The 57,671-nt window shown below is 35.4% G+C and carries 66 protein-coding genes and 1 tRNA gene (2 of these 67 cut by a window edge); 12 read left to right on the plus strand and 55 right to left on the minus strand.

The features are described 5' to 3' along the window. The 12 genes from RV04_RS09065 to RV04_RS09125 all read right to left on the minus strand — a co-directional run. Positions 1-281 carry the start of a DUF3841 domain-containing protein gene (locus RV04_RS09065; protein ID WP_071858142.1) on the minus strand. The gene continues 322 nt to the left of window position 1, outside the view, so only the first 281 of its 603 coding nucleotides appear in the window; it begins with the start codon at positions 279-281; its stop codon lies beyond the left edge, outside the window. After that, complete coding sequence (locus RV04_RS09070) at positions 239-796, minus strand: DUF3841 domain-containing protein (protein WP_071858143.1); 558 nt, start codon at positions 794-796, stop codon at positions 239-241. Before RV04_RS09070 ends, RV04_RS09065 begins: the two co-directional genes overlap by 43 nt. A 221-nt stretch (positions 797-1,017) precedes the next feature. After that, positions 1,018-2,511: a BCCT family transporter gene (locus RV04_RS09075; protein WP_071858144.1), complete on the minus strand. Its 1,494-nt coding sequence runs from the start codon at positions 2,509-2,511 to the stop codon at positions 1,018-1,020. A gap of 185 nt (positions 2,512-2,696) precedes the next feature. Next, positions 2,697-3,269 carry a glycine/sarcosine/betaine reductase component B subunit gene (locus RV04_RS09080; RefSeq protein WP_245791076.1) on the minus strand — a complete coding sequence of 191 codons (573 nt, stop codon included), beginning with the start codon at positions 3,267-3,269 and terminating at the stop codon, positions 2,697-2,699. 125 nt (positions 3,270-3,394) lie between these two features. Next, positions 3,395-3,859 (minus strand): glycine/sarcosine/betaine reductase complex selenoprotein A, encoded by a 465-nt coding sequence (grdA, locus tag RV04_RS09085; protein WP_084405592.1) that lies wholly within the window; start codon positions 3,857-3,859, stop codon positions 3,395-3,397. 777 nt (positions 3,860-4,636) lie between these two features. Continuing rightward, positions 4,637-4,960, minus strand: coding sequence for a PTS lactose/cellobiose transporter subunit IIA (locus tag RV04_RS09095; protein WP_071858147.1), 324 nt, complete (start codon positions 4,958-4,960; stop codon positions 4,637-4,639). A gap of 13 nt (positions 4,961-4,973) precedes the next feature. After that, entirely contained in the window at positions 4,974-5,492 is a 519-nt protein-coding gene (locus tag RV04_RS09100; protein ID WP_071858214.1) for a GrdB-related putative oxidoreductase, read from the minus strand. Between the two features lie 12 nt (positions 5,493-5,504). Next, positions 5,505-6,860 (minus strand): PTS cellobiose transporter subunit IIC, encoded by a 1,356-nt coding sequence (gene celB, locus RV04_RS09105; protein ID WP_071858148.1) that lies wholly within the window; start codon positions 6,858-6,860, stop codon positions 5,505-5,507. Positions 6,861-6,886: 26 nt separating this feature from the next. After that, positions 6,887-7,216, minus strand: a complete 330-nt coding sequence (locus RV04_RS09110) for a PTS sugar transporter subunit IIB (RefSeq protein ID WP_071858149.1) — start codon at positions 7,214-7,216, stop codon at positions 6,887-6,889. A gap of 20 nt (positions 7,217-7,236) precedes the next feature. Next, a complete protein-coding gene (locus tag RV04_RS09115) occupies positions 7,237-8,190 on the minus strand; it encodes a glycosylasparaginase (RefSeq protein ID WP_071858150.1) in 954 nt (317 codons plus the stop codon). A gap of 172 nt (positions 8,191-8,362) precedes the next feature. Further along, entirely contained in the window at positions 8,363-9,667 is a 1,305-nt protein-coding gene (locus RV04_RS09120; protein ID WP_071858151.1) for a Sapep family Mn(2+)-dependent dipeptidase, read from the minus strand. A gap of 56 nt (positions 9,668-9,723) precedes the next feature. Next, positions 9,724-10,455, minus strand: coding sequence for a GntR family transcriptional regulator, LSA1692 subfamily (locus tag RV04_RS09125; protein WP_071858152.1), 732 nt, complete (start codon positions 10,453-10,455; stop codon positions 9,724-9,726). Between the two features lie 254 nt (positions 10,456-10,709). On the opposite strand from RV04_RS09125, the gene RV04_RS09130 reads away from it, so the two are divergent. Both RV04_RS09130 and RV04_RS09135 read left to right on the plus strand, forming a co-directional pair. Beyond that, positions 10,710-11,450, plus strand: coding sequence for an epoxyqueuosine reductase QueH (locus RV04_RS09130; RefSeq protein WP_071858153.1), 741 nt, complete (start codon positions 10,710-10,712; stop codon positions 11,448-11,450). A 531-nt stretch (positions 11,451-11,981) separates the two neighbouring features. Next, on the plus strand, positions 11,982-13,379 hold the full coding sequence (locus RV04_RS09135) for a hypothetical protein (protein WP_071858154.1): 1,398 nt from the start codon (positions 11,982-11,984) through the stop codon (positions 13,377-13,379). Positions 13,380-13,473: 94 nt separating this feature from the next. Here RV04_RS09135 and RV04_RS09140 read toward each other — a convergent pair whose 3' ends face one another. Both RV04_RS09140 and RV04_RS09145 read right to left on the minus strand, forming a co-directional pair. Further along, entirely contained in the window at positions 13,474-14,073 is a 600-nt protein-coding gene (locus tag RV04_RS09140; protein WP_071858155.1) for a short chain dehydrogenase, read from the minus strand. A 128-nt stretch (positions 14,074-14,201) separates the two neighbouring features. Next, on the minus strand, positions 14,202-14,390 hold the full coding sequence (locus RV04_RS09145; protein ID WP_071858156.1) for a CsbD family protein: 189 nt from the start codon (positions 14,388-14,390) through the stop codon (positions 14,202-14,204). A gap of 169 nt (positions 14,391-14,559) precedes the next feature. On the opposite strand from RV04_RS09145, the gene RV04_RS09150 reads away from it, so the two are divergent. Beyond that, complete coding sequence (locus RV04_RS09150) at positions 14,560-14,739, plus strand: hypothetical protein (RefSeq protein ID WP_071858157.1); 180 nt, start codon at positions 14,560-14,562, stop codon at positions 14,737-14,739. A gap of 28 nt (positions 14,740-14,767) precedes the next feature. On the opposite strand, the gene RV04_RS09155 is transcribed toward RV04_RS09150, so the two are convergent. From RV04_RS09155 to gad, 8 genes are all read right to left on the minus strand, one after another. Beyond that, positions 14,768-15,952, minus strand: coding sequence for a MalY/PatB family protein (locus RV04_RS09155; protein WP_071858158.1), 1,185 nt, complete (start codon positions 15,950-15,952; stop codon positions 14,768-14,770). Beyond that, positions 15,939-16,985 carry a M42 family metallopeptidase gene (locus tag RV04_RS09160; protein ID WP_071858159.1) on the minus strand — a complete coding sequence of 349 codons (1,047 nt, stop codon included), beginning with the start codon at positions 16,983-16,985 and terminating at the stop codon, positions 15,939-15,941. Before RV04_RS09160 ends, RV04_RS09155 begins: the two co-directional genes overlap by 14 nt. Then, positions 16,969-18,051 carry a M24 family metallopeptidase gene (locus RV04_RS09165; RefSeq protein WP_071858160.1) on the minus strand — a complete coding sequence of 361 codons (1,083 nt, stop codon included), beginning with the start codon at positions 18,049-18,051 and terminating at the stop codon, positions 16,969-16,971. The genes RV04_RS09160 and RV04_RS09165 overlap by 17 nt, the downstream gene beginning before the upstream one ends. A gap of 96 nt (positions 18,052-18,147) precedes the next feature. Then, positions 18,148-19,497 (minus strand): PTS sugar transporter subunit IIC, encoded by a 1,350-nt coding sequence (locus RV04_RS09170; RefSeq protein WP_071858161.1) that lies wholly within the window; start codon positions 19,495-19,497, stop codon positions 18,148-18,150. Positions 19,498-19,516: 19 nt separating this feature from the next. After that, positions 19,517-19,852 (minus strand): PTS sugar transporter subunit IIB, encoded by a 336-nt coding sequence (locus tag RV04_RS09175; RefSeq protein ID WP_071858162.1) that lies wholly within the window; start codon positions 19,850-19,852, stop codon positions 19,517-19,519. 28 nt (positions 19,853-19,880) lie between these two features. After that, positions 19,881-20,207 carry a PTS lactose/cellobiose transporter subunit IIA gene (locus RV04_RS09180; RefSeq protein WP_071858163.1) on the minus strand — a complete coding sequence of 109 codons (327 nt, stop codon included), beginning with the start codon at positions 20,205-20,207 and terminating at the stop codon, positions 19,881-19,883. Between the two features lie 5 nt (positions 20,208-20,212). Beyond that, positions 20,213-22,132, minus strand: a complete 1,920-nt coding sequence (locus RV04_RS09185; RefSeq protein ID WP_071858164.1) for a BglG family transcription antiterminator — start codon at positions 22,130-22,132, stop codon at positions 20,213-20,215. Positions 22,133-22,397: 265 nt separating this feature from the next. After that, entirely contained in the window at positions 22,398-23,798 is a 1,401-nt protein-coding gene (gene gad / locus RV04_RS09190) for a glutamate decarboxylase (RefSeq protein WP_071858165.1), read from the minus strand. A gap of 222 nt (positions 23,799-24,020) precedes the next feature. Between gad and RV04_RS09195 the strand changes: the two genes are divergently transcribed. Next, positions 24,021-25,739 (plus strand): Na/Pi cotransporter family protein, encoded by a 1,719-nt coding sequence (locus tag RV04_RS09195; RefSeq protein ID WP_071858166.1) that lies wholly within the window; start codon positions 24,021-24,023, stop codon positions 25,737-25,739. Between the two features lie 370 nt (positions 25,740-26,109). Here RV04_RS09195 and ade read toward each other — a convergent pair whose 3' ends face one another. From ade to RV04_RS09210, 3 genes are all read right to left on the minus strand, one after another. Next, on the minus strand, positions 26,110-27,849 hold the full coding sequence (gene ade, locus RV04_RS09200; RefSeq protein WP_071858167.1) for an adenine deaminase: 1,740 nt from the start codon (positions 27,847-27,849) through the stop codon (positions 26,110-26,112). A gap of 141 nt (positions 27,850-27,990) precedes the next feature. Continuing rightward, entirely contained in the window at positions 27,991-28,398 is a 408-nt protein-coding gene (locus RV04_RS09205; protein WP_071858168.1) for a pyridoxamine 5'-phosphate oxidase family protein, read from the minus strand. Positions 28,399-28,415: 17 nt separating this feature from the next. Next, positions 28,416-29,306 carry a diacylglycerol/lipid kinase family protein gene (locus RV04_RS09210; protein ID WP_071858169.1) on the minus strand — a complete coding sequence of 297 codons (891 nt, stop codon included), beginning with the start codon at positions 29,304-29,306 and terminating at the stop codon, positions 28,416-28,418. Between the two features lie 157 nt (positions 29,307-29,463). On the opposite strand from RV04_RS09210, the gene RV04_RS09215 reads away from it, so the two are divergent. After that, positions 29,464-29,772, plus strand: a complete 309-nt coding sequence (locus tag RV04_RS09215) for a DUF960 family protein (protein WP_071858170.1) — start codon at positions 29,464-29,466, stop codon at positions 29,770-29,772. A 42-nt stretch (positions 29,773-29,814) separates the two neighbouring features. Here RV04_RS09215 and RV04_RS09220 read toward each other — a convergent pair whose 3' ends face one another. From RV04_RS09220 to RV04_RS09230, 3 genes are all read right to left on the minus strand, one after another. Next, positions 29,815-30,501 (minus strand): CPBP family intramembrane glutamic endopeptidase, encoded by a 687-nt coding sequence (locus RV04_RS09220; RefSeq protein WP_071858171.1) that lies wholly within the window; start codon positions 30,499-30,501, stop codon positions 29,815-29,817. A 33-nt stretch (positions 30,502-30,534) separates the two neighbouring features. Further along, positions 30,535-31,266, minus strand: coding sequence for a CPBP family intramembrane glutamic endopeptidase (locus tag RV04_RS09225; RefSeq protein WP_071858172.1), 732 nt, complete (start codon positions 31,264-31,266; stop codon positions 30,535-30,537). 91 nt (positions 31,267-31,357) lie between these two features. Further along, positions 31,358-31,795 carry a universal stress protein gene (locus tag RV04_RS09230; protein WP_071858173.1) on the minus strand — a complete coding sequence of 146 codons (438 nt, stop codon included), beginning with the start codon at positions 31,793-31,795 and terminating at the stop codon, positions 31,358-31,360. 184 nt (positions 31,796-31,979) lie between these two features. Between RV04_RS09230 and RV04_RS09235 the strand changes: the two genes are divergently transcribed. Then, positions 31,980-32,351, plus strand: coding sequence for a hypothetical protein (locus RV04_RS09235; protein ID WP_071858174.1), 372 nt, complete (start codon positions 31,980-31,982; stop codon positions 32,349-32,351). Positions 32,352-32,806: 455 nt separating this feature from the next. Further along, positions 32,807-32,983: a hypothetical protein gene (locus tag RV04_RS13245; protein WP_169818203.1), complete on the plus strand. Its 177-nt coding sequence runs from the start codon at positions 32,807-32,809 to the stop codon at positions 32,981-32,983. A gap of 221 nt (positions 32,984-33,204) precedes the next feature. Here the strand turns inward: RV04_RS13245 and RV04_RS09240 are convergent, their stop codons facing one another. Then, positions 33,205-33,450 carry a hypothetical protein gene (locus tag RV04_RS09240; RefSeq protein ID WP_071858175.1) on the minus strand — a complete coding sequence of 82 codons (246 nt, stop codon included), beginning with the start codon at positions 33,448-33,450 and terminating at the stop codon, positions 33,205-33,207. Between the two features lie 584 nt (positions 33,451-34,034). Between RV04_RS09240 and RV04_RS09245 the strand changes: the two genes are divergently transcribed. Then, on the plus strand, positions 34,035-34,289 hold the full coding sequence (locus RV04_RS09245) for a DUF5960 family protein (RefSeq protein ID WP_071858176.1): 255 nt from the start codon (positions 34,035-34,037) through the stop codon (positions 34,287-34,289). A 266-nt stretch (positions 34,290-34,555) separates the two neighbouring features. Here the strand turns inward: RV04_RS09245 and RV04_RS09250 are convergent, their stop codons facing one another. From RV04_RS09250 to RV04_RS13415, 4 genes are all read right to left on the minus strand, one after another. Next, complete coding sequence (locus RV04_RS09250) at positions 34,556-34,834, minus strand: hypothetical protein (RefSeq protein ID WP_245791077.1); 279 nt, start codon at positions 34,832-34,834, stop codon at positions 34,556-34,558. A gap of 133 nt (positions 34,835-34,967) precedes the next feature. After that, a complete protein-coding gene (locus tag RV04_RS09255; protein ID WP_071858177.1) occupies positions 34,968-35,717 on the minus strand; it encodes a MerR family transcriptional regulator in 750 nt (249 codons plus the stop codon). A 131-nt stretch (positions 35,718-35,848) separates the two neighbouring features. After that, complete coding sequence (locus RV04_RS09260) at positions 35,849-36,439, minus strand: C39 family peptidase (protein ID WP_245791078.1); 591 nt, start codon at positions 36,437-36,439, stop codon at positions 35,849-35,851. A 2-nt stretch (positions 36,440-36,441) separates the two neighbouring features. Beyond that, positions 36,442-36,603, minus strand: coding sequence for a hypothetical protein (locus RV04_RS13415; RefSeq protein ID WP_211271189.1), 162 nt, complete (start codon positions 36,601-36,603; stop codon positions 36,442-36,444). A 251-nt stretch (positions 36,604-36,854) separates the two neighbouring features. On the opposite strand from RV04_RS13415, the gene RV04_RS13250 reads away from it, so the two are divergent. Both RV04_RS13250 and RV04_RS09265 read left to right on the plus strand, forming a co-directional pair. Continuing rightward, a complete protein-coding gene (locus RV04_RS13250; protein WP_169818204.1) occupies positions 36,855-37,004 on the plus strand; it encodes a hypothetical protein in 150 nt (49 codons plus the stop codon). A 129-nt stretch (positions 37,005-37,133) separates the two neighbouring features. Then, positions 37,134-37,670: a GNAT family N-acetyltransferase gene (locus RV04_RS09265; protein ID WP_071858178.1), complete on the plus strand. Its 537-nt coding sequence runs from the start codon at positions 37,134-37,136 to the stop codon at positions 37,668-37,670. Between the two features lie 50 nt (positions 37,671-37,720). Here the strand turns inward: RV04_RS09265 and RV04_RS09270 are convergent, their stop codons facing one another. Both RV04_RS09270 and RV04_RS09275 read right to left on the minus strand, forming a co-directional pair. Further along, entirely contained in the window at positions 37,721-38,149 is a 429-nt protein-coding gene (locus RV04_RS09270; RefSeq protein WP_071858179.1) for a universal stress protein, read from the minus strand. A 67-nt stretch (positions 38,150-38,216) separates the two neighbouring features. Further along, positions 38,217-38,648, minus strand: a complete 432-nt coding sequence (locus RV04_RS09275) for a universal stress protein (protein WP_071858180.1) — start codon at positions 38,646-38,648, stop codon at positions 38,217-38,219. 502 nt (positions 38,649-39,150) lie between these two features. Between RV04_RS09275 and RV04_RS09280 the strand changes: the two genes are divergently transcribed. After that, positions 39,151-39,357, plus strand: coding sequence for a DUF378 domain-containing protein (locus tag RV04_RS09280; RefSeq protein ID WP_071858181.1), 207 nt, complete (start codon positions 39,151-39,153; stop codon positions 39,355-39,357). A gap of 178 nt (positions 39,358-39,535) precedes the next feature. Here RV04_RS09280 and RV04_RS09285 read toward each other — a convergent pair whose 3' ends face one another. The 6 genes from RV04_RS09285 to RV04_RS09305 form a co-directional block, all read right to left on the minus strand. Continuing rightward, on the minus strand, positions 39,536-39,730 hold the full coding sequence (locus tag RV04_RS09285; protein WP_071858182.1) for a hypothetical protein: 195 nt from the start codon (positions 39,728-39,730) through the stop codon (positions 39,536-39,538). A 100-nt stretch (positions 39,731-39,830) separates the two neighbouring features. Beyond that, complete coding sequence (locus RV04_RS09290) at positions 39,831-40,265, minus strand: GNAT family N-acetyltransferase (protein WP_071858183.1); 435 nt, start codon at positions 40,263-40,265, stop codon at positions 39,831-39,833. 313 nt (positions 40,266-40,578) lie between these two features. After that, positions 40,579-40,923 carry a ribonuclease G gene (locus RV04_RS09295; protein ID WP_071858184.1) on the minus strand — a complete coding sequence of 115 codons (345 nt, stop codon included), beginning with the start codon at positions 40,921-40,923 and terminating at the stop codon, positions 40,579-40,581. A 563-nt stretch (positions 40,924-41,486) separates the two neighbouring features. Further along, positions 41,487-41,583: transfer RNA gene (locus RV04_RS13255), tRNA-Sec, on the minus strand. A gap of 141 nt (positions 41,584-41,724) precedes the next feature. Beyond that, positions 41,725-42,078, minus strand: a complete 354-nt coding sequence (locus RV04_RS09300; RefSeq protein WP_071858185.1) for a DUF1622 domain-containing protein — start codon at positions 42,076-42,078, stop codon at positions 41,725-41,727. A gap of 114 nt (positions 42,079-42,192) precedes the next feature. Next, positions 42,193-44,259, minus strand: coding sequence for an LTA synthase family protein (locus tag RV04_RS09305; RefSeq protein ID WP_071858186.1), 2,067 nt, complete (start codon positions 44,257-44,259; stop codon positions 42,193-42,195). Between the two features lie 391 nt (positions 44,260-44,650). On the opposite strand from RV04_RS09305, the gene RV04_RS09310 reads away from it, so the two are divergent. Continuing rightward, positions 44,651-45,175, plus strand: coding sequence for a type 1 glutamine amidotransferase domain-containing protein (locus RV04_RS09310; RefSeq protein WP_071858187.1), 525 nt, complete (start codon positions 44,651-44,653; stop codon positions 45,173-45,175). 44 nt (positions 45,176-45,219) lie between these two features. On the opposite strand, the gene RV04_RS09315 is transcribed toward RV04_RS09310, so the two are convergent. The 14 genes from RV04_RS09315 to RV04_RS09380 all read right to left on the minus strand — a co-directional run. Continuing rightward, positions 45,220-45,681, minus strand: a complete 462-nt coding sequence (locus RV04_RS09315) for a MarR family winged helix-turn-helix transcriptional regulator (protein WP_071858188.1) — start codon at positions 45,679-45,681, stop codon at positions 45,220-45,222. 8 nt (positions 45,682-45,689) lie between these two features. After that, positions 45,690-46,100 carry an organic hydroperoxide resistance protein gene (locus RV04_RS09320; RefSeq protein ID WP_071858189.1) on the minus strand — a complete coding sequence of 137 codons (411 nt, stop codon included), beginning with the start codon at positions 46,098-46,100 and terminating at the stop codon, positions 45,690-45,692. A 122-nt stretch (positions 46,101-46,222) separates the two neighbouring features. Continuing rightward, the gene (locus tag RV04_RS09325; RefSeq protein WP_071858190.1) at positions 46,223-48,025 is read right to left on the minus strand and encodes an FtsX-like permease family protein; all 1,803 of its coding nucleotides are present in this window, start codon (positions 48,023-48,025) and stop codon (positions 46,223-46,225) included. Positions 48,026-48,036: 11 nt separating this feature from the next. Further along, positions 48,037-48,789, minus strand: coding sequence for an ABC transporter ATP-binding protein (locus RV04_RS09330; protein WP_071858191.1), 753 nt, complete (start codon positions 48,787-48,789; stop codon positions 48,037-48,039). A gap of 59 nt (positions 48,790-48,848) precedes the next feature. Then, the gene (locus RV04_RS09335; protein WP_071858192.1) at positions 48,849-49,220 is read right to left on the minus strand and encodes a YxeA family protein; all 372 of its coding nucleotides are present in this window, start codon (positions 49,218-49,220) and stop codon (positions 48,849-48,851) included. Between the two features lie 219 nt (positions 49,221-49,439). Then, on the minus strand, positions 49,440-49,988 hold the full coding sequence (locus tag RV04_RS09340; RefSeq protein WP_071858193.1) for a CD3073 family putative ECF transporter S component: 549 nt from the start codon (positions 49,986-49,988) through the stop codon (positions 49,440-49,442). After that, positions 49,981-50,460 carry a CD3072 family TudS-related putative desulfidase gene (locus tag RV04_RS09345; RefSeq protein ID WP_342741677.1) on the minus strand — a complete coding sequence of 160 codons (480 nt, stop codon included), beginning with the start codon at positions 50,458-50,460 and terminating at the stop codon, positions 49,981-49,983. Before RV04_RS09345 ends, RV04_RS09340 begins: the two co-directional genes overlap by 8 nt. A gap of 46 nt (positions 50,461-50,506) precedes the next feature. Then, complete coding sequence (gene selA / locus RV04_RS09350; protein ID WP_071858195.1) at positions 50,507-51,883, minus strand: L-seryl-tRNA(Sec) selenium transferase; 1,377 nt, start codon at positions 51,881-51,883, stop codon at positions 50,507-50,509. 15 nt (positions 51,884-51,898) lie between these two features. Continuing rightward, positions 51,899-53,023: an aminotransferase class V-fold PLP-dependent enzyme gene (locus RV04_RS09355; RefSeq protein WP_071858196.1), complete on the minus strand. Its 1,125-nt coding sequence runs from the start codon at positions 53,021-53,023 to the stop codon at positions 51,899-51,901. 24 nt (positions 53,024-53,047) lie between these two features. Continuing rightward, positions 53,048-54,940 (minus strand): selenocysteine-specific translation elongation factor, encoded by a 1,893-nt coding sequence (selB, locus tag RV04_RS09360; protein ID WP_071858197.1) that lies wholly within the window; start codon positions 54,938-54,940, stop codon positions 53,048-53,050. A 72-nt stretch (positions 54,941-55,012) separates the two neighbouring features. After that, positions 55,013-55,279 (minus strand): putative Se/S carrier protein, encoded by a 267-nt coding sequence (locus RV04_RS09365; RefSeq protein ID WP_071858198.1) that lies wholly within the window; start codon positions 55,277-55,279, stop codon positions 55,013-55,015. A 13-nt stretch (positions 55,280-55,292) separates the two neighbouring features. Next, positions 55,293-55,895, minus strand: coding sequence for a sulfurtransferase-like selenium metabolism protein YedF (gene yedF / locus RV04_RS09370; RefSeq protein WP_071858216.1), 603 nt, complete (start codon positions 55,893-55,895; stop codon positions 55,293-55,295). A 31-nt stretch (positions 55,896-55,926) separates the two neighbouring features. Then, a complete protein-coding gene (gene selD, locus RV04_RS09375; protein WP_071858199.1) occupies positions 55,927-56,949 on the minus strand; it encodes a selenide, water dikinase SelD in 1,023 nt (340 codons plus the stop codon). A gap of 282 nt (positions 56,950-57,231) precedes the next feature. Beyond that, positions 57,232-57,671 carry the end of a sulfite exporter TauE/SafE family protein gene (locus RV04_RS09380; RefSeq protein WP_071858200.1) on the minus strand. The gene runs 445 nt beyond the window's last position, so the window shows 440 of its 885 coding nt (coding positions 446-885); its start codon lies beyond the right edge, outside the window; the stop codon is at positions 57,232-57,234.

Raw genomic sequence — 57,671 nt, forward strand, 5'->3', positions numbered from 1 at the left:
ATCATCGAGTCTTCATGATTATTCAAATACCTACTATCTGTAAAAGTCCAGATTGCTGATTCAGCATCTTTAGGCAACGAAACGATGTTTGCTGCTTTATGACGATACCATGCGTAAGCTTGAAGAAACACTGGTGCAACTTCCCCATATTTTTCCTGTATAAATTCACTTTTGGCTACATATCTTTTAGTAGTTTTTAATTTGTCGATCACTGTTGTATTTTGTGAAGTATACAGTATTACCGCATTATTTTGGTGATCCACTCTTTTCGAATTTCCCATATCGTTCCTACCTTTTCTTCACCCGACACACTCGAATCGTCAAACAAACGCTCGCGACTCTTTTGAATTTTTTGCTTGATGTTAGGATAAAATGGGGTCATATACGCTGTACAATCATCAATTCCATAAATTTTTAATAATTGATCATGTTCTTTTTGATCAGTTAAATCTTTAGGAATATACAAATAGTTAACGATATTTCCCCATTTCAACAAATCAACAATGAGCAGAAGGTTCTTTTCAATTTCAATTTCTAAAATTATATTTCCCTCACTATTGTTGATTGCTTCTTCTTGAGACAATGAGACCCAAATAGGGTAGCGTACGTCTTTGGGAGGAGTAATAATTTTTGAAGCCGCTTGGAAGTACCATCCATAGGCTTCTAAATAAAGGTCGCTATATTCTTCCATCTTCTGCTGAATATATTCCTTTTTTACTATATAACGGTTAGCTTCTTCTATGTCTTGTAAAACAGCTACCTGTTGTTTTGTCCATACTGTCACCTTATCACTCATATTTCCTCCTCTAACCTACAAATTAAAGAAACAAGTGACCTCCAATCGCAGTAAAACGTTTTTTAGATTGGGGAAAACAGCGATCACATAATTATTGATCTGAGTATAATTTTTCCTAATTGCTATTGGCAATTCATTCGGGAGTAAAGTGGCTACAATATCAAGCTTCTTATAATAAAAATACAAAATAATAATGTTATCAAATTTATTTTTTTAGGCAATTATTCATTTTTCAAAATAGGTATTTCTTCTATTTTATTGTTATCTCTAGACTCACTCATTAGTGCTTTAAGTAAACACCCAGCACTCAACAACATGATGACTGTCAATGGAAGCGCCGCTACGATTGAACACGTTTGTAATGCATCCAATCCACCTGTCATTAATAAAACCAATGCTAATAAAGCTTGAATGATTCCCCATAAAATCTTTTTATCATTACTTGGATTCAAATCACCTTCTGAAGAAAACATGGATAGAACAAAAATACCAGAATTGGCCGAGGTAATAAAAAATGTACATAAAAGACAGATAGCAATAATAGAAAATAGCAATCCTAACGGATATTCTGCGAATACCACGAATAATGCTGTTTCGGTCACTTCCTTAGCTTGATTAATTATTTCACTATCCAAATTTAACCCTAAACTTCCGAAGATCGAAAACCAGATGAATGAGACCATCGAAGGAGCAATGATCACACCTAAAACAAATTCTTTGATTGTTCTACCTTTAGAAATCCTTGCAATAAATGTCCCGACAAAAGGCCCCCATGCAATCCACCATGACCAATAAAAAATGGTCCACGATCCTAACCAAGAATTATCACCAAATGGATTGATTGAAAAACTTTCTGCTATAAAATTGTTAATATAGCCACCAAAAGAATTCGTAAAAATATTTAGCGACATAATTTTAGGTCCTACGATAAAAGCTCCTACTAAAATAGTAATAGCTAAATATAGATTGATATCCGATAAAATTTTGATTCCTTTATCGATACCACTCACGGCGGTCCCCGTATAAACAATCGTCAAACCTAAAATGATCACTATTTGAACAAGTCTGGTAGTTGGAATATTAAATAAATAGTTTAAACCCGAATTTATTTGTAAGGTTCCTTGTCCTAGTGAAGTAGCAATTCCTGCGACAGTAGCAAATATCGCAAAAATATCAATCAGTTTCCCAATGGGCCCTTTAACTCCTTCTTCACCTAATAGTGGCAAAAAGATACTACTGATAAGGCCTGGTGCATTTTTTCTAAATTGAAAATACCCTAATGCTAATCCGATAATGGAATACGCCGCCCAAGGATGGAAGCCCCAGTGTAAAAATGATTTTTGCATTGCTAAATCAGCGGCTTGCTCTGTTCCGCCAAATGTAGAAAAGTGATTTAGCGGTTCGGCAACTCCCCAAAAAACTAAACCAATCCCCATTCCAGCCCCAAATAACATCGCAAACCAAGATTTATTACTAAATTCGGGCACAGAATCATCTGGGCCTAATTTGATTGTTCCAAAACGGCTAAAGGCGATCATTAGCGAGAAAATGACAAAAATAAACATCGCAATTAAATAGAACCACCCGAATGTTTCTACCAAAAAAGCTTTTGTGACATTCATGGCTGAAGCAAAAGACTCCGGAATGATTAATCCAATTACTACGATGGCAACTGTAATCAAAAGAGAAACGTAAAAGACTAGATTTTTTTTCATATAGAATCCCCTTTTTTTAAGTTCTCTAATTAAACGAGCCGTATGAAACGGCTCGTCATATATTGATTAAATTTTCACTTCAAAAAGACTTGGTTCGTCAATTTCTGTTGTTAGTGCATCTAAAGCCACTCCAACTCGATGGTAGCGCAATCGGTGTTGTTCTTCTTTTGGTGTTGACGGGTCCCCTAATGGATAAGGAATCGAGATGGTTGGAACGATTCTACTTCATCTGATCGCAACCCTTTTGTACAAGCTCCGAGATATTCTGCTAAACGCATTCCTGCCCATCGTAAAGCTTTATTTTTCTTTTGCTGTTCATGATATTCGAATTTTTCATCTGTATGGGCTACTAAAACCACGTTTTTTAGTTTTGAATAATAGGTATATTTCGCACCTTCACCACTCATATCGATCAAACCATCCTGAAATCCACCATAGTGTTTCCCAACAACTAAAACACTCATATCCTTTAAGGCATGGGTCACGCCATTGCCCGCTTGCATCAACTTTCCAGTGACCCCGGGGAAAACTGGGCCGCCACCTACACGATGACGTGGCTCGATTGCCTCCTTGACTGGAACTAAACGTACTTCATCCCCAGGATTAACAATATGGAGCTCAGCCTCCGTTATGTGTTCATCTTCAAACACTATATCTAAAGCTTCTTTTTTATTGATCGTTAAAATACCATCGCTGTATTTAGTTTCTTCGCCAAAATTAATTTCTTTGACATAAAAATTTGCGATATCTAATTTCATTTTGTACTCCTTCCATCGTTTAAGATCTCTGATTAAAATATTATGTCTAGCACTCTTCCTACTGCTGTAAAAATAGTTGAATCCTAATCAGATTTATTCAAAGTCATAAAAAGTTATACGAAAAACTATTGACTTGTTTGACTTCTGACTTCAGTCATTTCATTAGCGATATCCTCAACGTCCAATACCATCTCCATCATGCCAACATGTTCTTCATACAACTCAGGATCAATTTCATTCTTCATTTCTAGTTCACAGATATGATATACCTTTAGTCCCAACTGGACTCCCGCTAATGGACCGGCAAAAGTAGGGTCACCTACTGTTACAGTTTCTGCTGCTAATCCAGCAGCTTCACCTTCAGATGCACCAAGAATAACAACGATATTCTCTGCACCGAATTCTTCTGTAAGTTCTTTGACCCTTTTCTGATTTTCCAGATCCATCGCACCCGCGGCCGTTCAGACGAAGCATTCTGTAGATGAGAATACGACATCTGTCCCAAGTGGCTTTACACACTCTTCAACAGCTTGACCAGGCACACCGTCTCTGTCGCCGAGAATAATTATTTTTTTGTCTTTCAGCAACATTTTGTTTCCTCCTTATTTTTTATTATTTAATCGGGTTATCCGATAAATACAGGAATAACTAAGTATTTATTTTTTTAGAGTCTATATAACCGCTAATAAGTTCCACTAATTAGTTCAGACTGAATGCTTTAAAATACTTTTCTTATTATGTTTTATCATAAATAGTAGTCATTGTGATCTGTTGAACATGGTAACAATCACTAATATCTTATTCTCTTGAATGTCAGCAAAAGGCTATATATAAAACTAATTCTAGCAATCACGGTTTTTATGACAATTATTTTCAAGGGTATTTTTTTAATAATTTCATTCATTCTTTTAGGCTTTTCAACACAAACAGTTAATAACGGTCATTTTATTTGTTTTGAACGTTATACAACTAAAAGATCATTTATTTTTTTCTGTTGTTTTTAGGTTAATGTTTGAGAATTGATGTCTAGTTGTTTGAGCTATTTTTAAAATTTTCAGCTTTTTTATGTTTCTATACTAAAAAGTAATTGCAAAGTAAGAAGTAATAAATATCATTATTGGGAGAAACTGTTTTCTTTTGTTCATTTGTTTGTTCCTAAATTAAATAGTCGACTTTCTTTTTTGTATTTGGTAGATTAAAAGACTTCTTTTCGAAATATGTGAATAAACATAATTTTATTTAAATTTACTAAAAAAACCTATAAGCGATCTCACTTATAGGTTTTTAACGTTTATTTATCTGCATATTGATCACTTCATAAAAATAAAAAAACTGACAAGGAATTGCTTCCTCGTCAGCTAAAAAAATTATTGTTCTAATGCTGCTAAACGTTTATATACATCAATTAATTCTTGTGTCAGTCCCAAATAAGAAATAGCATTCATCAGATGATCTTGACTGTGAACCATTAATAATGTTACTTCTGAATTATTCCCACTTGCTTCAGCTGTTAAAAGACTTGTTTGCGTATTATGAGCTGCTACTAAAGCTTCATTTGCAGCATCCATTCGCTCTTCAGCTTCTGCGAAGTTATTTTCTTTCGCTGCTGATAACGCTGCAACAGCTTCCCCTTTTGCATTTCCCGCATTCATGATTAATCCCATGACTACTTGCAATTGTTCATCGTTCATTGAAAAGCTCCTCTTAAAAACAAATTTGTGTCTCTAATTTTTCTGTATCTTGCCCTTTGGCTTTTTCCACTACAAGCAAGGCCATATTCTTGAAAGATTCATTTAATCCAATGCCACCTTTTTTCGGCATTTTGACAATTGGAACAATGTCTTTATAAACATCCGTTGCTGGATTTTCTTGTGACATAGCTGCAATAGCAGGTATTCCTTGTTGATTTAAGATTTCTGCTAAAGAGCCCGCCATTTCTCCAAAATTTGGATAGTGCATTGCTGGACCACATAGGATCGCATCTGCTTGAAATTTTTTAGCAAATCCAACAAATTTTTTGGCTACTTCTGCTTGATGTTGTAAATAATATTGATCTCCACAAAATAAGGTAGCAATTATTTCAGCATCATGTTCTTTCAAATAAGGCTGTAAGGTTTGCCCTGGTCCTAATGCTGCTTTTTTCCCACTAGGAGCTAAGTTGGCATGTTCATCACTTCCCATACCTGCTTGAACGTGATTCAAAATTAAAATTATTTTTTTCATTTTTTTCACCACTTAAATCTCATCAAAATCAAAAGTATCAAAATCGATTTCTTCTGTTTCTAAAGCTTCTGCCTCATTTTCTTCTCTTAAATATTGATCATCCATCACTTTAATAAATGGATAATAAATAGCCATTCCTAAAACAATCAGTAGTGCTTGAAGAATCGATGCTTGCCAACCACTCACTAAAAATCCAGAAATAATCGGTGGTGTTGTCCAAGGTAATTGAATCCCATTTGTATAGGGAACAATTCCCCAGTCCATCGCAAAGTAAGAGATAATGATATTGATTGTTGGAACTAAAGCAAATGGAATCAAAATAATTGGATTCAACACGATCGGTAATCCAAAAATAATAGGTTCATTAATACCAAAAATACTAGGAACCAATGAAAGTTGAGATAATTTTTTAACTCGTTGGCTCTTACAAAATAGAACCATAACAATAATCAGTGATAAAGTTGATCCACCACCACCAAAGGTCGCAAACATATCTTGAAATTGACCTGTGATAATATTGGGAATCTGATGTCCATCTTTGAAGGCTTGCATGTTTTCTACTGATAATGCACGTAAAACAGGATTGAAAACAGCTCCTACAACACTACTTCCGTTGATCCCAAAGAACCAGAAGAAATGTAAAAATAGGTAAGCAATAATCATCGCCCCTAAAGTATTTCCTAAACTTAATAATGGCGTTTGTAAGAATGTGAAGATGACATCTTGTAGATTGCCCATCGATGTCAATGAAACTAACCAGTTGATAACAAACATAATAGTTACAACTACAAAACTTGGAATTAGTGCTTCGAAAGATTTAACTACGGTTGGCGGTACGCCTTCGGGCATTTTGATCGTCCATCCGCGATGGATAACTGCTGCGAAAATACGGGTAGAAACTAGTGCAATGATCATTCCTAAAAATAGACCACTTGAACCCATCCATTTCAATGGCAAACTAGTAACATCATACACTTGCGTTGTATTCTCAGGTGTGAATTGTGTTGTAAATGGCGTTAAAATGAAGAACGACATTAATGCTAATGCGCCAGACTGAATGGCATCAATATTTAGTTGACGCCCTAAACTATAAGCAATCCCTACGACTGCTAAAATCGTCATGACATCAAAACTGGCTGATGCAGGTACTGACATCAATGCTTCCCAATTGTCACCTAAAATAGGTGAAATAATTTCATTCCAATTAGGAATCGGAAAATTGGCAAGTAATAAGAAAAATGATCCAACAATTAATAATGGCGTCGAAATTAAAAATCCATCGCGGATAGCAATTAGATATTTATTTTCTCCAATGATCTTTGCTAAAGGGGTTAAGACTTTTTCCAACCAGTTTAAAAACTTCTGCATCTTTACTTCCTCCAATCATTCCTAGATTATTTTTTATTTTGTTTGATTAATTTTAGTGCTTCTTTCATTGCTTTTTCGCCATCCATCATCCCATAAATTTCTGGTTCAATAGCAGCTACAGGAATTCCTTGAGGTTCAAATTTCTCTTTTGTTTTTTCTAATAAAAATTTGACTTGTGGTCCTAATAAAATAGCGACAGGTTTTTCCTTGTCCACGACTTCTTGTGCTCTAGCAACTGGAAAAGCTGTGATTTGAAGCGGCATATTATGTTTCGTAACTACTTCCATCATTTTATTTACCATAATACTTGTAGACATCCCTGCGTCGCAAAATAGATAAATTTGTTTTTTACTCATTTTATTCACTCTCCTAATATTTATTCAATTGGTGCTTTGATCCGTTTTTCATAGGCATCTAGCCATTCTTGTGTGATTGGTTGGATATCAGTGGTATGATTTTCTCCCATATTAGCAATAAAAATTGCTGGTTCTTCTTGGTCGTTGCCCACACTGAATGTAAATTCTACATTCGTAGCAACGCCCCACTCACCCTGATTGTTCATCGCGATCAATGAGAAGGCTCCGGCTTTCCCATAACGTTGTGTCAATTTGTCGTGAAATTCATAAACAGCTTTGTCACATGCCGCTTGAGGCTTCAAACCTTCTCCCATCAAGCGTACGATTTCATAAGAAAGACAACCTTTCATTAAGTCTTCTCCTAGTCCAGTAGCAGCCGCACCGCCAATTTCACTATCTACATAAAAGCCTGAACCTGATAATGGTGAATCCCCAACGCGTCCTGGTTTTTTCATAAATAATCCTGAACTAGAGGTACCTACGGTCATTGTGCCCATTCGATCCAATGTAATAGCTCCAACTGTATCGTGTCCATCATAGGGGTTCAGATTATTCTCGTGAATTTCTCTCAAGCGTTTTTCCCAAATTTTATGGGCACGGGGTGTCAACATACTTTTGCGTTCAAAACCTTCCAGCATTGAATATTTTGTTGCTCCCTCACCAACACGAAAACTATTGAATTTGTCTTTACTAAGTTTTTTAGCTACAGAAATAGGATTTTTTACATCAGTAATACTAGCGACTGCCCCAATTTCTAAAGTATCCCCATGCATAAAGGCCGCATCCATTTCTAAAATCCCTTCAGCATTTGGCAATCCTCCAAAGCCGACCGATTTATAATATGGATAGTCTTCAACATTTTTTATCAATGTTTCTACTGCATCCCCCGCTTTTTTCTTTTTTTCTAATAGCTGTAATGCTTCGACTACACCATCATGTGCCATCCGCCATGTAGCAATTGCTCCCCAAGCCATCGTCATACTCCTCTCGTGAACGTTTTCATTTAAAATATGAACTTATTATAAATAGTATATACTGTTTTGTATATACTGAATTTGAATTTTTTTCGTTTTTTAAGCGTTTTCTTATCTGATTTTTTTGAAAATTCAAAAAAAGGCTTAGCATTTTCTGCTAAACCTTTAAAAATTACTCTTCAGTTAATGCCAACATACCCCGCATATAAATTTCCATATTCATTAGTAAATCTGCTTCATCCATATATTCATCTTGATTATGAGCGATTCCTTTTTGACCAGGAAATGATGGTCCAAAAGCAACTATATTTGGAACGAAGCGAGCATAAGTTGCTCCTGTTGTAGTTACTGGCGTACCGTCTAGCCCGGTAGCTTCTTCATAAACTTTTGAAAGCTTTTGGATATTCCTATTTTCTTTAGGAAAATGTGTGCTCTTGATTCGACGAACAACCGTCAATTCTGTATTCATTGGTAATTGTTTCGTCAGGTTGTTGGTTACTTCTTCTTCACTCACCGAAACAGGGTATCGAATTGCAATTGAAAGAATTAACTTATCGTCTTCTTTTTTTAATTGATAAGGTGTCAGCATCAATTTCCCACTGTCTTCGTCAAAAAAATCAATTCCCAAACCTTCCCCATTATGTTTTTCGGCTAAACTTTTTACGATCCACATAAAATAGTCAGCTAAATTTCCCGAAGTTATTTTCTGATCAATTATTTTTTGAGCCAATAAAGTAATAGCATTTACTCCAAGTTCTGGTGCATTTGATGGTGCACGTTTTCCATGAACAGCTATCGTATGACCATTTATTTCCAAAGTTAAATCATCTGGCACATGATCTCTTGCCTGATCACCGCTAAAATCACCTATTCCCTCTACTTCTCCATGTTCAAAGGTTGTGCTCAACTCGTAGTTTACAATACCTCGTTCGCCGTATACAACAGGGTATTTGCAATCTGGTGTAAAGCCAAATAAAGGGGGCTTTTCCTCACTTAGGTACAAGGGAATATCCGAACTCCCATTTTCTTCATCGGTTCCAAAGACAATGCGAATAGGTTTATTAAACTGAGCCTTATTTTCTTTCAATAATTTTAAACCAAATAGACAGGCCATAATCGGACCTTTATTATCTAAAACCCCTCTACCATAAAATCGTCCATCTTTTTTACTTAACTTAAATGGTGGAAATGACCAACCTTCACCTGCTGGTACGACATCTAGATGTCCCACGACGCCAATATAATCTTCGCCCTCACCTAATTGCGCATAGCCCACAGCATCATTTACAATAGCTGTTTTAAATCCATAAGATTTAGCCAAAGCCATGACTTCTTCCAAAACAGCTTTTGGTTTTTCACCAAAAGGAGCATTTGGGGCTGGCTCACCTTTGACACTAGGAATTTGGATTACACGATCAAGGTCTTGGTAAAATTGTTCCTTATTTTCTTCGATTACTGTTTTAAAATCAATTGTCATAAGAAAAACTCCTTTTTGATAACTTACTCTACTTTATTCAATAAAATGTACCATTTTTATTGCCCATATCGAGTCAACGTAGTCTTGAACACATATCGGTCCGAACGGTAATGTGAGATATCATAAAAAATTGGTGTCGCGTCCAATGAATACGTCATCGAGTGGACTTGTAATAACGGATTGCCCATTGGAACAGCTAAAAGTTTAGACAGTTCCGGAGTAACTAAAATAGCTTCTACTTCTTGATGGGAATATGCAATCGTTGTTTTTTTCTCAAGTAATTTAAATAATGAGCCATTAAAGTCTTCTTTTACTAATCCTTGAACATATTCTTCAGATATGTAAATTTTTTCAACTGTCATTGGTTCTTCATCCAAGAGGCGACGGCGTACAAGTTCATATACCGTTTGATCACTCCCTAGCTGTAGGGCCGTCACTATTTCTTCTGTTGGTTCGACCACTTTTTCAAATGAAATCACTTCGGTTCTACTCGTTTTCCCGTAAGCTTTCGCTGCTTCTGTAAACCCTTGCAATCCAGCGCGTCCGCTTTGGATTTTTGGTTGTGACATTACATAGCTTCCTTTTCCTCGTTGCTTCACTAAGATATTCTTGCTAATCAGATCATCAATAGCTTTACGAATGGTTAAGCGACTACAGTCAAATTCCTTAGCTAAATCATACTCTGAAGGCAATTTTTGTGAGCTAACATAAATTCCATCATGAATCCGTTTTTCAATTTCAGCAGAAACATAATCAAATTTTGCCTTGGTCGTTTTCTTTTCTTCCATAATTTCTCCTTATTGGGATTTGATAATCTCCAAATATTCTCAATTTTACTATACTAATCTTTAAATGATTTAGCTATAGAAACTCTTCTCCTTAGCAGTATATACTAAAAAGTATATACTAAAAAGTAATAGTCTGAGTTTTAAAGTTTTTCTTATGGACTAATCAGTTAACTTTCATTTACTTATCGCTGAACTATTACTATTAAATCTTTTTTTCTGACCCTCTTTCCTTTATACTAACTTCAGGTGATTAGATGAATACAATTGATGCAACAGAAATCGTTGAAAAAATGAACAATCAAAAAATAAATTATGACCGTGTTTTGCATAAAATGATTCAGTCTTGGGAAAAAGTCGATGTTCGCCCAAGAATTTTGATTCATTCTTGCTGTGCTCCTTGCAGTACGTATACTTTAGAGTTTCTCACACAATATGCTGATGTGACGATTTTTTTCTCAAACTCAAATATTCATCCTGAAAGTGAATATCAACGACGTATTTTAGTTCAAGAAAAATTTATCAATGACTTTAATACCAAAACCGAAAATCATGTCGACTTGATCGTTGATGACTACAAGCCTAACGAGTTTATTCAATTCATGCACCAAAATAATTTAACCGAAGAGCCTGAAGGTGGTAAACGTTGCACAGCATGTTTTAATATGCGCTTAGATTTAGCCGCTAAAGAAGCACTCGAACGTGGGTATGATTATTTTGGTAGTGCTTTAACGATCTCTCCGAAAAAGAATAGCCAATTAATCAATCAAATTGGTATGGATATCCAAAAAATCTATAATACTCAGTATTTACCTAGTGATTTTAAAAAAAATTCTGGTTATCAACGCTCCATTGAAATGTGTAAAGAGTATGACGTATATCGCCAGTGTTATTGCGGTTGTGTCTTTGCTGCCAAACAACAAGGCTGTGATTTAAAGACCGTTAATAAAGAAGCAAAATCTTTTATTGAAACTTTAAAAAAAACAGAAAATATTTGATTGTATCACCTCCATTTTTAATTAGAAGAAAATTTTCTTAAATAGAAAGCTAATGGAATAGTTTACTTGGCGTTCTTACCAGCTATGCTAAACATTAGGAACTCCTAAAAATTACTTCTACCCACATATTGTTCATAATCTGCTAAGCTATATTCTCTTGTTTAACACAGGAAAAAATAGCCTAGCAGATTTTTTAGCTTTTCTTTTTAAGCGATACCCTGCAACTACTTTTTCCAATCAAATTTTTAGTTATCGATTAAAAAAATGAAAATGACGCAGAATTTTTATTTTTGATAGGGTAATGAACTCTACCACTAGCTTTACAGATTATAAAAAAACACGATAGTACAATCATATTCATTAAATAATTCAAATAGTATCTAGGCTTTTACATTTTTTATATAGTTATTCTATAATAGTCTATTTTGGTTGAAAGGAGCTTTAGCTATGCAATAGAAAAAATTTAATATAATTACCACTATCACGGTCTTAATATGCTCAATATTTGTTTTTAATTTAAGTTCTACCCATGTGAATGCGGTAGATCCTAGCATTCAAACTACCGATAGTACGTTTAGCGACAATGGTTTAACAATAGATCCTGATATTCAATATCTATCCGCAGGTAACAACTGGAATTTTCCTACACCAGAAACTTATCCAGGTTATGAATTAAACTTAGAACAATCGACGATTACATTTACGCAAGGAGAGCAATCCGAATCTCTTCCACTTCAAGCATTGATCAGTAGCCCTGACTTTGAAACGGTCGAAGCTGTCATTGCATATTTTAACACTCAAACAGTACAAGAAAATCAAACAGGTACGTTGCATTATTATTATCAAGCACTCCCTAAACAGACGGTTTCCTATGAGTTTAGCGATGGTGCATTAGCCGTAGAACCTAATATTCAATACCCCTCGGTTGGTAATACTTGGAATTTTTTACCCCCAGAAACTTATTCTGGTTATGAATTAAACTTAGAAAAATCGACTATTTCTTTTACACAAGGGACAGAGTCCGAGCCAACTGTCTCCTTTCAAGACATTATCAATGCTTCACCAGGCTTTGACACCGCAGAAGCAGTAATTAATTATTTCAACAAGCAAACCATCGAGGCAAATCAAACGGGTGAAATTCATTATTACTATCAAGCATTAGATCCTATCATTCAAACAGTCACTACTGAAGCAAGTGATGGACTTTTAACTATTCCTCCAGTGGTCAAAGAATTAAAAATTGGAAATACACCTGAATTGCCTTTACCAGAAAGCTATACTGGCTATCAACTTGATTTAAAACAATCAACCATATCTTTTCGCAACCTTGAAGGACAAGCTGAAAGTGCTAATTTTGAACAAATTATCGCTCAATCTAATGGGATTGAAACTGTAGCCGAGGCCATTGCATACTTTAATCAACGAACCCTTGAAGAAAGTATGAGTGCTATTGATTTAAATTACTATTACATTCCGGTACCACCTGAAGAAAGTTCTTCTAGTACTGATGAAACAGGATCTTCTTCTGATAGCTCTACCAGTGAAAGTTCTTCCACTACATCAAGTACTGATAATACAGAGACTCCTTCTGATAGCTCTACTAGTGAAAGTTCTTCCACTACATCAAGTACTGAAGATACGGGGACTCCTTCTGATAGCTCTACCAGTGAAAGTTCTTCCACTATATCAGGTTCAAGTCACAAAAACAGTTCTTCTAGCGATACATTAACTGACAAAAATACTCCGAACGTTTCAACGTCGAATGATTCTATTTCAAATGATTCTATAAATTCGGACTCAAATAGTGTTCATAAGGAATATCCTGCAACAAATGATCAAAAAACGAATCCTTTGATGTTATTAATCGGGCTATTCTTCACAGGAGCTGCGTTAACATTATTTTTGAGAAAAAGTTCTAAAACCAAATAATGATTACTAAAAAAACCAAGCGTCCTCTTATCTAGGGACTCCTTGGTTTTTTTGATTGAAACAATTTAGTACAGACATGTATTTCTAAACAACTTTAATAAACTTTATATTCTTGACCTGTCTGCTTTCCTTCAATGCTTTTGACATACGCCATCGCTACACGCTCTGCGGGAACAGGAACAAATCCCTTGAATGACTCTTGATAAGCATCGTATGATTCTTCTAAAACGTTCGGACTGACACAATTTATCCGAATTCCTTGGGTAAAATCAATTGCTGCTGATTTTACAAAGGCTGCAACACCACCATTGGCCATCGCTGCAGAAGCACCGCCAGGAATTGGATCGTCTTTCATGATTCCTGTAGTTAACGTGATACTTCCATCATGGAGCAAATAGTGTTGACCAATCAAGACTAAATTGATTTGTCCTAATAATTTACTTTGGACAGCTACGAGATTATCTTCTGGAGTCATCGCCTCGATCGTTTGGAATTTAGCTGCACCCGAAGCATTAACGATCGCATCTACATGCCCTACTTTTTTAAACATTCGTTCAATACTTGCTACTTCTGTTAAATCTACTTGAACGTCACCACTCGTTCGGCCGGCAATAATAACCTCGTGCTTTTTTTCTAATTTTCCTACGATTACTTGCCCGATTGTACCTTTTCCTCCAACTACTAAAATACGCATACGTTCACTCCTAAAATTGGTTTTCTTCATTATAATCAAAAATCACGTTCCTTTCATCATTAAGAAACGTGGTTTTCTCCGATAGCTAAAAAACAATGAAAAAGGCCTGCAATAAGCAGGCCGACTAATTAATCTTCTTTTTCTTTGTCGATTTTTTTATTGAATTTACCAGCAACATCATCTGCAGCATCTTGGGCTTTATCTTTTGCTTTTCCAAAGCCTTGTTGGATTTTACCTTTCAATTCTGTTGAATTATCATCCGTTGCTTTCCCTTTTGCTTCGTTTACTTTACCTTTTAATTCATCTTTATTTGTCATAATAAATCCTCCTGTTGGATAAAATAAGCAAAACTTCTTGCTAAAATAAGTATACTACTAGCAAAATTTTAAGGCGAAAAATCTGCTTATAAAATTGTACATTGTCTCTCAAGCATCACATTCCTAAGGCAGCAAACTTCTATGCTACACTCATAGTGAGGTGATAACAATGAGAAATACATGGTTAGCAGAACAATTAGCCAAGATCTCAGATGAAAAAAATCAATTTATTATTGACGAAGCGGTTAAATATATCGAGCAGTTAGAAGACGATAATGAAAGTCTTCAAATCGCTTTAGAAGGCAATATTTGGAGTCCTAAAAAATGGAATGAAAAAGCAGAGAAGTAGGTCTTTTTATTGACCACTTCGCTGCTTTTTATTGTTTATCCAAATACTGAATCGCTCGCATTAGTCTTTGGGCGCCATCCATTATTTTTTCTTTTGGTGCGCCTAGATTAAAACGTAGATAATTTTTGCCTTCGATTCCATAAGTCTCACCTTTCATGATTGCAACCTTTTCTTGTTGAATCAACACTTTTTGTACTGCTTCCATTGAATGTGGGAGCTGTTCAATATTGATCCAGCCTAGATAAGTTGCTTCTGGAATCTTAAATTGAATACGAGTATCAGGTTCGATTATTTCTTTTAACCTGGCAAAATTATCATCAATTGTTTGATTTAATTCTTCTAGCCAACCTTTTTGATTTCGGTAACAATCAATCGTTGCCAACAACGCGGGATAAGGAATAGATGACAAGCCATCCCGACCTTTTAAAATAGCTAAAAATTGTTCGCGTAAACTCTCATCAGAAAAGATGCCGTAAGAACCACCTAATCCTGGCGAATTAAAGGTTTTAGATGCGGATGACAGCAATACTGTTGGAACTGCTAGACGTTTTAAAAATGACAAGATCGGCAAATGTTTTTGATCAGGTCTCCTAACATCCATATGGATTTCATCACTAATAATTGCAACGTGGGATTGATTACACAAGTCGATTATTTGATTTAATTCATTTTTTGTAAAGACACGGCCGGTCGGATTATGAGGGTTACATAATAATAATATTGTTGGTTTTTCTGATTTTAAAACTTTTTCTAAGGCTGCAAAATCAATAGAAAAATATTCTTCTTGATTAGTGAGTGAAAAAGGCAAAAGTTCCCTTTTATTTCCACCCACACAATGATAAAAAGCATCGTAACATGGTGTGAATGTGAGAATTTTATCTCCTTCTTGGCTCAATAACTGGATACAAACAGATAAACTATAGATAACACTTGGCGAATAGACACACCATTCAGGATCGATCTCACAATCGAACTCTTGCTGAAACCAACTACTAATACTTTGTTTATAATCCATGTGATTCCAACGCGTATAACCAAAAAAGCCTCGTTCAACAGCTTGACTTAAGACATCAATCGTTCCATCAGGAATCATAAAATCGGTATCGGAAATTGAAAAAGGCAATAAATCTTTTTCACCAAAACGATCTTGAACATAATCCCATTGCGTTGAATACGTTCCATACCGTGATCGTTGCTCCCTAAAATTGCTCAAGATCGATCCCTCCTTTGTCTAACGATTGGATGACGGCTACTAATAAATCAATTGTTGCTTCTATATCGGATATTTCGACGATTGAATTCCATGAATGACAGTAACGTGTCGGTACACAAAAAACTAATGTAGGTTTTCCAGCAAATAATTGGACGGATCCGGCATCTGTTCCGCCACCGCCAAGTAAATCATATTGCCATTTTATGTTATTTTTTTCTGCTATTTCTTTACAGTAGTCTAATAATTTTATATTTCCCAAAGCTGTTTTATCTGCTAATACTAAGCCGGGACCATTGCCTTGAATCCGATTTTGATACTCCGCTGCTTTGGGTGTATCTTTACCATTAGCTACATCGATAACGATGTTGATGTCTGCATCTGCTTTCACTGCCGCTACTTTTGATCCTCGAGTTCCAGCCTCTTCTTGAACCGTTCCGACACCGACTACTTCGATTTTTTTTGTGTCCAAGTGTTTTTTTACTTGAGCCATTACGGTACAAGCAACCCGATCATCAAGAGCTTTTCCAATAATTTTTTTACCATTGAAACTTTTTTTAGCTTGCGTATTCGGTAAGATCATATCACCGATTTGAAGTCCCGCGTCTTCTAGTTCCGTTTTAGAGTGGACGCCAAAATCAATATACATCTCATTGATGGGAACTACCTCAGACATTTTATGATTGCTTTTTGGTAATGTACCGACGATACCTTCTAAGATCTGACCATTCTTTCGGCAAGTTACGCGCACTTGTTGGCCTAAAATCACATGTCCCCACCAACCACCAATGGGATAAAAATAAACGAAGCCATCTTCAGTGATCCGATGAACAAAAAAACCAACTTCATCCATATGAGCGTATAAGGCAATTTTTTTCTTTTTAGTTTTTAAGTCACCAAAATATAGATTTCCAAAAGCATCCTTTTCTACGGGGCCTTCAATTGTTTCTTGTAGTGCCTTTTGGACTTGTTCTTCCTGTCCTGGTAATGCATCTAAGTTAGATAATTGCATCAATAAGTTATCTGTTGCAGTCAATTGTCATCCACTCCTTTGTAAACTTAGTCATACTTTCAGCATGGCCACTCTCAACAACTAAAAGGTCGTCTTCAATTCGAATACCAAAATCAGCTTCTGCTAAATAAACACCTGGTTCAATAGTAAACGTCATATTTTTTTGAATTCTGATCGCTTCATGTGGCATCAAAGAAGGATACTCATGACAAGAAAGGCCTAGCCCATGTCCTAGGTTATGACTAAAGTACTTAGCTAAATGATATTTGTCTAATTGTTGGCGAGCACATTGATCGATGTCCCCCAAAGATTTATCCAAACTAACCGCTTGAATAGCTTGTTTTTGAGCAGCTAAAACTTGTTGATAGGTTGTCTTGATATACTCGTCAACTTCTCCAAAAGCAAAAGTCCGAGTAATATCAGAATAGTAGCCTTGATAAATAGCTCCAAAATCAATCATGATCAATTCATTAGCTCGAATTTTTTTCTGACTCGCATGTGCATGAGGCAAGGCTGTCCGTGAACCTGAGGCAACGATCGTTTCAAATGCCGGACCCTCGCTACCTAATTTTTTACTTTGGTAATCAATTTCATTGGCTACTTCTAATTCTGTCATTCCCACACGGATAAGCGGTAAAACAGCTGCTAATGTTCGATCAGCAATATCCGCAGCTTGTTTGATTGCTTGAATTTCTTCTGGTGATTTGATCATTCGTAATTTTTCGACCAAGTTTTGCGTAGCAATCAATTTCCCATTTTCCGCAGTTAATAATTGTTGGTAACGTTTAAAGACTTGGTAGGTGATTGTTTCTTCCTCAAAACCAATTGTTGCACCTTTAATATAGGGGCGAAGGATTTTTTCGACACGCTCCCCAATTGGGATTTCGCAAATGGTTACCCCACTGGTTTGTTGTTGTGCTTGCTGGATATATCGTCCATCAACAAATAGATATAATTGATCCAAGCTAACTAGTAAAAGCCCATTTGATCCGGTAAAACCACAAAGGTAGCGTCGATTGACTTTATCTGTGATCAACAAACCATCCAATCCTAGTTTCACTAATTGCTCTCGTAGTTTTTCTAAGTGCATTTTTTACCTCTTTTCTCTTCATAATACTTAGCTGGCGTTTCGATTATAAATGCGCAATTAAACATAAAAGGGACAGTTTAAACTGTCCCTTTTTGGCTAGAAATCAATATCTGCTAAATATTGTTCGTCGTCATCTGAAATGACAGAATATGCGTCTTCCGCTTCTTTTAATGCTTCACGTTCTAATTCTTGTTTTTCTAAAACTTTGAAGAATGGCAGATACAATCCAAATGACAAACCAACTTGTACAATTTGAATAATAATTGAACGCCAGTCAAAACCAGTTAAGAACCCTTCCATAAAGACTGGAACATAAGGTGGATCAAACATTGGATAATTCAAGAAGCCTAATTTCATGCAAATCATTGGAATCATTCCAACAAAAGCACCACCAAAAATAAATGGAATCATCAAGACTGGATTCAAAATGATCGGTACCCCAAAGAGGATAGGCTCATTGATTCCAAAAAGTGATGGTAATAGCCCGACTGCTCCGACTTTTCGATAACGTGAAGAGCGACTGATCAACATAGCTAAGACTAAACCAATCGTTACCCCTGAACCAGAGAAATTAGCAAAAGCTGACAATGTTCCGCCTGTGATTACGTGTTGCAACGGTTGTCCGGCTTCATGTGCAGCAATGTTTTCTGATAAGTACTGTACGGCAATTGGTGAAAGGATCGGTGATAATACCGCTGAATGGATTCCAAAGAACCAGAATACCAAACGTAAAACTAAGACAAAGTAAATCACCCATAATGAATCTAAGCCACCAATCGCTGGTGCTAAAACATCCATGATAACTTGTGGTAATAATACCCCACCTGATAGACTATCTGTTACTGCACGAATAATGATAAACAATACTCCGATAGCGGCAGTTGGTGTGATCAGTTCAAACGAACTAGAAACAAAATCTGGGACACCTTCTGGCATCTTGATAACTAATTTATGCTTCGTAAAGAACTGATAAATTTTTACAGAAATAATGGCTATAAATATGGCAGTAAATAATCCCTTTGAATCTAAATAAGAGGCAATAATATTCCCATTTTCATCAACATCCATTGATACGATCAAGAAAGCGATCGCCGATAACATCATCGAACCGACAGTATACAATTTATAATGCTCACTCAAGAAATATGAGATGGCTAATACCGCGTACAACCCAACCAGACCCAATGAAACTTTAGAAATAATACTAAAAATATATCCATACGTCTCAAACCAATTGGCAACCCCTTGCGTTTTAATAAATTCTGGAATCGAAGGGAAAATAGCGGCAATCGAACCTAATAATAAGACGGGGGTCATTACGACCATCCCTTTTTTGATTGAGGTCAAGTACGGATTGCTATCTACTTTATTTGCAACTGGAACCAATGTTTTACGAATAAATCCTTCGACTTTATCAAAAGTACTTTGCTTTTGTGGATTTTCCATTATAACTCCTCCTTTTCTATTAGCTTTGGTGTGCTAAATTTTTACGATATGCTACCAACGCTTGTTTCATAACTGTTGCACCATCCATTGATCCATAAATATCTGACGTTAAAAGCACCGTTGGTTTGTTGATTTTATCGGCTTCCGCTTTAATAAAATCATATTTGTGGCTTAATTGTGGTCCTACTAAAATTACATCGTAATCGTTGATGTATCGATCTAATTTATCAACTCCGATTGCTTCCATCGGGTAGTCATTTTCATCCAAGCTTTTTGATTCTTTCACTACTTTCTTCATCGATTCCATCATCATTGTTGTTGAGAAACCACCTGCACATACTAATAACGTTTTCATTTTTATTTCCTCCTAAAATTTATTTATCTTATTGTAAAGCTGCTGCTGTACTTTGTTCTTTTAACATCCCGATCATTTCTTCGATCAAATCACGTGCCAAGATGCTGGTCATCAAGTGATCCTGTGCATGAACCATTAATAAACTGGTTTCGGTTTTGTCCCCATTGATTTCACTAGTGATCAATTTCGTTTGCACATCGTGAGCATCGATACTTTTTTCTTTGGCTTCTTGCATTTTAGCTTCTGCCTCGGTGAATTTTCCTTTTCTTGCTAAACGTAATGCTTCAAATGCGGAGCCGCGTGAATCTCCTGCGGCTGAGATGATTTTAAAAATATCCATTTCTTGATTATTCATAATAATTATCCTTCTTTCATTAAGCTTTTCATATAAGCTAGAAATTCTTCAAAGTTTGTTATTTTTGCTAGTTGATTATCTAATGATGGATCATCCATCATTTTGATCATCAAACGACTTATTTCTTTATGGAGATTTAAATGATCTTTTTGGATATTGATTAAAAAGATAATTTTTACTTCTTTTTCGTGATACAACAACGGTTTCTTCAAAATGACTACATCGATGGCTTCATTGATAGCAGCTTGTTCCATCGGATGGGGACCTGCGACACCTTGTTGGTAGATCGTATCGATCAACTTTTCTCGGATCAAGACACTCTCTTTAAACCCTGGTGCAGCCCATCCATTTTGCTCCATACGATCAGCTTCTTGTGCTAAAATTTTTAAATAATCCTTTGCTTGGTCAATGATGTGAAAACACGTTGGATTAAATAAGTTGAGAATAAATTGGTGTACATCTAACGTTTTATTTTGAGATTCTCGTAATAGATGTAAGTCTTTTTCGATTTTTGTCATCTCTGCTTGGTTCAAAATTGTTTTGGTATAAATAACCGGGATACCGAATTGCGCTTCATTCAGCGGAACCGTAGAGATCATCAAATCAAATCCTTGATCGACTTGGTCGATTTCATTCAATGCAAATGTCTCGACTTTTGCATTGCTGAATAATCGTTCCAAATTGACTTTTAGTAGATAAGAAGTGCCACCACCGGTTGAACAGATAACCGCTATTTTTTTGTAATCATTGATCAGTTGATTTGATTGTTTTTCTAAACTAGCGGCAAAATAAATCGCTACATATCCAATCTCATCTTTACTGATTTCGACATCAAGATCTTTATTCAATTCATTGATAAAAACCATTGAAACGTTAAAAACATTGGCATATTGCGTATAAATATCGTCAATCAGCGGATTTTCTAATTGATGACCGGTATACAACCGTTGCAATAATGGAGCAACATGCATCAATAAGGCATTCGCTAATTCCTGATCTTCTTGAAAATGAGTATGGTATTTACGATCAACATGTTCCATTGCTTTTTCGATTGCCTGTTTCAACTGGTTATTGCTTACAGGATCATTTAACACCGTTAATTTCCCGTGTAATTGCTCCTCTAAGTAGTTTTTTTCAGCCGAAGAAAAAACAAGCGTATAATGATTTTCTAAATAAGCGATTACTTGTTCGGTTAGAGAATCATAGTTAACTTTGACTGTTACCTCTTCTTCTTTACTGATCGTATTGTTCTGCATGATTCGGAAACTTAATAAACGAATATGTTGAACAATATTTTCAAAAACGATATCACTGACCTTCATTTGATTTTTTCGTAACTGATCTTGTACAAAATTTCTTAGTTCATCTTCGTCAAATACAAAGTTGAATTCTTTGTATTTCTCCGTCAATACGGGGGTGTGCAATGTGTTACGAATCAAATATAGGATCGCACGTCTTTTTTTACTTTCCGTTCCAATAATTTTTAATCCATAATGAGCCTTGCTGTGAAGATTCAACTCATATTTCTCACAAAATTGTTCTACTTGTTTCATATCCAATTTAATAGTTGACAGACTCACATCCAACCATTCAGCAATTTGCTGCATTGTGATATATTTCTCATGAAGTAATAATAAAAGTTCGATATTCTTCACTCGTTCTTGTGGATTCGAATGATCGATGTAATCCTCTTTTAATGATTGACTCAAGTAAGCACTAAATTTTGTTTGTTCCGAAATAATCAATTGATGCCCTTTAGAACGGATTCTTTCAATCGTGAAACCATTCGTAGGTCCAATCTCTTTTAACCATTTAATATCATTTGCAAGTGTACGCTCTGATATCTGAAACTCAGCGGCTAATGCCTTGGGAGCAATCGCTTGCTTCTTTGCATATAAGTACTCAACAATTTTTTCTTGTCTCATAACTACCTCCCGCTTACATATAGAACTATACAATGTAAGCCCTTTACTTAAAATAGCAACTTTTTCAAAATAAAATTGCAAAAATAGACTGAATATTTAGACTATGCATATAATTAAACCATAAAAAAATAAGTCCTTCCTATGAAGGACTTAAAATTTTTTTTATTATTTTTGTTTTACAGGATTTAAAATAAACTAACTAATAAAATTATCTTTTTGGTTACTTATCCTTATAACACGGACAATGATCACTAACTATTTTTAATTAATGAGTAAATCCATAATTTTTGATTTCTGCTTCTTCATGGAAAACTAAATGACTATTCTCTAATTCTTTAATTGCAGCTTTTAAGTCTTCAATAAAGTCATGGGCCATATTCATTCCAAAATCACTCCGGACAACGATTCGTTGAATCACTTGTTTATCCAAATTTTTGGGTAGTGGATATGACGGAACTTGCCAACCTTTCATTAGTAAGCGATCTGAAAGATCATACAGTGTCCACTTCTGATCTTGTTCGTTTTTTAGTTTATAACAGACCAGTGGTAATTGATTGCCATCGTTGATCAATTCAAAATGACGAGAGGCCTCGATTTCTTTGGCTAAATAGATCGCGACATCATGAGTTCGTTGGTGAATACTTTGAAATCCTTCAAACCCAAAACGAACAAAATTATAATATTGACCGATCATTTGTGAAGCACTGTGAGAGAAATTGATCGCCATTGTTGGCATTTCTCCGCCTAAATAGCTAACATTGAAAACTAATTCTTTGGGCAAATAATTTTCGTCTCGCCAAACAACCCACCCTACGCCAGGATAAACAAGTCCATATTTATGTCCCGATGTATTGATTGAGATAACATTTTTTAATTGAAAATCCCAGACTAATTCTGGTTCAACAAATGGTGCATACAAACCACCTGAAGCAGCATCAACATGGATCGATACTTTATGCTCTGTCTGCTGGTTGTATTTTTCGACCAATTGATCTAAACGCTTGATATCGTCGTATTGACCGGTATAAGTAATCCCTAATATCCCAACAATTCCAATGGTATATTCATCTACAGCTTCGATTGCTTTTTCTACGTCTAAAGATAAATGGTCTTCCGTCATTGGGATTTCTCGCAATTCAATATCCCAGTACACACAGAATTTTTCCCAACATACCTGATAACCAGAAGAAATAATTAAATTTGGTTTTTTGGCTTGGATATCTACACCTAGTTTTTCTGCTCGTTTACGCCAAGTAAACTTCATCGCCATCCCACCAAGCATACAGGCTTCCGAAGAACCAATCGTCGATGTGCCAATATATTTTTCTGCTTCTCTAGCGTGCCATAGATCCGCAATTATATTGACGCATCTATTTTCCATTTCAGCGGTCCGTGGGTATTCAGACTTATCGATCATATTTTTTTCCAGTGTTTCACTCATTAAAGTTATTGCTTCTGGTTCCATGTACGTTTGGCAAAAAGTCGCTAAGTTTAGACGTGAATTTCCTTCATCTAATAAATCATCCTTGATCATTTGATACGCAATTCGTGGTTCCACCGATTGCTTGGCTAAATGATAGGAAGGTAAAATCTCATCTTCATCTTTTGACCCAAAAATTGGTTCTAAATATTTTGCTTCTCGTTTGTTTTTCTTTCCGTAAAGCATAACCATCGCTCCTCAATCGTACATACTTTTTTACCTATATTCTTAGATTATCCGAAAGATTAGAAAAATACAAAAGATGTCCTTTTAAAACAATCATAATAGTTCAAATCGCTATTTTATTTTAAATAAAAATAGCTATTTTTTATTCAGAAGCCCTTTCTTTTTGTCTTTGCATCCATTATTTTGATACTAGTACGTAAAAAATTTAGCGGAGGATAGATCATGTCTTATCAAGAAATGCTCTTTACCTTTTTAGGTGGATTAGGAATTTTTCTTTTTGGAATCAAATACCTCGGAGACGGATTACAAAAAGCCGCAGGCAATCGCTTAAAAGAAATTTTAAATCGCTTTACGTCAACTCCTTTTCGAGCAGTAGTTGCTGGAATCATTGTGACTGGATTGATTCAAAGTAGTTCTGGAACGACCGTACTCGCTGTAGGATTAGTTAGTGCCGGCTTTATGACTTTACGTCAAGCGATCGGTGTAATTATGGGTGCAAATGTCGGTACGACTGTTACTGCATTTATTATCGGATTTAATTTAACTACCTATTCGTTACCAATCATTGGATTCGGAGCAATTTTACTCTTTTTCGCCAAACGCTCTACTCTGCATTCGATTGGACAAATTTTATTTGGTTTTGGCGCTCTTTTTTACGGATTACAACTAATGGGGACTGCCATGGATCCATTAAAAGATCTCCCTCAGTTCAATCAACTCATGATCAGCGTTTCACATCATCCGATTCTAGGCGTTGGTATTGGTACTTTGCTAACGATGGTTCTTCAAAGTTCTAGTGCCACAATTGGGATTTTGCAGCAGCTTTACATGCAAGGAAGCGTCACGTTGACAGCGGCTTTACCTATTCTATTTGGTGATAATATCGGTACAACTATTACCGCGGTCATCGCTTGTTTAGGCGCAAGCATTTCTGCAAAACGGACTGCTGCTTCTCACGTGATTTTTAATTTGATTGGTGCAATCATTTTTACTTTATTGTTAAGTCCCTTTACCCAACTGGTCATGCTATTCACTCAAGTATTTGATCTCAATCCAGCCATGCAAATTGCTGTTGCTCATGGCCTATTCAATCTCTCAAATTTGGCAATACAGTTTTGGTTTATTCCACAAATTGAACAACTCGTTAAAAAAATTGTTCCTGGTAATGAAAAAAGTCTGAATATCCGCTCCATTTCTTTGAGCGAATCAATCATCGATACATCCTCTGTTATGGCCATTGAGCAAGTAAAAAATGAATTGATCCAAATGGGAAACTACGCCCTCTCATCTATAAAATCTGCGCAGCACTATTATAATAGTACTAAAGATGAATGGCGCGATGATGTTTTTCAATACGAAGAAGCCATCAATCAATATGATATTGAACTGACCGATTATCTGGTCAAAATTTCGTCTGCTAAATTAACACCCTTAGAAAGCCAAGAACAAGCGATGCTACTCGAATTTACAAAAGATTTTGAGCGGATCGGTGATCATTCAATCAATATTATTCGCTACATTGAAGAATCAATTGCCTTAGAAGAAAAACAACGAGCCAAAGATCGAAAAGCAAAAATAAAAAAGCCGTCTATTCGAGCAAGTCTTTTATTGCAAGATAAGGATCTAGAGACACTGTTTACAAAGGTCCAGAAAAATATCTATGACGCCTTACAAGTTTTAGAAAATGACGATATCAACCTAGCACAAAAAATACTAGAGCGAGAAGAAGACATCAATCAATTAGTCGAACTGCTACGAAAAAAATATATTACTTTGATGACTACAGGTGAAGGCCGAACATCCGATGGTGTACTATTGATCGATATCAGCTCCAATCTCGAACGAACCAGCGATCGTACACTGCATGTCGCTAAATATTTTTTAGGCAATAAATACAATTTCAAATACGACACAACAAATTTTCAATACAATGCCGATTGATAGCTAAAGCTTTCATAACAATCAATACGTGAAATAAAAAGAACCGCTTCCTTTAATTTCAGGAAGCGGTTCTTTTTATTACCAAAACTATAAAAATATAGCTCCGAAATATTGCTAAACTTTGATCGATGTGACCTTACTTTCAGAAGCATTTAATTCAACATAGCGAGTTAAAATAAGGCTTAGTCCGTAATCAACTTTTCAAGTGGCGCTGTTTCGGCGCTTTTTTTTATGTTTGAATGCCAATGAAAAGAAAACGCTTTCTTAAATTGTATCAAACTTCACTTTAAATAAGAATACTTATTAATAGTATAATCCTTATCTTAAAAAAAACCTTCAGCCCCAATAGTTGGGCTGAAGGTTTTTTTTCTTATTCTTCCACTGATACTGGGACAATTTCAAATTTTGTGACATCGACTAATCCGATATCTGTGATCTTCAAATTGGGGATAACAGCCAATGACATGAAGCCTAGTGTCATAATAGGATCTACTTTTTCTGATACGCCTAAGACTTGGTGGGCTAAACGGTTGATTTCTGCTTCTTGCTTTGCGACTTCTTCTCCCGTGAGGTCACTCATAAGTCCTGCGATCGGTAACGCCATTCGACCGACAACTTTTCCTGACTGAATGATCACGACACCACCGTCTTGTTCTTTTAATGCATTAATTGCGGCAGTCATGTCAGCATCATTTGTTCCAGTCACGATTAAATTATGTGAATCGTGAGCAATCGATAACCCAATAGCACCATCTTTTAATCCATAATCTTTCAATAAACCGACAAAAACATTCCCTGTATTATGATGGCGTTCGATCACTGCGATTTTTGTTAGATCTTGTTTTGGATCAAAGATAAATTGATTTTTTTCATCTCGTTGAATCGAGACAATCGCTTCGTTGGTCAATGCTTCTTGTGGAATGACTTCGATGGCCCGTGCCTTATCGCTAGTCAGTTCTAAGGCTAACTGAGCGGCAACAAACTTATCGATGTGCACACTTGATTGAACATTTGCAGTAGAAACACGATGAACAGGTACAAGTGATTTTCCTGCTTTAGCCACTTGTCTGCCTGAAATATAGGTTTCTTCGATTTCGATCTTATCAAGATCAGAAAAAATGACCAAATCTGCCCGTAACCCCGGAGCAATCGCGCCACGATCATTTAGTTGACAACATTGTGCAGCGTTGATTGTGGCCATTTGAATCGCTCGAATAGGTGAAAGTCCTTCTTCAATACAAATTCTAATACTATTATCTAAGTGTCCGATTTCTAAGATTGATTTTGCTTGCAGATCATCTGCCGATAAAACACAACGTTGATAATTATTTTCGGTCACACCTTTCAGCAACTCACGTAAATTTTGAGTAACCGACCCTTCTCTTAAAAAGACATACATCCCGCGAGCAATACGATCTTTTAGTTCTTGGACCGTCGAACATTCATGATCATTTGCTACACCTGCTGCTGCATACGCGTTTAAATCTTTTTCAAAAACCATTGGGGAATGGCCATCAATGCGTAATCCACGATCTTTGGCTGCTAATAGCTTATCTAAAACTGAATCCTGTGCTTGGATAACACCGGGGTAGTTCATAAATTCAGCTAAACCATCGACTTGATTTTTTTCAAATGTCGAGATCATATCGGCAGCTTCTACAACAGCACCGGCATTTTCCATGTCAGTCGCGGGAACACATGAAGGCATCATATAACGAATATCCATTGGCGTTTCTTTCGCCGCTTCAATCATATAATCTAAGCCTTTTAGCCCTAATACATTAACGATTTCATGGGGATCTGCCAATACTGTCGTGGTCCCATGAGGCATCAATAACCGTCCAAATTCTTCCGGTGTAACATAAGACGATTCTACATGTATATGAGGATCAATAAATCCTGGAGCTACGAATTTACCTTTTAAATCGATCGATTCTTTTCCACGATATCCTTCTCCTATACCAGCGATTTTACCATTTACAATGGCTACATCTCCTTTGATGATTTCTGCTTGATAAACATCGATCAACTGTGCATTTTTTAATACCAAATCGGCTGGCTCTCTACCTGCTGCAGTATCAATCAATTTCTTTAAATCCGTTTTCTCCACTATCCTCGCTCCTTCTTAAATATTTTTTCTATTATACAGTTTCATTTCAAGAATCTCTAGCGAATTTACTTAAATAAAAAAATAAATTTTGCTATAAATATAGTAAAATAGCCTCCTTCTAAAAAAGAAGGAGGCTATTTTTTATTTTTCAGGAACATCTAAAATCTCCGCATGCATATTTTCATAATGTTTGAGACTCAGTGTTTCAAAGATCGCAATCACCGGATGTTCATAATTTAATTGCTTTTGAAAATCATTCAATTTTGCAGCGAGCAATTTGTACTCAACCAATTCTTCAATAAAAAAATATCCTTTTAGGGCGATACTTTCATGTTTTTCTTTATCGAAACAAAAAAGACTCCCTGATCGATTCATACGAATGTTTTCTGCCGTTTTTCCTTCTCCATTAATATAAAATTTGAAATAATAGAATCCATTTCTTTCAAGTGGCGGTGAGACAGCGATTGTATGAGGAAATCCACGGCTATCAATGGTAACTAATGTATACGTGTCAGCAGTGGCTAATAACGTCTCCATCTTCTTATCCATTCTTTTGACCCCATTTCCTATTGATTTTGTTTATTGGGTACATATAGCGGCACAAAATCTGCCAAAAATTCCACCGTTAATGGTAATGCTGGTCCTTTATCTCCATCGATTCTAGAATAGATTTTTTTATCTGTTAAAGGTTTCAAAGTAAGAAAGTCCGTCTCTAAATAGGTTAATGAATCAGAATCTTTCACACGCCCGGTAAAAATCAAACGAACTAATTGTACCAATTTTCTAAAACGCATATTATGCAAGATACTAACATGTAATTTATCATAATCTGTATCAATATACGGTCTGCCACCAATTGAATGTGTCGTTGTTGCTAGAGAAAACCATACTTTTAATTTTTCCTGATAATTGTTAGCTTGTACTTCTACTGGATAAGAACGTTTTTTTCCGAGCTGTTTTAAGGCTTTTAACGGATACACAATTAAGCCTAATTTTTGCTTTTCACTTTGGCGAACCTCATTAGAAATATCTGCAAAGGTTCCAAAAGTAAATGAACTGATAATAGCTTTTTCTCGATCCTGGCAAGCCGCAATCCCAACATTACGTTGATGACCATCGATAATCACATCCATCGCTTCTTCTTCATCTAATGGGCTGTGCCAGCGTCGCGCAAAATTATTGATCGTTCCTCCAGGAATAATCCCTAAAGGAATTGCTTTACCCGCTTGAACAAATGCTGTCCCAACGATATTTAAGGAGCCGTCCCCACCAATCGAAACAATCCCATCATACTCGTCGACAGCTTCCTTAACTTTTTTTATTGCTTTTTCGGGATCTGGTGCAGTTAAAAAATCTGCTTGATACCCTTTTTTTTCAAATTTTTCTTGCATTTTTTTGGCTAATTCTTCCGCATTTCCATCTCCTGCGTTAGGATTGAAAAAAATACCAAACCGCATCTTCATCGCCTTCTTCATTAAAAATTTTCTTACTTTTACCATATCATTTTTGTCTATAAAAAGCCTTTTAAACGAACTAATTGTGACAAAATTGATCGTTAATTCTTTTCTTCTATAGAGAAAATGCTATTATATAAAATTGATAGGAGGTTTTTTTATGTTTGAACCAAATAAAAAACGTTTTAGTGAGGTTCCTTTTGAGATTGTTCCAGAACAGATGCAGCAAGAAATTTGGCATATGATTTTCATGCGGCCTCAAAAAGGTACGCCATTAACTTCGCCACAACGCTTCCATTTTTTTAAAAATAAGATGGAACGAACATTAAGTGTCGTCTACTCACAAGCTGATCCATATTTCTCCGATAATATTACTGCCCCTTACATAGAAGCCTATGAAGATATTTCTTTCCCAAGCATTCTATATGTTTACGATAAAGGTTCTGAATTGTGGATGAGTCTTCAATAAAAAAAACACGAAAATCTACTTTAAGATTTTCGTGTTTTTTATTTACCCTTGAAAGAAAGAAACAATCAAGACGATAATTGCAGCGAGAAATTGTAAACAATCAAAGAAAAAATGAGTCATAATATTTTGCCAGATATTTTTAGAAAAGTAATAAATTAGAGCAAACCAAGCCCCTATAAACATGTATGGAATCATTTGGATCAATTGTCCATCAAAATTATTCCAATGAGCCAACCCGAACAAAACAGAGGAAAGAATAAACATCAACCATGTGACTATTCCTCGGTTTCGCCATTGGTAGAACAAAACATGCCGAAAAATAATCTCTTCACTAAAAGGAGCCATCAAGGCAGTCAAGCTACCGACTAATCCCAATGAAGCCGTTTGAATACTTAACAAACTGGTTTCAGGATCCGGTGAACTAACTTGTAAGAGACTTAATCCTTGTCTTACCAAGGCCAAAATAATATATGAAAAAAGAACGCCTAAAACAGCAAGCAATAAATTTCGCCATAAATGTTGTTTAAAAATCTGGCCGTCCTTTTTTAAAACATCATAATATAAATAAATCGCCACGCAAAAACCAACAAAAAATAAAACAACAGTGAATAGTACTTTGCCCCATTGACCGGCAATATGCGGTGTGATTAAATCACCGATTAAAAGTTCGACTATCGGTATTAAAATAGCGATCAGTGATTTGGTTTTACTAATTTTTATTTCAGACATGCGAATCTCTCCTTACAAACATGGTGTAAATTATTAAGCAGTTAAATATTTATGATACAAATAACCACTGAGACAACTAAAAAAGACGAGGTAGAGCAGCGAAGTGCCAAGCGCTGTACCAGTTGTATTCTCAAGAGATTGAAAAGCCAATTGATCAAATGCATCTACGATTGCGTGGCCAATGATAGGTAACCACAAACTGTTAAACATTAAATAGAGTGTTGAAAAAAAGAAGCCGATTCCGGTAGCCATCGCTACTTGTAGAATAGTCAGATAGCCATTACCACCAATGGCATTGGATAAGTGGAGCAGGCCAAAGGTGATTCCACTAAACAAAATCATAGTTCGATTACTACTATGAAAATACTTTTTTAGAAAACCGATTAGAAGACCGCGAAAAATATATTCTTCGAAAAGTCCAACACTTAAGCCTGCCAAAATAGCTGTGCTAATTGCTAGAAAACCAAATGAAAAATGTGGATTTAATGTTGAATCTCCAAGCAATACCACAATAATAGGTACCAAACCTGCCCACTGCCGTCCTTTCGGCCAATTTTTCCAAGGAATAGAAACTTTAAAAAACAAATGATTGCAAAGTCCGATCAATAAAAGTGCCAATAATTCTGTTATGATTGGCGTAAATACCACACTATGTTCTTTTGGCACAGTAATAAAAATAAGATTGACGATTATTTGACTAAGCGTCAATAAAAAAACAGATAGAACAATAAGTATCAAACAGAAAAAAATACGTGATCGTTTCAATTTTTCACTTCCTTACTTGTATAATGAATGGCTGTCAAAGAGCACACTAATCAACTATAGATTTCCAATTTATATGCTCGCTTAAAGCGATTTATTTGACGACCATTACATTGCAAGGTGCTTGATTCACTACATAAGCAGTCGTTGAACCGACTAATAATAAGGACAAAGCCCCTAAACCGGTTGCGCCCATCACAATTAAATCTGTATCCAACTTTTCAGCTAGCTCGATAAGTTCTCGTTTAGGATTTCCCGCAATAATATGCGAAGATAAATGAACTTCATGTTCTTCTGCTACACGATGATGCTCTAACTCATTAATAATATTTTGAGCTTTTTCGTGAACCTCTTGCATTAAAGGGATCGAATTTCCACCTGTCGTGCCACTAAAACTAGTGGTATCAATTACTGTTGCTAATACCAAAGTTCCTTTATTTCGTTTCGCTATGTTGATCGCTTCATCAAATGCTTTCTTAGATTGTGCTGAACCATCGACAGCAACCAAAATATTTTTATATTCATCAACCATTTTCACCGCCCCTTTCTCAGCCCTAGTTTATCATTACAATCCGCTTTCGAATAACAAAATCACCCATTTCTCTTTATTTTTTTAATTTGCACTATTTAAAATCGCTTAAAAAAGAGTTAAGAAAATTGTTCTTTTAGTGATAAGATGCTAGTATTTTATCACTAACTAACAAGGAGACTCAGAGATGAATAAATCACAACGAAAAAAAGCCCATCTCATCATTCATAGTGCATCTACTGCCGCTGCAGGTGTCGGTGCAGGCATGGCACAACTACCATTTCCAGATGCTACTGTATTACTACCGATCCAAACAGCGATGGTCATTGCTTTAGGGAAAGTTTACAATATCAAACTTGAAGAAGGCGCTGCAAAGGCTCTAGCTACTCAATTTTTAGCTCAAAAAGCTGGTCAATTAACAGCTCGCTTTCTCGTTGGCAAACTCCCAGTAGCTGGTAATATCGTCAATGGTTCAACAGCAGCTGCAATCACTGAAAGTTATGGTTGGATGATCGCTAAAGAATTTTCTGAAGAATTTGATAAGAAACACAAACTATAATTTTTTATTTAACTACCACTAAAAAATACCACATCTACTAAAAATCGATTATACTGATAGACGTGGATGAACTTGGTGTTTTACTCGTTCAATGAAGTAGTCCGCATTTAAGATAGAGGTGTTGGTTCGATTCCAGCCGTCCACATTTTTACAAAAGATTACACTATATCTTAAATTTAAAGTGTCAAAGATTGTTGATTTAGAGCGGTTTCCGATGTGTTTGAAGATTTAGAAACAATTTTAAGCTTAAAAAAATTAGATTCATAATAAAAAAATACCTTCTCGTTTGAGAAGGTATTTTTTTTACTAATCCTCTGCCAAAAAAACTAACTTTTTAACTTAGCTTAAAAAATAAGAATCTTTCTTTTGCTAATTATTTTTAAATCAAACCTTTCAGAATGATATTATGGTTTATTTAAAAAAATAATATAACACAAGAAAAGAGGAAATTAATAATGTATTTTGAAAATGAAGTTGGAAAAGTTTGTATTGAAAATAATTATGTATATGTCGAATTGGAAATGTATACAATTAAAATCACACCAAAAATTGAAGATAAGGAAAATCGTGAGCTATTTTTGAAGAATGAATTTGAAGCACACGTTGAACTTTTAGAGAAATCAATAGAATAAAAAATGGGTTCTCTAAACAAATTAGAGGACTGTTTACCAATACTTAAATACTTTAATATGAGTCACATCAACTTTTGAGTCACTCGCTGAATTTTTTGGTTGGCGTAGAGAATGAGATACGGTGATGACAAACCGAAAATAAGAATAATATAAAAAAGCCTTAGCACTTTCTAAGGCTTTTTTTGATTTAAAACTAATAATCATTAAAGTCGATTTGGTTGTTAATACTGCATTACATTAAATTTCTTTGCGCTTACTTTCGAATATTTATTTTGATTGCTGCTTTGATAGGGTAGCGCTGAAATAACAATTACTGCGTTTAATCCTTTACTTTCAATACCAGTGTAAAAAATTTGAATATTGTTCACTGCAGGAATTATCGTTTCCTTGACCATAAATGTTTGAACCAAAATCGAAATCATCATAAAAATAAGAATCTCCAGAAAGATGATAACTAGTACTACCAAACTATTGACCTTCTTCATAAATTTCTATATAAACTTTTTTGAAAAGCCAGTCCCAAATTATTTGTCATAACTGTTCCTTCTTTCTATTTTATGCGTCCACATTTTAGTTCGATTAACTTACCGAATGGAAACAAAAAGACCGTTACTCCTAAAAATTGGGAGTAACAGTTTTTTTGTTTTTTAAGTGGTCAAATTGATCATTATTGTTATCACTGATAAAACTCACAAAGAGCTTAGCAAAATTTTATGTGATTTTATCTAATAGATTTTAACTTTCGCTTATTTTTAGCAGACGTCACTTGTCTCCTATTTACAAGCCTCTCAGGATACGATACCATACCCTTTAACAGAAAACTTGAATGAAATTTATTTCTCTAATTAAGAAGGATTATTTATGCACAAATTTTACGAATGGCTTTATCAGCAACCAAAACATGTTATCTATCGGCTAGTTATTATTTTTTGCTTAATTTTCTGGCTCATTATTTATTTCATTTTTTAAAGAAAAATATCTTTGTTTGAAAATCATCTTGCACACTTTACTTTTCGAACGAATGTTCGTATAATGGTTTTGAGGTGATTTTATGACAATGATTAGTTCAGATTCAGTAGAATTTTTTTACCGTACGTATGATTCACTAGTAAATGATTCCTATCCATTAGCTTTATTACTTAATCAAATAACGACAAACATGGATAATGAAAACCGCGATTATTTCATTCTCCCTGCACATATGACTGGTCGACAAAAAGATATTTATTTTCAGTTTGAACGTATGGATAATGAGCTTATCTTTAAAGGGATACATACAAAACGAAATGGTTATGAAGCTTCCTAATTTAAGAAGTGATTCTCTATAATAATAATAGAATTTTTTCCATCTTATTTTACTACTACTTAAATCATCTCAGCTGTATTCAACTATGTCAGACACAAAAAAAACAGTACGCTATTTTGTACTGTTTTTTATTTTAATAATTGTTAAATGCAAAAAAATATCTTACTGAAGTACGCTTAAGAAAAAATTGCATACCGTTGTTTAGTCTAGCAAAAAATAGTAGTTAAAGAAATTTGATATATTTTTCACAAATAATCCTAAAAAAATTAAACTTTCATATATTCTAATTCTATTCCTTGGTCATCTTCTTTCATTGCTACTTGATAAGTGGTCATGAGTGTGTTGATTGTTTTAGGATCCAAAGCTAACTTCATAAATGTTGGCATCTCAATTTTCTCTGAAAATTCATGATTATCCGCTTTTTGACCTTTAGATAGTGTCTGCATCATCTTAGCAAATCCACCTGTAAGGGAAATATTTTTCTTTTCACATCGAACAGCATCTCTTAATTCCATAGGGTTTGCAACAACATTTTTCATCTCCATCACCTCACCTTTTTTTTGATGATATCATACCAAATAAATTTTTTCAATTATTTTGTGAAAAAAAACACAATTTATTCCTATTCCTTAGTTTAGTTACCCAATAAAAAAAAACTCAAAAATATGAAGTCTTTTTCTATGCCTCTTTAAAAATAATTTGAGCTAACGTATTGGCCGTACCCTGGCCGACTCTTTCATCATAATACTGAGTAAAGCGATGGTCAGATATATAAAGCTTCGCCAGTCCTATATGTGCTTCACTAGAGTATTTTCCCCAGCTAAATAGCAGCCACTGCTTGTGTAATTGAAAAACTTCTTTTGCTACGTCATTGTCGGCATTCAAGCGATAGTAACTCAATTTTTCAAATAATTTTTCTTCTACAAGCTGCATCGTTTGATAATCCGATTTAGAGAGATTACTCCACATTTGATTTGTTGATTCAACAACTTCTTCCCCATATTTTGAACGAATTTCATTACCATATTGACGCTCGTTTTCAGCTAGTGCTGTTTTCTTGAAAGCAGAAAATTTTTCTTGATCAGTCATCTGTTTCTCTCCTTTTTCATCGTTTATTGTATCATCCAATAAAACTAATATTTCTTCAATTTCTTGTTTTTTCTTCTCTAATTGCTTTTTTTGTTCCAACAAAGTTTGTTGAATTTCGGCTTGCGATTGATCCAATAATACTTTGATCCTATTCAAAGATATCTCCATTGATCGATACAACAAAATTTGCTGTAGACGTTCAACTTCGAGCTCTGTATAGAATCGATACCCTGACTTGCTCAAAAAAGCTGGCTTCAATAATCCTTTTTCATCATAAAAACGTAATGTTCGAGTACTCACACCTGATAAACCAGCCATTTGTTTGATCGAATAATTCATAACTATCCTCCTTGCTCTCTATTTGCTACCTTACACCTTGACGCAACGAGAAGGTCAAGTATTTATCTGCGATCCTACTTACTTAAAATAAATTAAATAAAAACCACTACTCAAAAGAAGTGGTTTCAAAATTATTCATGTTTTTCTAAATAAAGTGATTGCTGATCCATTTGCTGATAAATTTCTTTTAGATCCGACCAAGCAACTTCCCTATTCTTATATCCATAAGGATCATTCACATAGACAATTTCTTTTGCACGATCAAATCCTGTTATCACTGCTGAATGAATCAATGGGGTCACGTACATATCTCCTTGATCGGTATTCCATAGCATAAAATCATTGTTTGTTGGTACTTGGAAATCAACAGTTGCAATAATCCAAACAGGAATCCCTTGCGAGACTACATCTATGATATCGTCAAATGAAGCTTTTTCTTTTGTGATAACATCGTATTCATCTTCAACATATTCTTTTGCCAAATCAGCTATAGGTTCTACAGCTACCCCCATGGCTTCTTCCCCACCAGTGATGTCTCCTACAAAACCTAAATGAGGGTTCCCATGGTTCCCTGAATCAGTGTATAGGGGTTGGTAGGTGATTTTATTGGCTAATTCATTTTTATTTGTTTCATAACCATAGAATTGCAACAACATTGAAAGCGACGTAACTTCACAACCATTTTCTAAGGCATCATCCTCAAATTGGTTTTCTAATGGCACGTCTAAAATAACACTGTTCTTTTCTTGTTTTGTGTTTTGTTTTGTTTTGTTTCTTGTTTTGTGTCAAATGAGTTTAATACAGCTGTTTCTTTATCAGAAAAATAGAGTCCACCACCAATTACTACAATAAGTACTATTGGTATTCCAATTGTTACTCTTTTCAAACCTTCACCTCGTCTATTATAACTATTCTTAATTATACTGAAATATGAACAAATAAAGGCGAACAACGCTCAAATAACAGGAGGATTTTAAATTATTTTAACGTTTTTTATAACTAATTAATTTATTAATTTTTTATAGCGTTTCCAAACCTTTTAATAGCTTTAACAACAATTTAGTGTTATATTAATAAGTGGAATTTCGTTATCAACGTAATAGTTGCCTTTCGCAGCAAAAAGAGAGGAGAATGATTATGACATTCTATAACACAGATTTGCAATACCGCGTTACTTTAGATACTGATTTGAACCTTTTCATCGTTTTCGATAAAAAGAATACAAATAATGTAGCAACTGGTGTAACGATCGAACAAGCGGTACAAGAATTGCAAAAAAATATCTAGGAGTGAATACTCAATGGAAGACGCGTATTTGCGTTAAAAGCACCTGCTGTGACTAAACAGTAGGTGTCTTTTTTTGACTAATTTACTATCCATTGATATGCTTTTTCAAATAATAAGGAGGATTGAACGATGAACAATGCTTTTACTCATAAGATTGATGAGCAGATCACGTTAACTTTCCCTCAACTTTCTGCGGCGAAAGAATTATTTTCGTTGATCGACTCTGATCGAAACCAAATTACTCGATTTTTAGATATGGATCAGACGCAAACCTGGCAAGATGAACGTGAATTTATCAAAACTAAATTAATTGGTTACGCTGAAGGAACAGATTTATTGCTTTTTATGATGTTCAATCAACAACTATGTGGCTGTATCGATATTCATAATATTGATACAAAAGCTGGTAAAGGTGAAATTGGTTATTGGATTCATTCTTCTTTTTCTGGTCAAGGAATTGTTTCAAAAAGCGTCCGTGCAATTAGCGTGTTGGCATTCAATGCGTTTGAATTGAATAAATTAAAAATCATTGTTGATTTGGAAAATTCAGCCAGCAATCGAGTCGCCCAAAATAGCGGTTATATTTTAACGAGTGTTGAACGATCAGATATGCGCTTGCGAGAGGATTTACGCGATATGAATCACTACACCCTTTTAAAAGATTAAAAGGAGCGATAAAAAAGGAGCAGACGATTAAATTCGCCTACCTCCTTTTTTTATCTTACTACCATGACATTGCATGGAGCATGATTAACGATATAGCCTGAAGTGGAGCCCACTAATAGACGTTGAAAGCGACCTTTACCCGTTGCTCCCACATAAATCAAATCAATATCATATTGTTTTGGTAATTCTTCTGTCAATGCTTTTTTAGGGTTTCCGATGTATTGAATGATTTCCATATCATTGTAGCGGCCGCGAGCTTTCAGCCCTTCAAGATATTCTTTAGCTTCTTGAGATTCCTCGGCTAAGATGTCTTCCATCGGTTGGGCACTTCTCACTAATAAACTAGAATCATCAATAACATGGACTAAATACAATTTTGCTTCGTTTCTTCTTGCTGCTCCGATGGCTTCAAAATATGCATCCTCTGATTGATCAGAGCCATCCACTGCCACCATAATATGTTTATATCTATTAATCATTTTATCGATCTCCTTTGGCTAGATTTTTTAATCTAACTGATTATTTTTTGAATCAGCTAGTTATTTCTCATCGAATGACAGTTACACTACAAGGTGCATGATTAACCACATATGCTGCTGTAGAACCGATTTGCGCTAATTGAATCTCACCTTTTCCCGTAGCACCAAGAAAAATCATATCAATTTCTTTGTCCTTAGAAAACTCCACAATCTTTCTTTGAGGTTCTCCCAACTCAACAAATGGTTCAATATTTTCAAAATCTTTGAGCGCTGCATCATGGACCTTTTTTAGCAATTCTTTTTCAATTTGTTCTTTTTCTTCTGAATAAATTTTACTAAATGAAAACGCACTAGTAGAAAGCTCCTTATCGTTAATGACTGCTAACATGCTTAATTTAGCTCCAGAATATTTTGCGACTTCAATTGCTTCATCAAATGCCTGGTCAGAATTCCTTGATCCATCAACTGCAACTAAAATATTCTTATAACTATTCACCATTGTAACCGCCTCCTTCACTTAAATTATAGAAGATATTCAGTAAACTGTGAAACGATAACTATTAAAAAATGAACAGTTTTATAAAAAGCAGGCTATTAAGCACCCTTATAAATGTTCAAAATCCCAATTTATATATTTGGTTTATGAGCATTATTCTTGTATCTATTTTGACAATCCGTTATGGTAACTATAGTTCATTTGTTTATCCGAGTTCCTTCCCAGGACTCTGGCCGTCGTTGCCCTGCGACGGCTTTTCTTTTGTTATAAGCAGAAAATTTGCACGAAACCTGTTTTATGATTATAGTAATCTTTGGGTACAATCCCATCCTTTATAGAATTTGTTTTTTCACTTGCAGACCGTTATGTGTGAACGGTCTTTTTTTATGCTCTTTTGTACTATTTCGGCAAAATATTTTCAAGTGAAAAATATCATAAGCATATCAATAGTTCTCCTCTTTTAACTATGATAGGGTTATAAGAATCAGAAAGGAGGATGAACCACATGAAATACCTTGATATTATTGCACTTGTGTTGTTAATTATCGGTGGAGTCAATTGGTTACTAGTCGGTCTTTTTGAATATGATCTTGTTGCTGCTATCTCAGGCGGAAGTACAACTATTTTAGCTAAAATTATATATATTGTTGTTGGGTTATCTGCCTTATATTGTTTGAAATTTATTCCAGCAATTGCAAATAGAGCTGAATAACTACTTAAAGACCTCTAGGTAAACTAGAGGTCTTTTTTGTACTTGTATTGAGTAATAGGTACTTCTTTACTCCAACTATTTATTCAACTATCCGTGTTATATCCGAATAGCTGTAACTCAGCCTAATGAAATACATCACTCTTTTTTATCACATAAAAAACCACTCCAGTGAGTGGCTTTAAGCTTCATCTTTTCCTTTTACTACATCGTAAGGATCATAATCTTCTTGTTTCCCAAAGACATCTGCATTTAGATCCATTCCCGTTTTCGCCATATCTAAAGCATTAGTTTCGACATTCTCTAAACGTTGATTGATATATTCATCTTTTGTAATGACTTTCCCGGTCTTTTTATGTTTAAAAAAATCATGCATAATGATCACCTCTTCGATTTAATGCTTTAACTATACAATGCTTTGTATCATTTTTAAACTATTAGGATCGGTGCTTTATTTTTTTTCATCGACAAATCAATTATTTGATTTTATAAACTAGATTCAAATAATTCTCGTCTTTATTTTCAAAGGTTATTTCATCAAGCACTTTCCAGCCTCTCTTTAAATAGAAGCTAAGTCCTGATTGATTCTTCGATAGGCATTTTAAGGACATTTGATGATTCACCTGCTTTTTTGCTTGCTCTAAAAGAAGTGTCCCAATCCCTAAGCCCACTTTATTGGGGTCAACAAATAGACAATGAATAAAAGAATCCTCAAGATAGATAGAAATAAAGCCAATAATTTTATCTTCCTCTACAGCAACTAGGACTTTTTCTCCTAGCGTATCATTATCAAAATCAGCTAATTTGAACTCAGCAGGGTCCTGCCAATAAAATGCTCGCCTTCGACTGACGAGATATAATTTTCTTAGCCCATTCCGTTGAAATTCTTGCATATCATTTACGATAATCAAAAAGCGCCCCTCTTTCTATGATTTCATTTAATTTATATTCTAAATTGAAATTGTTCAGTTGGTACATTGTTTTTTGGTGTAGATAATTAGTTTTGTTATCAGGATATCATTTAACATAAAATAATCAATCCTAGGTATACATTCCTTTATCGAGTTAGGCCCTTTACTGTATTTAATAATTTTGATATAGAACATAAACTTTCATTCTAACCTATTGACAGTCGCTTCATACGACTGCTTTTTTGTATTCATTTACATTAAATAAACTTAAAATTTAACAATAAAAAAGACCACTATCAAGTGGTCGCTAAAACTAATTATATAAGTAACGAGTAGCGATATACGCGAGTACTGGTAATAAAAATAAAAAGATAATTATAGCTAAGATTGCTAAAATAATTGAAACGATTCCCGCACGATTCCATGTCTGCTGCACCGCTAAAAATGTCTCAACATCTTCATAGTTCCCTTTTTGCCAAGCCCATTCATTTCCTTTGAAACCACAAACAAAAACCCAAATAATGTTAAAAACTGGAATCAAACATAGCAAAGGCAAATATGTTTTATTCCCAAACCCCCAAGTGATATTGTACATAAATGCTCCCCAATTCCATCCTTTGATTGCTTGAGGTATTTCATCACCATATTGTTCGTTCATTAAAACTCCTCCTTTATAAGCACAACTCCATCATAACAAAATCAATTCTACAAAAAAAGCGTTATCAACAGTTTATATTATTTAACCGTTAATAACGCTTTATCAAAGTAAAAAATACTTATTTATAGTTTTTATTTTACGAATTTATCTTAAAATAATTTTTTTGATGTTTTTTATTTAACAAATAAGTTCTTTAGCATTATACTATCCACTGAGTTAGTTCCTTTCCTTTGTTTAACGAATATGTCATTGTCATTCACACTTTCACGTTCTAACTCATTGACAACTGTTTTTAAACAGTTGTTTTTTTATTAAAAAATTTTCTCTTCAGTTTCATTTAAGTTTTGACAACTATAGTAGCGATAGTCAATCAAATAAATTTTCTGACTGCTGTCTTATGTGGATGAACTTGGTGTTTTTGCTTAGCGATGAAACTCAAAACGTTTGTTTGTTTCATTACAATTAAGCTGCAGGTTCGATTCCTGTCTTCCACGTTTCATTAAAAAAACAGATTTGACAATAAAAAAGCCAACTATCAAAGATAGTTGGCTAAAATTTCTAATTGGCGGGAATGTGTAGGAATCGAACCTACCCAAGAAGCTCTTAACTCCTCATACTGGTTTTGAAGACCAGAGGGCACACCAGAACCCATCCACTCCCGAAGCAAGATAATCATACCATGGATTTAAAGGGTTATCAATAACAAATAAAAAAGAAAAAAGAAAGAAAATTCCTTACTTACAGAAGTTCTTTCTTTTTTTAAATTACTAATATCAAAATCACAGATAATTTTTCTACTACTTATTGTCCTTCTGAAAATTCACTGATTTCTTTATTTAAAAAATAAGAAATCACTGTTCGGATAATGACGATCAAAGCTAGTTTAATAATGTCTTGAAATGTCGGTTTAATGATCGATTCAATAATATCTGCTACGATCAAAAATTCTAAACTTAATAAGATATAACTTCCTAAATACGCTTTGATAAATTTATTTCGCGTTAAAACAGATGGAAATTTATTCTTAGTTTTTGCTTGAATCAACTTTATAAATGACATAATTGCGCCAAAAACAATAATACCAATCGATAATACATCTAAGACTAAAACAAATGGGTGGACGATATTTTGGATAATACTATCAAAATCAACCATAATTCCTCTCCCTTTTACGATACTTTTATCTTTATTCTAAGCTGAATAAATTATCGAAGCAACTAATTATCCTTTTTATAAAAAATAAGAAGCCTTAAAAAGGCTCCTTATTTTTTATTTAATTGATGGATAAAGGTCAGCGGTTGTTTTGTTGCCATTTTTAGAAAATACGCTGGTCGACTTATTGCCTTTAGCTTTTTCAATTGCCGCATTTTTCTTATCCAAATTCTTATAGTCAAAATCTTTTGGATCTATCGGTGAAAAACCTTCTGGCGTATAGAATCGCAATAGATTTTCCTGATTCAATTTATCAGACAAGCTCAATGCTTCTTTGACTTGTTGTTGTTTCTTATCAATATCCGAGGTAATCCCCAATTTATCAGTATCAACAACTTCACCTGTTTTATTATCATAAGTTTGGCCGCTTAACTCAGTATAATTAGGTGTCACAAAATCACCATTCCTGAATGCCACCGTCTGATCATGTTGAGAGGAGAATAAATCTGTCCCAAATTGAATATATTTAGAACTATCAACTCCTACCAAATGTAGTAACGTTGGCAACACATCGATTTCACCACCGTATTGATGTTGAATTCCTCCTTTGGTATATCCCGGAATATGGAACATCAATGGGACACGTTGCATTTGAGCGTCATCAAATTTACTCCAGGTTGCAGGATCTTTACCTAAGGCTTTCGCTAAATCTTTATTATTACTATCTGAAATCCCAAAATGGTCTCCATAAATCATAAAGATCGAATTTTGATAAATACCAGAAGCTTTAAGATAATCAAAGAATTGACGTAAAGATTCATCTAAATAATGAGCTGTTCGAACATAATCATCAACAGTACTATCTCCCGTATTCAATGATGGAAAATTGAAATTCTTATCATCGGTTAAGTAAGGTGTGTGATTGGTTACAGTTAAGAACTTCGCATAAAATGGTTGTTGCAAATGTTCTAAATTCCCTACAGATTCTTTCAATAAATCTTTATCTAAAATACCATACCCTAAACTTTCATCTGAAGAGTTAAAGTATGAACGATCAAAGAAATTTTGATAGCCTAGGTTTTTATATACATGGTCACGATTCCAGAAACTACCGACATTTCCATGGAACACAGCACTAGTATAACCTGACTGTTGATTCAAAATTGCTGGCGCTGCTTGGAAGGTATTATCCGATCCAAGTTGCGTAAACAACGATCCTTGCGGCAACCCAAAGGTACTAGTTTCTAACATGTTTTCAGCATCACTGGTTTTACCTTGTCCCACTTCATGGAAGAAATTATCAAAAGCCAAGGTTTGCTGGTTATCATTTTCTAAACTATTTAAAAATGGTGTGACTTCTTGACCATCAACTTTCATATTGATCAAAAATTGTTGGAAACTTTCCAAATGGATTACGATAATGTTTTTACCCTTAGCAATACCATATTTGCTTGAATCCGGCGCTGCATAATGACTCTTCGTGTATTTCAACACATCGGTTAACCCATTGCTTGAAGCATGAGCTCGAACACTATTGGTTTGTTCTGTTTTAATGCCATCATAAATCGTAAATGCGTCTAAGCCTAAGTATTTTACAATATACGAACGATCAAACGTCCGTTGCAACAATTGAGGACGATTGGCTTCACTCAATGACAAGTTCACAGAAAATATCAATGCCGACAGACAACTGATTGCCACTGCAAAGGACTTGCGAACGGGTTTACTGATGATTTCTTTTCGTTTTGCAAAGATGTAAATCAAAATGCCTAAGAAGGCGAGAATATCGATCCAATACAAAATGTCATGAACCTTCATTAAGGAAAATGAACTTCCCGAAATCCCCTGTGAAACTTTTGAAAATCCTAAAACTGATTTTATCGTGACAAAGTCCGTAAACTCACGATAAAAAATCACATTGAGGTACAAGATCAAGGTGTTGAAAAGATCCAACAGAAATAATGTGATTAATGCTGGTTTGATTCTTTTGATATACAGGAATACTCCGAAAATCAATAACGTTGTCGCAATAGGATTGATCCATAAAATGAAATACTGGATCGACCCTTGTACACCTAATGAAAAATCGGTGTAATAGGCGAAAATCGTTTTTGCCCAGAATAGTACGCTGACTACCAATAAGATAACCCAACGGTTGGTAAAAGCTTGCTTTATCCGGTTCATCCGGAACACTTCTTTCTCTATTAAATTGTCCGTTTCTACTATAACAGATTTCAAAAAATATGCATTTTTATTTAGTAAAAAAACACTGTTTTTTAAAAATTTTAAAACTTATATATATACTTCCTAAAAATTAACGATACGACCGCTATTTTGCTAGCTTTGTAAAGCTAAATGAAAATTTTCTGAGACACAAAAAATTCACATTCTTAATATTTATCCATAAAATAACAGTTATAAGCTGCTGTATTTAGCTCCTCATTTTACTACTTGGAGGTTTGCTTATTCGTCAATAATTATTTTTAAATATAATCGTCCTTTTAGCAAGCGGATATTTTTATCTTTCTGAGCGTTTCTGTTATGGTAAATTTATCAAGAAAAAGGAGGACTCATCTTGCGTTTAGAAAACAAAAAAGTTATCGCACTGGTTGATAATGACTTTGAAGATTTAGAACTTTGGTACCCTGTCCACCGTGTTAGAGAAGAAGGTGCTCAAGTTGATTTAGTTGGCGCAGAAGCTCATAAAACATATACGGGAAAATATGGCGTTCCTGCGGAATCTGACTATGCATTTAGTGATATCAATGTTGCTGACTATGATGCTATCCTTGTCCCCGGTGGTTGGGCACCAGACAAATTACGTCGTTTTCCTGAAGTCATCTCATTTGTACAAAGAATGGACCAAGAAGAAAAAATTATTGGCCAAATTTGTCATGCAGGTTGGGTGTTGATTTCTGCCGATATTCTTAAAGGGAAGCAAGTCACAAGTACACCTGGTATTAAAGATGATATGACAAATGCCGGAGCTACCTGGATTGATACACCGGTTGTAACTGACGGGCACATTGTTTCTAGTCGACGTCCGCCAGATCTTCCTGACTACATGCGTGAATTTATCGCCGTTTTAGAGAAAAAATAGCAAAACAATAAGCCCAAAAGAATAGTCATTCTTTTGGGCTTATTTTAATTATTAGAAATACTTTGGACTAGTTTTGTGCTTAAACGTTGCAATAGCAAAAGTTCCTCTTCAGCAAGCGGAAGAAACTCCTGTATTTGAGCGGGAATAGTTTTCGCCTGCTCTTTTAGTCTCTGTCCACTATTTGTTAAACGAATAGTCAATAATCGTTCATCTGCTTGGTCGCGTAACCGTTGGATGAATTTTTTTGTTTCCAATTTTTTTAAAACAGGGGTTAATGTCCCTGAATCTAAGCATAATTTTTTTCCTAATTCAGTGACAGATAATGCGTCTGTTTCCCAAAGCACTAACATGACTAAATATTGCGTATACGTCAGATTCAAAGGATCTAATAACTGTTTATAGTGTTTCGTTATTTCTCTTGAAGCAGCATACAATGGAAAGCATAATTGATTTCCTAATAATAACGCTTCATACTCATGACCTGAATCTAGTGGTTCATCTATCATTCTAAAAATTACGCTTCGACTGCTTTGATTGTTACTTCGATATTGCCTGCTGTAGCTTTTGAATAAGGACAAACAGTGTGAGCAATTTCTAGTAATTCTTGTGTCTCTTCTACAGACAATCCTTCAATAGATCCTTCGATCTCAACACCTAAAACAAAGCTTGATTCACTTTCAGCATACAAAGAAACTTGCGCACTGACCGTCGCTGCCCCTTCGATGCCTTTGCTTTGTTTAACGAGATCTAACGCACTATTAAAACATGCACTGTAACCGGCAGCAAAAAGTTGTTCAGGGTTAGTCGCATTTTCCACCCGTTTACCAGGAGCGGCAATATTTAATTCAAAAGAATGATCAGGACTATGAACTTCTCCAGAACGGCCACCAGTGTTAATGATTTTTGTTGAATACATTTTTTTCATATCTCTATCACTCCATCTTATAAATTTTGTACAATTAAATTGTACGCAATCCTTTTCTTTTATTCAATTAATCTGCTTGATCACTGATAAAATAAAAAAACTTCGGCAAATGCCGAAGTTTTTTAAGCTGATTTTTTCATTACTATTCCAGTATAGATCCAGACAGTCAGCCCATAATAAATCAAATAAAGTACTAAGAAAATTAAAAATGGTAACCATAGATTTCCATAAGGATTGCTGAGTAAACTTTTAAACATTTGCAAACCGAATAGAACATGGATCATCCCTAATAATCCTGGGACTAAAAATAAAACGCCGATTTCTTTACGGATGGAAGCCAGTAATAGTTGGCGTCTAGCCCCGATTTTATCCAGCATATTATAGCGTTGGATATCACTTTTTGCTCCAGATAAAATCTTAAACATTAAACAACTTGCCAGCATGGTCAAAAAGGCAATTCCTAAAAAGAAGCCCATAAATTCAAAACCAGAAAATAATGCGTTATACGTATCATAGACCAGTACTTTTTGTGAAAATCCGCTAATATCACGGTTGATTGTTGGATTATTTTTTAGGTTTTCATCAACTAACAGTGATAATTTTGCTTTGTCTTTCATAAAGTCCGCTACATGAATGACCCGTAATTCTGTAGGTGCTTCATTTAAGGCTGAAAAATCTGAAGGACTCAAAAATTGATGACGTTTCCCACTTTGTTCTGGAAGTTCTAGATTACGTAGTTCATCCGAAGCAGCTACATCGTTTTTCAAGGCCTGTCCATCATAATAAACCGTTTTAGTTGTACGACTAGCAATAAATTTTTTGGCTTCTAATGGATGTTGATCAAATTGTGATTGATCATAATAAACCGTATCTTGATCCTCTTTTTGAGTATAAGTTACGTCAGAAGTAGGAGTAATGTTTGCTAATTTATCCGCATCGACTTTCTGAGCATTATTTAAAACCAAGTCATAGGTAGATGTGATATTCGTCATTTTAGGTATCTCATTATGGAAACCCAGCCCTACTGTAATTGCACCAAGTGCTAAAGCAAAGAGCATCGCAACCATCGAAAGGATTTTTGTATAATCTTGGATACGGAAACTTAGTTGTGACAAAGTAAAATTATTTAATCCTTTCAAAGCTATCTTGTCTCGATGTTTTAACAGATTTAAACCAAAAATCAAAATCGAATGAAAAACAAAATAGGTTCCCAAAACAATTGTAATTAAAGCAATCACTAACGCTAAAACGGCTAATTTCATCACTTGAGTCATCATATAATAACCAACCGCTAGTAAAACAAGCCCCGCAATCACTTCTAAGATCAAAGTGACCGTTTTACGAGTTGCCGGCGCCGGTGTTTCGCTTGCTCGTAATAAATTTAAAATCGGCTTTTTAACAATCGTCATGGCATTCACCAATGCTGCCAATAAAAATATGATCATAAAGAATAGGATAGTAAACAGAATCCCTTTTGTACTTACTGCTGCAAAATGAGTAATTTTAAGCGCTAATTGTTTCACCAATAATTGTTGAACAACACTGCTTAACCCAATTCCGACCACAATTCCGACCATCGTTGCTCCAATACCAACCACAAAAGTTTCGATAAAAACCATTTGAGCAATTTTGCGCCCTTTTGCACCCAACATCATGAACATTGCATAATCTTTTTGACGCATCGACATCAAAAAGGAATTTGCATATAAAATGTAAACGAAAGTGATGATCGATAGCAATACCGTACCTAAATGAAAAATCAATACTACCGACGAAACCAAAGAATTACTTTTCAAAAAAGCTTCGTTTGTTGCTAAGCCTTCGAACATGTAAAAAATACCGGAAGCCATGACTAGTCCTGAAAATAGTAAGATATAATCTCTCAAACGGCCTTTTATTCCAGTAAGTGATAATTTTAAAAGCATAAAAATCCCTCCTACTGTTCCAAATTACCAAGAATACTTAGAATCTGACGATAAAAAGCATCTTGTGTTTGGCCTTCGCGATTAAGTTCTTGGTAAATGACACCATCTTTGATGAATAGGATACGCCGACAATAACTAGCTGAAAAAGGATCGTGGGTAACTAATAAAATCGACACTTGATCTTTTTGATTCAACTCTTCCATTGTATCCAACAAATCACGCGCACTATTTGAGTCCAATGCCCCTGTAGGTTCATCGCCTAATAAAATCGTTGGTTGAGTAACCAATGCCCGCGCAGCTGCGACTCGTTGTTTTTGACCTCCAGAAATCTGTGCCGGATAGCTATTCAATATTCCGTCGATCGATAATCGCTTAGCAACTTCTGCAACCCGTCGCTGCGTTTCTTTCCCTTTGACTCCCTGTAAAGATAAGGGCACTGCGATATTTTCAGCAGCAGTTAAATTTTCTAACAAATTAAAATCTTGGAAAATAAACCCAATTTCTTTACTACGAAAATCAGCTAACTGATTGCCAGATAATTTTGTGACATCTGCTTGGTTAATGGCTATTTCTCCAGCTGTGGGTTTATCTAAAGTCGCTAATAAATTCAATAATGTTGATTTACCAGAACCCGATGCTCCCATGATACCGACAAATTCACCTTTTTCTACTTCGAAAGAAATTCCTTTCAACGCTTCTGTTTTCTTTTGATTTCCTTTTCCATACGTCTTTTTGACATTGTTGACTGAGACGATTTTTTCCATCGTTACACCTCTTAATTTCACGCTCTTATTCTGATAAACTAATCATTTCCTACTTTTGTTTAATTGGCTGAACTTATACCTAATTTTTCAGCTGCTTTTTCAGGGACTTTCTTTTTCTGAACTTCTTCATAAGAAGTAACACCTTTATTCTTGTTCCAGGTAACCTTCAAGAAAGCTTCTTTCCGCAAAGGCCGATCCTTAGCCGCTGAAAAATCTAATTGTTTTTCCTCACCTTTTTTATCGTAGCCTGGCAATGAGTACTTGTAATCAACATATTTATTACCGCTGTCGTCTTTACTAACGATACGTTTTCCATCTGTAGTGACTTGAACATAATAGTCATCTCCACTAGAAACGACTTTTTGTGCTATTTGCAAACCTAAAAAGACCAGCACAATTAAACTAACTAAACCAATCAAAAATTTCTTCATGATTCATTGCTCCTTTTCTAATTTCTTTCCATACTATACAGGTTTATTTGAATTTTCACCATATATTAAAGAGTGAATCATCTAACAAAATTGTCATTTCATAAAAAATTAATTATGTTTACCTTTTCAAAAAAAAGAGCTAGGATCAATATTAACATTGATCCTAGCTGAGATTATTAAATTGAAAGTAACCTGTTTAGCTGTAAAGATTTGGGTGACTCACTTCACTGCAAAACGCTTCATCTGTGGTAGCTTAATAAACCATGCCACGATTAAACAAGAAACAATTTTATCTACGACATTGGCCGAAACCGCGCCCCAATAAGTTGCACTGATCATTTCTTTTCCAGAGGCACGTAATGCCATGATAACGATGTCCGTTCCCGAACCAGTAAATCCACCGAATAAAGCCAAACGAATGGGTGCACCAATCATTGGACAGATAAAGGCTAACAATACTCCCGCGAGCAACGCTTGTTTATAGCCAAAACCACGTTTAGCTACTAAAGCTACGACTATTGCCACAGCCACATTTACTAGTGCAAAGGGAATCGATAATGGACCACTGAGCAGTCCCATCAGTAAATTTGTTGTGACACCCGTAATAATTCCATAACTCATTCCAAAATTGGCCGCAATAAAAATCGTACCCATTGTATCTAAAAATAATAGCGGAATCTTCATCATTGAGACAGTTTCACCCAATACTACATTTAATACTACCGCGATTGCACACATAGCGATCACTCTGGCTTTACTATTATTCATTCTCTACGCCTCTTTTTAAAAAAATTTTTAGTTGTTCGTTTAAATCGCCTTGGTTTTCTTCACTATACCAAGTAGGAACTTCAAAGAAATTAGTATTGACTGCCGCTTCTTTACAGAGAGCAAAAAATTCTTCCATTAAAACACCACGCTCACCACTAAGTGAGCAATTAGGACTTTCGTTGATTCCGATCACACCTAAATATTGGTAGTCTTGGGCCTGATAAGCGATAAGCTGTTGCATGATAGGCTCTAGCATCGCTTGACATTTCTGACGATAATCCGGTAGTTCATTATATTGTTGATACGTCATCGGTGGACGGTTTCCACCAAGCGCTAAAAATTCAGGACAGGGCAATTGAATAAATGCGATCCCTTTTTTTAACAGCTCCACTGCAAAAGGAAAAGCACCATGAGCTCTTTCCCAACCATGAATCACTGCATTCTGATTCAAAATACAATGTGAGACTGCCACTATTTGTTTTTGTGGTTGAATAACTATTCCTCCTCGAATTCACTTTCTATTCAAAAATTTCCATCAAACTTTTTTGAATCATTGGAAATTCTGTTTCATCGATTGTTCGCACATCTAATAAATTGCTGTCATTTTTGATTCGGCTAATAATCGGTGTTCCAGCTACTCTGAGCTTTTCTTGCAAATGATCCGCTGAATACTTTTTACTCATTAAAGAAACCGTCATCGTTGGTAATAAATGTTCTGGGTAAGAGCCGCCGCCGATTTTACTATGGTCCTTTTCAATTTTTACAGTCAAATTTGGAACGTCCTTTAACATGCCCGCCAAATATTCAGCCTTAGCTAAGCATTCTTGTTCACTTAAACCAATCATTTGTAAAGTTGGAATAGCCGTCAGTGCTTCTTTCTCATCTAAGTACAAAGAAAAAGTTGCTTCTAACGCACTTAGTGTTAGTTTATCGATTCGTAGTGCGCGTAAAAGTTGGTTCTTTTTCATTTTTTCAATGTATTCTTTTTTCCCGACGATAATTCCAGCTTGGGGTCCTCCCAATAATTTGTCTCCACTAAATGTGACGACATCACATCCTTGCTCCAACACTTCTTTGATCGTTGGCTCGTACGGCAAGCCAAAAGGACGCATATCTAAAAATAAGCCACTACCCAAATCATTGATCAGAGGTAGTTTTTGACTATGAGCCAGTTTGGCTAACTGATTCAGGTCAGGCGTTTCAGTAAAACCGACAATTCGATAATTACTTGTATGGACTTTTAATATAGCACCGGTCTCTTCGGTCATCGCACGTTCATAATCAGTTAAATGGGTTTTATTTGTCGTCCCTACTTCTACAATCGTCCCACCACTCGATGTAATAACATCGGGAATCCGAAAAGCACCCCCGATTTCTACCAATTCTCCACGCGAAACCAGCACTTCTTTATTTTGAGTCAACGTGCTTAATGCCAATAAAACAGCAGCGGCATTATTATTGACCACCAAGACGTCCTCAGCTTGGGTGAGCTTCTTGACGATCGAAACTAGATGACTATAACGTGAACCACGTTTGCCTGTAGCCAAATCAAATTCTAAATTGGAGTAATGGAAACTTGTTTCCGCCACCTGCTGTTGTACTTGCTGACTTAATGACGAACGACCAAGATTCGTATGGATCACTGTTCCAGTCGCATTGATTACTCGACGTAAAGAAAATTGATTCTCCTTTAATTGTTTTTCGATCCTTATAATGATTTCATTCTCTGTCTCTAATACTGTCCGTGTACCTGAAAGGACTTCTTGACGAATTTGAGTTAATACCTGTTGGGTGGCTTCTTTAGCGAGACCATGCGAATAGATCGAGTCGATCTGCTTTAATAAACAATCGACAGACGGTAAATTAGATAAAAGTTTTTGTATCGTTTGTGGCATAAGTCTCCAACTTTCTTAGCGAGACGCTAGATTTTTTAGTGCTGCTAACACGCGCTCCACTTCCTTTTTCGTAGTAAAATAAGAAAAAGAAAGTCTAACGGTGCCTCGATCAGCGGTATGTAATGCTTTATGCATCAACGGAGCACAATGATAGCCTGGACGAGTGGCAATCTCAAATTCTTCCCAGAGTAAATCACTAACGATCGCCGATTCTGCCTCTTGAAGATTGATTGAAAAAACATTGACACGTGGCGCTGAAAAATCTCCATACATCGTTAGTCCGGTAATTTTTTGTGCTTCTTGATAAAAATAATCTCCTAAATCAGAAGTGTCTGGTTTACCTTTCAGCCACTCAACGCTGGCCGCTAATCCGGCTAGCCCAGGAATATTTAAGGTGCCTGCTTCTAGCAATGTCGGCAACTCTTGCGGTTGGACCTTAGAAAAAGACTGCATACCATCGCCGCCAGTCAAAACAGGTTCTAAGGGTACGTCTTTTCTTACACAAACTCCGCCAGTTCCCTGAGGGCCATACAATGATTTATGTCCGGTAAAGCAAAGCGCCGCGATTTTTCCGTCGCTAAGATCGATTGGAACCATTCCAGCCGTTTGCGAGGCGTCAACGATCAGAAATAGGTCATGCTGAACACAGAATTTTTTAATTCGAGCTAAATCCAATAAATTACCCGTGACATTACTTGCATGATTACAGATAACGGCTTTAGTTGTTGGCCGTAATTTTTGCAAAAATTCATCGTAATTCAAGCGCCCACTGATTGGTTCGCTCGATACAATATCTAAAAACACACCTTGAGCTTCCAATTGATACAATGGCCGCAAGACTGAATTATGTTCCCAAGAAGTTGTGATCACATGATCTCCTGGTTTGATCAACCCTTTCAATACTTCATTCAAAGCAACTGTGGCATTATTCGTAAACGCAACTTCGTACTGCTCGGCTGTATGAAAAAGGTTTTTTATTTGGTTTCTAGCCCTTTCGGCCACGCGATAACTAGCTAAAGAATACCCATGGGCACCTCGTGAGGAATTACCATATTGACCTTGAAGGATTTTGATCATCGACTCACTAACTACTGCGGGTTTCTGAGCTGTCGTCGCTGCATTGTCCATGTAAATACCCATCCTTATCATTCACCCTCTCTGCCTTTATCGATTTAAAAATTTTCCTAAAACTCGATAATTCTCTACTCGCTTAGTCATTTCTTGTTTATCCATATACTCTAAGATCAACATGGACGATTTGCGACTTGAATCCGTCAAATCCCGAAAATCGCCTAAAGTCATTTGGCTGTTTTCGACGATTTGTTTACGAACTAACTCGATAGCTTGATCAAATAGTGCTTTCAACAATACATATTCATGCGTCAAAAAGATCACCGTTTCTCCATTCAAAGCCTCTAAAACTTCTTCTGCATTTTTGTCTAAGCTGATTAAATCCTCTTTTTTTATGGGTGTATAACCACTTTTTGCTAGAGCGGCCTCAATTTTTTCTTGTGCTGTTTTTTGGTATTGATTAAAGGTTACTTCAAAATCTATCAACGCTACCCGATCGTTCTTTTCTTTTATTTTTTCATTTTTCATTAAATGCAAATAGGTAGCAATTTCCTTTTCTGTTAGCGAACTACGTAGACGTGAACGAAATTCTTCTACAGGCATCCCAATCCGCAGACGGTATTGTTTATGGTATGCGGTTAAAATCTCTGTTCCTTGATCGCACAGCTTTTGATAACTTGTTTGAGCTAAATAGCCTGTCTTGGTTTCTAAAATCCGACCTTCTGTGATCATTTCACTTAAGACTGGTTTGAGTTCGTCTTGATCTGTGCCCAGATACTCAGCTAATTCTTTCAGCTTTGTAAATGGCTGTTTTTTATTCGTCATGAAATCATTGATCAATTCATCTAAACTGCCATCTTCTTTTGCTTTCAAACTTTCTAAGATTTCAACTTTAAAGCGACGGTGTTTGTGAGGTGCAGCATCTAATACCTCACCTCCAGCAATTGTCTGCATGGGTGAATAAGCACGTAAAATGAAACGATCCCGATCTTTCACAGCTACTTGTTCTTCTAAACGTAATTGTAAAAAACCTTCTTCTCCAGGAGCAATCCAGTCAACGCCTAGAGGAACGATCCGTGCCATTACTTCTCTAGTTCCCACCAATAAACGGACCCGATCCCATAAACCGATTCCATTAATAACTTCAGGCAAGCAAGTTACTTTAACATCCAACATCCACGTATCGGCTAATTTTTCAGAAGTAGTTAAAACGTCGCCACGTTGGATTTCATCCACTGAAATATTAGCTAGATTCAATGCGGTTCGTTGTCCAGGTTGAGCGCTAGAGACATCCGTTTCATGGACTTGAATATTTCTTACACGTGTTTTCTTTTGGCTAGGATAAAGATAGAGGTCTTCACCTATCTGAATTTCGCCATCAAGTAAGGTCCCGGTAACAACGGTTCCAAATCCTTTCACACTAAATACACGATCGACATTTAAGCGAGCAGCTCCACTGTTTGACCTTTCTGTCGCTTCTTCAGCATGTTTCTGGATTTTATTGAGCAGTTCTTGAATTCCCGTACCAGTTATAGCGTCTGTTTCAACCAAATCTGCCTGCGCTAGCGGTGTTTCACTCAATTGCTCGCGAATATCTTCGACTACTAACTCTTTTAATTCAGGATCAACTGTATCGACCTTTGTTAATACAATCAAAAAATCACGGATGCCTAGTAAAGACAAAATATCAATGTGTTCTTTTGTTTGCGGCATGATACCTTCTGCGGCATCGATCACTAATAACACAAGATTGATTCCTGGTAGACCTGCAACCATATTTTTAATAAATTTTTCATGCCCAGGAACGTCTACGATTCCCACTCGCTTTTCATCCGGTAAATCTAAATAGGCAAAACCTAAATTGATCGACATTCCTCGCTTTTTCTCTTCTGAAGTCGTATCTGTTTCGATTCCCGTCAGAGCCTTGATCAAAGTTGTTTTTCCATGATCGATATGCCCAGCTGTTCCAATTACAATATTAGCCATCCACTGATCCTTTCCTACTGTAAAATCTTTCTATTATAGTAACCTGTTTTATTAAATACTCACTTTTAACTATTATTGAACTGCCCTTAACTCATATTCGGTTTTCAATCCAGCTTGAATTGCCTGATAAAAGCCTTCAGAAGTAATTTTATTTTGCGTTAATAATGACACCAACTGCATTTCTTCTGATAACGAATATTTTAAAGAAAAGCCACAACTAGCATGAATCTTTTCCGGCGTAGGAATGATTCGGATAGCAAGTTGGGCTTTTTTTGCAATTTCTTCCGCTTTCATGGCTTCCCGAGTAGAGTAAAATAGGGCAACACCGTATGTTTGCATCAAAATTGCTCCTTTATGGTTTTACGATTTTCGATGCTTGACGCATCATTTCTACGATTCTATACATATTTGTTACTTCTCCAACTGCCGATGTCAAATCATAAAAATTCAAGCAAGCACCACAAGCATAGATTTCAACACCTTGCTCAGCTAAACCAACCAAATCTTCTAACGAATCTGATCCTTTGGCTACCGAATGTACCCCGCCATTATAAAAAATAATTTTATTTGGTAAGATATCTTGTTCTGTTAATGAATAAATGAACCCTTTTAATAAATTCTTTCCTAGTTCATCAGACCCTCTTCCCATCACATTCGTATCGATTACCACGATATATGAATCAACATCAGCTACATTTTTTACCGGAGCAGTTGATAGTTCGGGTGTTTCATTTATTAATTCTGTATTTGCCTTAGAGATCACAACAACATATTTGTTTTCTGCTTGTTGTTCCATTTGATAGATATAACCTAGTTGTTCAGCCATTTTTTTTAAATTTTGAGTCGCGATTTCATTATCTACAAGCGTCTCGACTACTGCATGTTCTCGCAATGCTTTTTTTGTTTCGATTACCGGTAAAGGACAAGCCTTCCCTAATGCATCAATCTTAAACATCTCTTTCGCTCCTTCATCAAGTGTAATGCGATTAATCAACTAATAGTTCTTTTCCTTGTTTTTCTATAACAACGCCAAAGTCTTTAGCCGGAATATCGGCTGCTTGCAGCTCTTTCACTAATACCGTTGCTTGATCCGCTGGAACACTTACTAAAAGCCCGCCAGATGTTTGAGGATCAAATAAAAGTTCTTCAATTCCAAAATCATCAATTTCAAAAGCGATTTTATCTTGCATATAATTTCGATTACGTTGACCACCTGCCGTCAAGATAAACTCTTTTGCTCCTTGGTAGGCTTCTTCAAAGTAAGGAAGATCTTTAGAGTGGATTTTCGCGCTAAATTTATCGTTCAGCATCTCGTGTAAATGTCCTGCTAAACCAAAACCAGTCACATCAGTACAACTATTGATTGGATAATTTCGAATGATTTCCATTGCATATTTATTTAATGTTTCCATGCTCGTGGTTGCTTTCACAAATGCAGTTTCACTGATTTCTGCTGCACTGTAACCCACAGTGATGATACTTACACCTAAAGGTTTGGTCAGTATTAAATGATCACCTAATTGGCAAGTATTATTTTGATAGATTTTAGTCGGATCGATGGTTCCGGTAACCGATAAGCCATATTTGACTGATTGATCGTGAATCGAATGTCCACCCGCTAAAATAGCGCCAGCTTCTTGGACTTTTTCAGAACCACCCCTTAAAATCTCTTTTAAAATAGACAGATCTTTTTCTTCAGGAAAAGCAACAATATTTAAGGCTGAGAGAACTTCTCCTCCCATAGCATAAACATCACTTAACGCATTTGCTGCCGCAATTTTACCAAAAAGATATGGATCCGTTACCATTGTTGGGAAAAAGTCTAATGTCTGAATAATTGCTAAATCTTCACGTAATTTAATAACAGCTGCATCATCTGTGGAATCAAATCCAACTAATAAATTTTCATTAGTAGTTTTAGGTAAATCAGCAAGCAGTTCTCCTAGATTACCTGGTCCAATTTTTGCATTACATCCACCACAAACAATCAATTGTTGTACTGTATCCATTCTACTCACCATCCTTTGCATCAACTATTATAACAGTTTATTTTTTGTTTAACCAGGAGAATTTTATTTAATATAACTTATAAAATATTATTGATTATTCCATTGAAATTTAAAATTTATTCACTATCTTTATATTCACTTAATCAGAAAAAAATATTATTTATAAAAATAGATTTGATTTATTAAATAATCTCCTTTTTTCAGAAACCCCATTCATTGTGAAATATAAAATAAATAATTGCACAAAAAAACTACTCGCTTAATTAAGCAAGTAGTTTTCTTTTACGCTTTTGCTTTTGCAACAGTTCCCATACTCTTACGGATATAAGTAATCCCAGTATAGATGATTACTACAATAATAATATACGTTAGAATTTCTAAATTTAATCCAGTTACAAATTTTGCCGCAATGATTACTCCTAAAATACCACCAATTGTGATAGCTAGACTAACTTTACGCGCATAGTCTCCAGTTTTTACAAAGTTAATACTTGCAATTGGCATCAATCCAGCACATGAGCCCATCATTACAGGAAAAGCAACTAAGGGACTCAACCCTAACATATAGACCATTGCCATACACGGTGCATATAGACCTACGCCGATCGTCATTAATGCGCCTAGGAAGAAATTAATCACAACACCGATAATCAATTTGATTCCTGTTAAAGCAGTAGCAGTATTGTCTGCTCCTAAAATATCGATCCAACCTTGTTGGCGTG

This window comes from Enterococcus hermanniensis (assembly GCF_001885945.1).
GTDB classification, from domain to species: Bacteria; Bacillota; Bacilli; order Lactobacillales; family Enterococcaceae; genus Enterococcus_A; species Enterococcus_A hermanniensis.

Bases quoted from the DNA above. Each gene is read 5' to 3' on its own strand.
- RV04_RS09070 (WP_071858143.1), bottom strand. From the start codon at position 796: ATGAGTGATAAGGTGACAGTATGGACAAAACAACAGGTAGCTGTTTTA.
- RV04_RS09075 (WP_071858144.1), bottom strand. From the start codon at position 2,511: ATGAAAAAAAATCTAGTCTTTTACGTTTCTCTTTTGATTACAGTTGCC.
- RV04_RS09080 (WP_245791076.1), bottom strand. From the start codon at position 3,269: ATGAAATTAGATATCGCAAATTTTTATGTCAAAGAAATTAATTTTGGC.
- RV04_RS09095 (WP_071858147.1), bottom strand. From the start codon at position 4,960: ATGAACGATGAACAATTGCAAGTAGTCATGGGATTAATCATGAATGCG.
- RV04_RS09100 (WP_071858214.1), bottom strand. From the start codon at position 5,492: ATGAAAAAAATAATTTTAATTTTGAATCACGTTCAAGCAGGTATGGGA.
- celB (WP_071858148.1), bottom strand. From the start codon at position 6,860: ATGCAGAAGTTTTTAAACTGGTTGGAAAAAGTCTTAACCCCTTTAGCA.
- RV04_RS09110 (WP_071858149.1), bottom strand. From the start codon at position 7,216: ATGAGTAAAAAACAAATTTATCTATTTTGCGACGCAGGGATGTCTACA.
- RV04_RS09115 (WP_071858150.1), bottom strand. From the start codon at position 8,190: ATGGCTTGGGGAGCAATTGCTACATGGCGGATGGCACATGATGGTGTA.
- RV04_RS09120 (WP_071858151.1), bottom strand. From the start codon at position 9,667: ATGACAATTGATTTTAAAACAGTAATCGAAGAAAATAAGGAACAATTT.
- RV04_RS09125 (WP_071858152.1), bottom strand. From the start codon at position 10,455: ATGGAAGAAAAGAAAACGACCAAGGCAAAATTTGATTATGTTTCTGCT.
- RV04_RS09130 (WP_071858153.1), top strand. From the start codon at position 10,710: ATGAATACAATTGATGCAACAGAAATCGTTGAAAAAATGAACAATCAA.
- RV04_RS09140 (WP_071858155.1), bottom strand. From the start codon at position 14,073: ATGCGTATTTTAGTAGTTGGAGGAAAAGGTACAATCGGGCAAGTAATC.
- RV04_RS09145 (WP_071858156.1), bottom strand. From the start codon at position 14,390: ATGACAAATAAAGATGAATTAAAAGGTAAAGTAAACGAAGCAAAAGGG.
- RV04_RS09150 (WP_071858157.1), top strand. From the start codon at position 14,560: ATGAGAAATACATGGTTAGCAGAACAATTAGCCAAGATCTCAGATGAA.
- RV04_RS09165 (WP_071858160.1), bottom strand. From the start codon at position 18,051: ATGCACTTAGAAAAACTACGAGAGCAATTAGTGAAACTAGGATTGGAT.
- RV04_RS09170 (WP_071858161.1), bottom strand. From the start codon at position 19,497: ATGGAAAATCCACAAAAGCAAAGTACTTTTGATAAAGTCGAAGGATTT.
- RV04_RS09175 (WP_071858162.1), bottom strand. From the start codon at position 19,852: ATGAAAACGTTATTAGTATGTGCAGGTGGTTTCTCAACAACAATGATG.
- RV04_RS09180 (WP_071858163.1), bottom strand. From the start codon at position 20,207: ATGAATAATCAAGAAATGGATATTTTTAAAATCATCTCAGCCGCAGGA.
- RV04_RS09185 (WP_071858164.1), bottom strand. From the start codon at position 22,132: ATGAGACAAGAAAAAATTGTTGAGTACTTATATGCAAAGAAGCAAGCG.
- gad (WP_071858165.1), bottom strand. From the start codon at position 23,798: ATGCTTTACGGAAAGAAAAACAAACGAGAAGCAAAATATTTAGAACCA.
- RV04_RS09195 (WP_071858166.1), top strand. From the start codon at position 24,021: ATGTCTTATCAAGAAATGCTCTTTACCTTTTTAGGTGGATTAGGAATT.
- RV04_RS09205 (WP_071858168.1), bottom strand. From the start codon at position 28,398: ATGGATAAGAAGATGGAGACGTTATTAGCCACTGCTGACACGTATACA.
- RV04_RS09210 (WP_071858169.1), bottom strand. From the start codon at position 29,306: ATGCGGTTTGGTATTTTTTTCAATCCTAACGCAGGAGATGGAAATGCG.
- RV04_RS09215 (WP_071858170.1), top strand. From the start codon at position 29,464: ATGTTTGAACCAAATAAAAAACGTTTTAGTGAGGTTCCTTTTGAGATT.
- RV04_RS09220 (WP_071858171.1), bottom strand. From the start codon at position 30,501: ATGTCTGAAATAAAAATTAGTAAAACCAAATCACTGATCGCTATTTTA.
- RV04_RS09230 (WP_071858173.1), bottom strand. From the start codon at position 31,795: ATGGTTGATGAATATAAAAATATTTTGGTTGCTGTCGATGGTTCAGCA.
- RV04_RS09235 (WP_071858174.1), top strand. From the start codon at position 31,980: ATGAATAAATCACAACGAAAAAAAGCCCATCTCATCATTCATAGTGCA.
- RV04_RS13245 (WP_169818203.1), top strand. From the start codon at position 32,807: ATGTATTTTGAAAATGAAGTTGGAAAAGTTTGTATTGAAAATAATTAT.
- RV04_RS09245 (WP_071858176.1), top strand. From the start codon at position 34,035: ATGACAATGATTAGTTCAGATTCAGTAGAATTTTTTTACCGTACGTAT.
- RV04_RS09250 (WP_245791077.1), bottom strand. From the start codon at position 34,834: ATGGAGATGAAAAATGTTGTTGCAAACCCTATGGAATTAAGAGATGCT.
- RV04_RS09255 (WP_071858177.1), bottom strand. From the start codon at position 35,717: ATGAATTATTCGATCAAACAAATGGCTGGTTTATCAGGTGTGAGTACT.
- RV04_RS13250 (WP_169818204.1), top strand. From the start codon at position 36,855: ATGACATTCTATAACACAGATTTGCAATACCGCGTTACTTTAGATACT.
- RV04_RS09265 (WP_071858178.1), top strand. From the start codon at position 37,134: ATGAACAATGCTTTTACTCATAAGATTGATGAGCAGATCACGTTAACT.
- RV04_RS09270 (WP_071858179.1), bottom strand. From the start codon at position 38,149: ATGATTAATAGATATAAACATATTATGGTGGCAGTGGATGGCTCTGAT.
- RV04_RS09275 (WP_071858180.1), bottom strand. From the start codon at position 38,648: ATGGTGAATAGTTATAAGAATATTTTAGTTGCAGTTGATGGATCAAGG.
- RV04_RS09280 (WP_071858181.1), top strand. From the start codon at position 39,151: ATGAAATACCTTGATATTATTGCACTTGTGTTGTTAATTATCGGTGGA.
- RV04_RS09285 (WP_071858182.1), bottom strand. From the start codon at position 39,730: ATGCATGATTTTTTTAAACATAAAAAGACCGGGAAAGTCATTACAAAA.
- RV04_RS09295 (WP_071858184.1), bottom strand. From the start codon at position 40,923: ATGAACGAACAATATGGTGATGAAATACCTCAAGCAATCAAAGGATGG.
- RV04_RS09300 (WP_071858185.1), bottom strand. From the start codon at position 42,078: ATGGTTGATTTTGATAGTATTATCCAAAATATCGTCCACCCATTTGTT.
- RV04_RS09305 (WP_071858186.1), bottom strand. From the start codon at position 44,259: ATGAACCGGATAAAGCAAGCTTTTACCAACCGTTGGGTTATCTTATTG.
- RV04_RS09315 (WP_071858188.1), bottom strand. From the start codon at position 45,681: ATGATAGATGAACCACTAGATTCAGGTCATGAGTATGAAGCGTTATTA.
- RV04_RS09320 (WP_071858189.1), bottom strand. From the start codon at position 46,100: ATGAAAAAAATGTATTCAACAAAAATCATTAACACTGGTGGCCGTTCT.
- RV04_RS09325 (WP_071858190.1), bottom strand. From the start codon at position 48,025: ATGCTTTTAAAATTATCACTTACTGGAATAAAAGGCCGTTTGAGAGAT.
- RV04_RS09330 (WP_071858191.1), bottom strand. From the start codon at position 48,789: ATGGAAAAAATCGTCTCAGTCAACAATGTCAAAAAGACGTATGGAAAA.
- RV04_RS09335 (WP_071858192.1), bottom strand. From the start codon at position 49,220: ATGAAGAAATTTTTGATTGGTTTAGTTAGTTTAATTGTGCTGGTCTTT.
- RV04_RS09340 (WP_071858193.1), bottom strand. From the start codon at position 49,988: ATGAATAATAGTAAAGCCAGAGTGATCGCTATGTGTGCAATCGCGGTA.
- selA (WP_071858195.1), bottom strand. From the start codon at position 51,883: ATGCCACAAACGATACAAAAACTTTTATCTAATTTACCGTCTGTCGAT.
- RV04_RS09355 (WP_071858196.1), bottom strand. From the start codon at position 53,023: ATGGGTATTTACATGGACAATGCAGCGACGACAGCTCAGAAACCCGCA.
- selB (WP_071858197.1), bottom strand. From the start codon at position 54,940: ATGGCTAATATTGTAATTGGAACAGCTGGGCATATCGATCATGGAAAA.
- RV04_RS09365 (WP_071858198.1), bottom strand. From the start codon at position 55,279: ATGCAAACATACGGTGTTGCCCTATTTTACTCTACTCGGGAAGCCATG.
- yedF (WP_071858216.1), bottom strand. From the start codon at position 55,895: ATGTTTAAGATTGATGCATTAGGGAAGGCTTGTCCTTTACCGGTAATC.
- selD (WP_071858199.1), bottom strand. From the start codon at position 56,949: ATGGATACAGTACAACAATTGATTGTTTGTGGTGGATGTAATGCAAAA.